The following is a 46788-nucleotide window of genomic DNA, read 5'->3' as shown; positions in this document are numbered from 1 at the left end:
CCAAATATGCTTTTTTCGGCATCGCTTTTTATTTTTATGTGATTATAAGTAGTCTATCATAACCGGATTTGGTATAACTAGAATAACCGAGACAGAATCTTTGGGGAAATTATTGACTTTGAAGTTGTTTTGTAGAGTCGCAACTACTTGTTCTGCCTTTTCCTTAGACTCGAAGAAATAGGCTTCTTCAAAATCAGTAATCCATTCAGGACTTTCATAGTCAGCCAAGAACAAGATAGTACCAGATTCGGTAGCAGCACCGATCGAATAATAGGCGTAACAGATAACAAATATGTGCTGAATTAAAGAAAAAGCATCAGCATTAGCGTTGCAAACGGGGGAGTTTGACATAAAAAAACCAGTAGCGAACTGGCAAAACGCTGCTGTCAGGTAAAAATTTAGGAAACAAGAGGCTTGAAGGTGTGGATTCTTGTCCAATCGAAACTGTTTCCGATGTAACTGTCGAATAAATGACTGTCACCGCGAAACAAAACCTTGTTGGCAGAAAACCAATGACTTTCGCCAGTACAATCCCGAACTAAGGTAAAGGAACGGGAATAGCAGGGGACGATCGGTAATTCAATTGCACCAACCGCCCAACCCGGACACCAAACATTTCCATAGTGAAAGAAACAGTCGTTTGGTTCTGGAAACCAAGTAATGTGTTCTTGAGTAATTTTTAAAGTTTCCATAGAATCACCAGACAATTGGTTTAAAAGTGTTGATTTTGGCCCAATCGAAAGCATTTGCTGAGTAAGTTTCAAAAAGATGAGTTTGACGATGGTTCTCGCCTCGAATGGCAACTTTATTAGCAGAAACCCAATGACAGCCACCTTCAGCATCACGAACCAAAGTCAAGCAACGGGAATAGCTAGTAGGAATCGGGAGCTCAATTTGACCGAGCGCCCAACCCGGACACCAATTAAAGGGATTGTACAAGAAGAAACAATCTTTGGGTTTCAGAAACAAATCAATGTGTTTCTGAGATGTTTTCTGTTTTTCCATCGTTTCTAGTGTTTCTACCGTTTCCATCGTTTTTGTTTCTCTTCAATTCAACTTCTGCAACAGCTTGATTGAAAGCTTCAGCGGTGGGTTCTTCAATGATACCGATCGAACAGAACCATCGGAGTTGGATAGTCCGTCCGCCTCGGCAGATAGTTTTTTCTGCGCTATGGCATAAGTGCTGGGAGCCACCATTGAGGAGTTGTTCGTAATAATATGCGAGTCTATCGGGGGAGAGTTCGATCGGTTTTTTCCCACCAAACGGGCATGAATAACAGCAGTTTGCTGGTACATTGTAAGCACTTAAATTTCTTGCCATTTGTTTTAGAGTAGTATGAGTTCTGACCTCCCAGTAGCATGAGAGGTCAGTGGGCAGTAGCTAAACAGATTCTGCAATTTTATATGCTGCTAAATAGATTGCGTCGGTACTTTGCGGGTGCTTGCCTTCTATCTGGTCGCTTATAGCTAGAGCTATTTTTATTCTTTGAGCTTCGGTTGGCGAAGGAAGCACTTGGTTCTGAAAATAGTACCCCGCAGTTGAATCAAAGAATCTGTTGAGGTCAGTTTCATATTTCAGAAACTTTACTAATTCCTCTAGATTCATCAGTTTTCACAGTGAGTTTTCAGATTGTGCCTAATTTGCAAAAGTCTGGAACAAGGCGAACATCCAGACATGGGCAGAACTCTTTCTTGGATTGATAAATAATGATGAGGGTAGATTCTCATAGTTCGGGAACAAAACATCATCACCCAAAAGCGAAGCACAACTGGATTGCTAAGTAACCCGCAACAAGAATCCCGGTCATGATGATTTTCCTTTTCCCTGGATTGTCAGCCCGTAAGAAGTGCAAAAGCTGACGTAGTATTTCTTCATAAACTGCTGTGATTATGAATAGCTAAGAATCGATCGAATAGATAGGCAACATGAATGCGACCGTTTCCGAAACAGGGCAAAATAAAGCTTCATGAACCTAGAATAGCAAAAAAATCTGTGACAAAATCTCCAGAGTTTGCTGATTTTATTTATGGATTATCTGAGGTTTTCAAGAATTTTGGTATAATTGTGACAGTATCCGTTCCATATTTGGAGAGATTACTACTGGAAGCGTGATGTTTGGTAGAATTCCATTGAGCTAAACTTTACCGCAGCGATCGTCCAACTAATCTTTTGAATCCGTGCCACAACTCGAACTTTTTCCTGAATTTCAACCCAAACCCAGCTATGCTAAATCTCCTCAGCTAACCATGAGTTCCCAGGCGCTAGAGTCTTGGAAACAACGCATTTTTGAACATCAACAATCTGAAGCCACCTCGCAATCGCAGCAGGGAACACTATTTGATTTAGCGCCAAATCCTTGTGACTCCAACAACATAGACCCCTTTGCCCTGGAACTGCACAACCTTTCATTCTGCGAGAAACCGGATTTGGGCGATCGTATTTGCCTCTATTTTGTGATTGATAATGAGCTTCCGTTGGTTTTGTATGTGGGAGAAACAGAGCGCACTCCCAAACAAAGATGGATGAGCCACGATTGTCACAGCTACATTGGCAACTACATCGAACTGCATCGGCGTTATTCCCTGGAGGTGAGCGTGGCTATAGCCTTCTGGTACGGAGCGCCAGCTAAGCGAAAACAGCGGCTCCAGTTAGAATCGGAGCTTATCTACAAGTGGCGATCGCCTTTCAACAAAGAATGCTGGCAGTGGTGGGGACAGCCATTCGGGAAATAAAACTGCTGCAATTTGGTATTTTAAAGTTAGAAACTATGTAGGAACCATCAGCCATCCCCCAATCAAATATGGACCGATTTGAATTTCAGCTAGCAATGCTGCAAAAAGGAGCAGAGGAAGTAGAGAAAAAAATAGCTAACTTTACAACAATCTTGATGCAATTAAAAACTGCCGCGATTACCATTTGGATAGCGTTGATTGGTTGGGTATTTGCCAACAAAATAAATGCGTTGGTTCCGCTAGGATACGTTATAATTTTTGGTTTTTGGTTTTTAGAAGCTACCTATTGGAGGGTGCAATTTTATTATATGCAAAGAGCCGCTGCCGTTACCGAATTTTTGAATGACGAAAGCGCCTTAGATAAAAGTTTTAATGCCCGTTCGATACCGGAAGGTCTAGTTCATCCGCTCGGTTCTTTGAAAATATTTAAAATGCCTTCTTTATGGAGAGCCATGTGCGCTCCATCAATCTATATTTTTTATACCTTTTTGTTGGCTGTTAATTCGGTCGTTTGGTTGATAACTACTTTATCAAACTTATCTAAAATTACCTAAAACTGTAAGAGATAAAGAGTGCTTATTTCCTACGCTGTTGGGTAGACGACTAATATCGTGTCCAGTTGATTGACTGTGATATGATCTGCAGTTAATTAACACCTCTAGCCAGACAAATCAGAGCGTAAGTTTTCATGCGCGAACTCTGGTGTTAATGGGCGAGTGATCGAGCCGATAGTCGCGGGTAAAAACAACGTTTCTCTCATTGATGTTGTCGCTCGGTTCATGTGGGAGCAACTGCACGCAATCTCGCTCGGCAATTAATGCGCGCCGGGGACTTCTTTCACGTCGTGGGGAAAAAGTAGATAGCCCACAGTTGACACGCTCAATTGCGAGTTCGGGAACGAGTTGTGAGCGAGCTTGCTGGCAGCGCATCTCGCCTTACATGGATAAAGCTTTTGGTTCCGGCTACCCATAGAAATTAGTCAAACCGCGTTCTCAGGTGTTTGAGATTTAATAGTTTTTGACACCGTTGGTATAAAACTGCTTCTAATCAGTCTAAACTACTAAAATAGCGATTGGCTATCGGTTCATTCGTCTGAAATATTGCCGCTCTCTTTGACTGCTGACTTTTTCACCATTGAGTTCGCTTATCCGCCATCAGGAGATTGTGGAAACTGGCGGCGCGACCGTAAGTTTCGATCGCACGATCGCAAAATTTACCCGTCGCGACCATTAGTGTTCACTCTTCTCATAAAGTTTTAATAGTCTGGAGATGAACAATGCCTTACGAACAGATTGATGACTTACCCTCGTCCGTTAAGGATCACTTACCTAAGCACGCTCAAGAAATTTTTCGAGCAGCTTTTAACAATGCTTTAGAAGAATATGGTGAAGAAGAGAGTGCATTCCGAGTCGCTTGGAGTGCAGTAAAACGTGATTACGAGAAGGGGGACGACGGAAATTGGCACCGCAAGCCCCAATAAGAGCATACTTTAAGGCGTTGCATAATTGCGGGATGATTTTGATTGTTTTGTGGGATGGGTGTTCTGCCCAAAGACGTGTATTTTCATAGCAAGCGGAACACCCCACAAGCATCATCCTCAAATTGTGCAACGCTATATTTTTTATACCTTTTTGTTTGCTGTTAATTCGATCGTTTGGTTGATAACTTTTAAAACAGCCCTCTAACTGGTCGAGAGCGCAACGTGCGATCGACCGAACAATATCTCTCATCCCAATTACTAGAAGTAGACGTATCTCCACCGACCTATGAAAAAGTACCTCAACCTCGCCACCGCCATTTTCGCCTCGTTCAGACCCAAATCCGAAATCCCCATAATCGACACCTACGGTCAATCCACGCTTAACCAAGACGAGCAGCAAGCTCTCATGGAATGGCTCTTTGCTAGTTTGATGGGCGCTGGGTACTTTGGCAAAGCTCACCTCATCTGGGACGATGGTCAAGATAGGGAACGAGAGATATTCACGGCATTGATGAGAAACGAGCCGATATTCCTGTATCGCCAAGAAGGAGCGCGACCTTCACCAACGGTTGAGGGATATTGCTGGCGGCTGATTGGCGAACATCCGAGTTTGCGGATGTATCAGTTAGAGATGGAAGTTGAGGGAGATTGAAGCATAACTCTGAAAGTCTGCTAGATAATTGAGAGCGCTTAGCCGTTACCGAGGACGCGAGCCCAGCCCTTTCAATTGCTTATTCCTTCTTTGAAAAGCTGCAAAACCTCCTAAAGCCATAAAGCTGCCAAAAACAGGAAATGCTATAAAAACCGGATTTAGGTAAATGCGAATGGAAGGTATCAGTAAAACAGTTCGGGATTGTTCCAATTCACAGAGATTGTTGAATAACTAAACAGTCCTTGAAAAAAGGGCGATTTCTGGCTGTTTGCGTAAGCCTTGTAGAGTATTTCGACAAAATCCATGAAAAACATTGTTTTTCGATATTCACTCTTGTGTAGTCTAGGAGTTTTAACCTTCGTGCCACTAACGGGAATACTCTCCCCAGATAGCAGTAGTAGTCAGCTTTCCCCATCAGTTGGTCAAAAGCAAGTTTCACGTAAACCTGCTCCCAGTACAAAGCAATACAAGAATTCGACGTATGGTGTTACCTTTAGTTACCCCAGCAATTGGCAACCTACAAAGGGCTATGAAGAACGCTTCAGCGGGGCGGATGGATTCTTCCAGATAACGGGGCTGTTGTCACCGCCACCGTCAACGATTCAGAATGTTTGTAAGGATGCACTGAATCATAGACTAAATCCCTATGGTACTCGTCCCCAGATGCAGAGGTTACAAATCCAGGGCCGCCCAGCGTGTTTAATTTTGCCTTCCTCTGACCAAGATCGGACAATGGAAAGAATGGCAACGCTGATTATCCGCTATCCCACACCTATTCGCCTGAATGGGACAAACTACAATCACCTTATGTTGTCTGCGGATAAGGAACACATTCGCCAGATTGCTAACAAGCTAAAATTTACAATGCCAAGGCGATAGTATAGCAAACGCCAAGGCTGTTAGAGCAACGATATCCTTGCTGGGGGCGATGGCAGCGATATCCTCAATGCTGGCAAAGGTTTTGACACTCTCAACAGCGGTTGGGGAAACGATCTATTTGTTTTAGGTGCCGGGTTGGGAGTTGATACGATCGCTGATTTCGCCAAGTCTCAAGATACCGTGCAATTAATCAATGGCTTGACCTTCCGACAGCTATCAATTTCGCCGGGAACTGACGGCACATTAATTACAGTAGCCGGCAGCGGTGAAGCTTTAGCTTCTTTGATAGGTGTTGCTCCCAATCTCATCGGTTCTGAAGATTTCATCTCAGTCTACAGATATAGCGATCGTCTTTCATTCGTAAATCCAACCAAGCCAGAATGGTCGTAGTGCCGGCACCATATTCGAGTGCAGTTTACAAATTATTTGCGATCGCTATAGTAAAGTGGTCATTTGTGAAATTACTTTTACTTAGCGAACCTGATTAAAATTGGCAAATAATCCTTGGCATTAATAGGTACAGTTATTGCATTTTTGCTGCTTGGTTCACAAGAAAGCAACAGCGAACTGAGCAAAATTCAGTTTTTCTGAGAAGCATCCAAAAAGTTGTTGCCGATCGAGAAACAGTTTCTGCGATTTCCAACAAAGCTGCCAATCCTTCTTGCCAGAATAAACCATATTTCAGATTCAAGACTATTGTTTGTAGTTGAATATGCCACCAACTTGTATTTCGCTGTTAAAATTTTTGAGGGTTATAATCCTAGCAGCTAAGTATTAATTCTTGCTACTTCCAAAAAAATAGAAACAAGTTTTTTTCTCAAAATAGTTTTGGCTATGCTAAGAGATGAAATTAGACTGAAGGGTGATACCGCTATAATGGTGACATATAATTGTTTCGCTTTAATTTTAATTACGAGGTCTTTTTATGCAAATTGAATTTTCAAGTATAATCTTTCCCGAGAAGGGTGATTTGGTCAGCGTGTCTGGGGACGAAGAAATACTTAATAACGACTTCACTGATACTCTTGCGAGCAAGGAATTAACCCTTAGTAATAGTATTAGCAGCACTCCCACAAGGATTAGCGGTTTCTACAACAGCGGGACATTAAATACTGGTGATAGTAACGACTTAATCGTTGCTGCGGCAGACTACGGCGACTCAATTCCTGATACTTACGACTACACGGTCAGCGGTATCCACAACACGGGTACGCTCAATACGGGTGAGGGTAACGACTTAATCCTCGGCATCCGTTACAAACAAGGAAAATACAGGTCGAGCGATCGTGATAGTAATGGCATTTTCAACGAAGGAGGCACCATTGATACGGGTGGTGGTGATGACATAATCACTGGCATTGCCCAGGGTTTTTTGAGCGTAGGAATCGAGCATAATTCAAACAACCCCAACTTGCAAAGCCAGATCATCATGAAGACTGGCAACGGTAACGACACGATCGGGGGTACTGGCGAATACATGGGCTTACGTTTTGGTTCCATCAATGGTTCCATCATTGATACTGGGGAAGGGGATGACGCAATCACTGGCACTGGTGGGTATTCTGGCACGGTTTTCTATTCGTCTTTTCTCAACACCGGCGAGGGTAACGACACAATCACTGGCATTTCAACTCAGGGCGACGCCATTGCTAATTCCTCCACCATCAATACCGGGGATGGCAACGATATAATCACTGGTACTAGCACTTACAGCATCGCCATCTCCAATACCGGCACCATAAATACTGGGGATGGCGATGATATAATTCTTGGCATTAGGACTGATAATCGCTTTGGCCCGACCATCGCCAACAGCGGTACTATTAATACTGGTAAGGGCGCGGACTCCATTACTACTGATAGCGGCTTTTCTAGCTTTGGCAGCATATTTTTAGGAAAAGGTACAGACTATATCAGGGGTTCTGGTTATGCTACTTTGTATGCAGGGAACGACCAAGATGCGCTGGAATTAACGTCAGGTCGCTATACCGTTGAAATATTGGGAACCGTGGTGAGTTTTACCAGTAGTAGTGGCACTATAAAAACTTCCGAGTTTGAAAAACTCATAGCTGGTAGCACAACCTATGACTTCAGCAGTTTAACCAATGGTCAAACAATTGTGGTCGCTTAGCAGTCTATTTGGGAGGTATGGGACAGCGACCCAACAGAAAAGTTTTTCTGTCCTAAAAGACCCTTGATTTTTTACTGATAACGCTTTTCTGCAATCTCCTGCAAGAATGAGAGTTTTGGTTGTGGGGATGGGTTGTGGTTGTTGGTTTATACTTGAGAGCCAACATACCTCCCTTCCCCTTTAGCCTTTATTAAAATCCACGTCTCACTTGAAAAATTAGTCAGTTCATCCATTCTAAACCCGACCTGATGTGTAAGCGGTCAATGCTTTCAGAAAGCCCCAGCAAACTACTGAGACACGAGCGACAATTACTTCAGTTTCAAAGCCCTTGATTGCACTTTAATCAGCAACTTTTCAGCAGTTTGTTGGAGGGCATCATCAGGGGGCATATCCTGAATGGCGAACGACCTCATTGCTGTATCTTTAAATTCTTGCAATAATAGCAGTTCATCAGGAGTCAACGAGCAGAATCGGGAATCGTAACGAGGCTTAATCAATAATTATCTCAGCCTCAGAGATCTATTTTGCCGATAAAAATGACTATTCTGAAGTCAAAGTTATGAATTTTATGAGTTGACTTTAAGAGTTATTTATTTAATAATGACTAAAATCCTCGCATCGGATATCGTATATGGCTAACTGGAATCTAAGTATACGCCGAATATTGCAAGTCTTAAAGCGGTTTTGGAACAAGCTGTGGGCATTGAGGGAACGGTTAGCCCGGACTTGTACCACGCTACAAAAACAATTGGACGATCGAGATCGGGGCAAAGCTTGGACGACGTATGCCAAAGCTTTGTCTCTGGCTAGCCAATGCGATGCACTCTCGGTAATTCAGATTGTGGTCAGGTTCGATCCGCTTTTTGATAACCAAGTTTTCAGATCAACCATTCCAGTTGGACGAGCACTTTCTATCCTGATAGACACAACACCTCAGACAACTCAGGGTCTTAATGCAGCATGGCGACTTTCCAAACGGTTAAATGAACAGGCATCTATTCGACAAGTACAGCAACAGATTTGCACAAAACTGGCTTCCTTGGGCGACACTAATGCGCTATTGGTCAGACTGCTAGAGCTACGAAATGAAGGGCTACTCACCTCAGCAGAACTTACCTCCATTCTTAAAATCTTTCTAGAAAAGCATTCTTTTGGGCTTCTTGATTCCTGGAGAGACTTTTTCACGCAATTTCAACCTGCTGACCTGCCTCAAATTCACCAGGTATATGCTGTTCTGCGTTATTACGAACGGGCCTCAGAATTGGCAGAAGCGGCTTTGGACTACCGCAGTGCAATCTGCTATCTCCAGTGTGTAACAGGTAAAAATGCTGCGCTCAGAATGCTGGCATTATCGCAGCAGTGGGGAGATACTGAGGCGATCGCCCTAGCGCACCAAAAAGTGGCTGAAAGTTTCTGGGAGGAAGGTAATCATGCAGAAGCTCTATTACACTTTCAGAAAGCAGACAACCCAGAAGGCACTAGCAATTGTTACCAACAACTGGGACAGTTTGACCTTGCGATCCAACACTCTCCTGTTGTTAGTTCTGACTGGATAAGATCGATTCGAGAGGCAATAGATAATGCAGTCCGGTTTCACTTAGAACGTCTTGAATTTTTGTCCGCTGTTCGCTTGCTAAAAGCGGTAGGAGATGCTTGGCGCAGCAAATCCCAAGATTCAACCATACAGGCTGAGGCTAACCGCACCCAACACTTGTTATCGGAAGTAGTCAGAACAGCCCGTTCCGCTTTTGAAGCTGAATTAAGGGCTTCTGAAGGTTTATCTGCAACATCAATTTTTAAACAAAGGAGCCTATTGGAAGAAGCAGCAGGAAATTATTTGGAAGCTGGATTGCAAGCCCAAAAAGCCCAAGATTACTTTGCAGCCTCTTTATTGTTCGAGAAAGCGAGTGCGTTTGGTCAGGCTCTTTCAGCTTTGGAAGCTGCGGAGCCCGATGCTCCAAATCCTCTCAAAAAAGCACAGCTTCTGGAACAGGGAGGAGACTTTTTCATGGCAGGGCTGCTCTACGAGGGTTTAGGAGAAACGGAGCAGGCAATCGCTATGTACGAGCAGGCAACAGAGTTTTGGCGGGCAGCCCAATTGCGTCGGCAACAGCTTGGTGATGAGCAAGTGATTTTTGATGACCGCTTTCAAGAATTACTAACAAAAGCAGGGCGAGTCGAGCAACTGGCAGAACTTTGTGCAGCAAAAGCCAGCGATCCTCAACGAGCAACCGATGAAAAAGCGCGGTTATGGCGTCGGATACGAGATTTAGGAGAGCGCAATCTGGTTGAGCAGAAGTGGCTAGATATTGTGGCAATCGAGCTTCCTGGGATTGAGGTACTGGATCGGCGTAGATTTGAAGACCAGGCATTTGCCTGGGTACAAGCTGCCAGCCGAGAAGTTTTGGCAGACTATATTGATGCAATTGGGCTGGATTTGGGTACAAGCAATAGCGTAGTCTGTGTCTACAACAAGCGGAGCTGTGAGCCAGAGGTCGTAGAATGGCAGGGGCGGCGGCAAATTCCATCGGTCTTTGCGATCGACCAGCAAGGACGGGAATTAATTGGTTTATCAATCTTAGAATTACTAGGCAAGTCTCCTCGTGCCATTATTACTAAAGCTAAGCGGGAGATGGGAACCGAGCGAAAATTTAGAGCAGGAGGTCAGGATTATCGTCCAGAAGAAATAGCTGCCCGCATCATTAACCATACCCGTGAGTTAGCCAGAGAGCATCTGTATAAAAAAATTGGCGAAAAAGTTTCTGCGCGAGCGATTCGTGTGATGGGTCAAGCTCCACCCTCAGATTGGGTGAAAGAGTTTCTGAGAAAGCATCCTCCGAGCATTCCATTAGCTAATGTGGCGATTACCGTCCCAGCTTACTTTAATGACGCGCAGAAACAAGCCACCCGAACGGCTGGAATCTTAGCAAATGTCAACATTATCCGGCTCATTCACGAGCCAACAGCAGCGTGTTTGGCTCAAGGAATTCGCCAACAAAGGGAAAATGAAACAATTCTAGTTGCTGATTTAGGAGCAGGTACGTTTGACTTATCGATTATAGAAGTAGATCAAAATGTTTTTGAAGTGCTGGCTATTGAGGGAGATAATACCCTTGGTAGTGCCGATTTAGATGAGCTATTATATGCTCATTTTATAGGCGTAATTGCAGCAGAAACTGGGCAAGAAGTTTACAGCAATAGTCAAGCCGCCACTCGTTTGCGTCAAGCTTGTGAAGAACTAAAAATAGAACTTTCTGCTTGCAATAGTTGGACAATCGACTTACCGCAACTTGTGGGCGATCGCAATGTTGAGTTGACCTTAACACGAGCAGAGCTGGAACATCTTGCATCATCTTGGTTAGAACGGATTCAAGCAGCCTGCCAAAAAATCACTCACAAACCAGATCGCATTCTATTAATCGGCGGAGGAGCAATTATGCCTGCTGTCCATCGCTGTATTCAAAGTGTATTTAAACTCACACCTGGTTCAGATGTCGATCCTCTAACTGCGGTGGCGCGGGGAGCCGTCCTACAAGCTGCTATTTTGATGGATGCTTTACCCGGATGGTTATTGTTGGATGCTGTACCATTTAGTCTTGGCATCAAATGCCAAACTGAACCAGGACAATTCAAGTTTGATTCAGTCATTACTAAACACACCACTATTCCTACAGATAAAACGCAACGCTATACAACAATAGAAGATAATCAAACTCAAGTCCGAATTGAAGTTTTTCAGGGAGAATCGCCGATTCCTGAAGAAAATTTCAAGATTGGACAATTTATCCTGCAAGGCATTCCCTTGGCAGCAGCAGGTGTTCCCCAAATTGATGTCACGTTTAAAATTGATGCTAATTGCCTGCTAACTGTAACTGCCCGCGATGCTGCCACTGGAAATCAACAGAGCATTACAATCGCCGATTCTCATCTATTGACACCTGCTCAAACGGCTTCTCTTCAGGGTAGATTTCGAGATTCGCAGCTTTATCAAACAATGCTTGGACGATTAGAAAAACTTGTGGCAGAATTGACAGTTATACTTCGTGAGGCAGAGCAGACCGATATTCTTGGATTGTCGGTTCGTTTACAGGAACGACTTCGCTCTTATGAGCGGTACAGAGAGCAATATTTGCCAACGGATAGAGATAATGAGGTCTTTTTTGAGGTTTATCGCGGTCGCAGTGAAGCAGAGATGAAAGTAAGGCTTGCCCTAGATCAATGGGGTACTTTGAGCCGGAGTATACAAACTTGGCTACAGAGCTATAGTTCATTCAATTGGCGTTCTACAGAACTTGAAAATCAAGTGCAACAGTTGGTGGATGAGGGCGATCGACTATTCCTGCGAGCCCGCGATGCTATGCTGAATATCACAGAGATTTCTGCAACTTACCACAAATGGCTGAGTACAATTGAGAACCTCTCTATTAATCCTGAAGGAGATGCCGAAGCGCTCGCTCAATACTTTATTAGCCTGAATCGTTACTCAGAAGCACTCGCCCAATTTCAGCGAATCAATGCTCCCTTATCTTTACCTCAGCTTGAATTGAAGCTAGAAATTTTAGCACGTTCCCGACAACATCAAGCTTATACATCCCTACTTCTAGACCGCGCTGAAGAATTGAAAGTTCACAGTCCCGATTTTGAAAACCTCAATCGCTCAGTTTCTATCTATGCCTCTTCAGTTGTTTGGATTCAAGTCAATTTAGGAGGACTTGTTGCAAGTGGTAGTGGTTTTGCTATTGGTTATAGTCAGGTGGCAACAAACCGTCACGTTCTCATAGATCGAGTAACAGGAAAATGTGTGGCGCCAGAAGCTATTTGCGTCGTCACAAAAGAAGGTAGTTGCCAAGTTGCAGCCATTCATTTACCTACTTGGGGAGCAGATGACGTAGCAATTCTAGATTTAGTAGTATCAGAACAGTCACCTATCGTGCCTTTGCGATTAGGTTTTTCGGAATTAGTTGAGGTAGGAGAACGAATTATGACGGTTGGTTTTCCATCTCCTGAAAGTGGTGGATTTGAAGAAAATCTTTATTGCAATACTGGACTGGTTAACCGAATCCGACAGAATCAATTCTGTACTGAGCGAGTGCTAGAGGTCAGCATTCAACTTCAAGGAGGAATCAGCGGTGCTCCCCTTTTAAATCGGTTAGGAGAGGTTATAGGACTTTTAACATTTTGGACAGACCGAAGACCGGAGCCCAAGAGTGGGCAATTTTACAGTGAGCAGTCTTTCTACGCTATTCCGGTTGAGATTTTACGCCGTCTTTCTACGAGCATTCGACAACGCTTGAATAACTAAGTGTATGAGTTGCAGGTGGAAGTTGAAGGAGATTGAGGGCGATCGAAATCGCAATCGACGAAGACAGTTGCCAAGGTTGCTGTAACCAAAGCCACGATGACCCGCGCTCGCCCGAACTGCACCCATCCCGCGATTGAGCGAACCGATAAGACGCACTAACCGCAATCCACGGGTAGCCCGTAAGAGTTGAACCAGCCAAGATTTTTACGTCGTGTCCTATGCAAGCGCCTATCTCGGCTATACCCCATGTTGTCGCCCCACAAACCTGAGCGCACAATCGCTTTTATAAGGATGCTATTTCTGTAAGTCAGCCATTCTCAGCCTTCAATTCAGGCAGCAGCAAATTTTGATGGAAGTGTCCCAAAGTTTTGCTACCTGCAAAAAGGAGTATTTATGGCTCGGAACCCCAGTCAAGATTGTTTGGCTCTTATCAAAGAATCAGAAGGTTTGTACCGCAAGCTTCCAGATGGAAACATTGAAGCATATGCTGATCCAGTTGGAGTCTGGACGATCGGGTACGGTTCAATTTTTCACATTGATGTGGGCAGACCTGTTAAAAGAGGAGATGTAATTACTAAAACTGATGCTGCACGGTGGTTGCAGGTGGAAGTAGACGAGAAAGCAGATGCAGTAAACACACTGTGCAAGGTTGATTTGACTCAAGGAATGTTTGATGGTCTAGTTTCATTTGCATATAACGTGGGAACTGAGACTAAAGGCTTAAAGGGTTCAACACTTCTGAAGAAACTCAATAGCAAGGACTATGAAGGTGCCGCACGCGAGTTTGCTCGCTGGATTCATGGAGATGGCAAAGTTCTTCCAGGATTGGTCATTCGTCGCAATAAAGAAGAAGCGCTATTTCGACGAGATGGGTTTCCTGGCACTATTACTCCCACACCAGATACTACATTTCCAGACACCCCTTGGCAGGAACCAAAACTTCCACTAGAGATCAATCGCACTTTGGTCATTGGAAATTCTGGCGAAGATTGCTTCATTTTGAATTGTGCATTAGGAAAGCTTGGATACCTTGCCGATGGCATTCAGCCTGGTAAGTATACTTCCGTCACTGAAGAGGCGATCAAATGGTTCCAAGGCGAAAACGATCTCGAAGTAGATGGAAAGTTTGGACCCAAAACAAAGGCAGCCTTGGCAACGGCATTGACGAACGCTGTGCGACGTGTGCCTCCTCCGATGTTGGAGCGAGTTTACTGTCGTTTGACCCGTACTGGTACAACGGCATATGCGGGTCTTGAGAAGTTGCTGCTAGAGTTTGTTGATCCAAAGGGAAGAGTTCTCGCGGAGCTTGATGTGATTTCAGGCGCACCTGGAGCACAGGAGTTTAGATCTCCTGAAGATCCACTGAGCTTCCCTATGAATCTTGAGCCTATTCCTCAAGCGCGCTATACCATTGGAGACATTGATTTTGCTGGTGGCAAGGATAACTACAAAGATGTACATTTCCATGAGGCAAACGGGATTGGTCCAGTTTGGGTTCCTCTTATCAAGACGCGACCTGACGATCGTGACAATTTTGGCTTCCACATGGATTGGAACCGGAGTAGTTCTCCAGGGAGCGCAGGCTGCGTCTGTGTGGGAACAGAACCAGAATTGAAAAATTTAGTTGCTCTTCTACGTCGATATGATCCTCGCGATCTATTTGTAGACTGGGGAATCCGCTAGATACTTGAAAGCTAGCCTTTTGAGGGTGGAGCCGTTCTGCCCTCAAACTATGGACTCCTTAACATTGCCTGTACGATAGCCCTGATTAAATGGAGTCTTTAGGATTATCGAGGGGATAGTTTTCTTGTAGCAGCCGATCTGTTGCTTCTACTTCTGAAAGCTGTTCAACAAAATACTCATAAACGATATCATTGAACAACTCATGAACAACACTCTTAGCGTTATCCAAACGAGTTTGATAATCTTCATGAATAGAATCTCTGCGTAGATTCTGGCGAACATTTATGTCAGAATATCGTTTCTGCTGGCTTTCATTACGAATCTCCTTCATCCAGGTTGTATGTAGCGTTAGTGCCAAGTTGAGTGATTGGCAATCAGACGGAGCACTTAAACGATAGATAGGCTTCTGAAAGCAGTCAGCATGAAATATCCAAAATTCGTCACAAGACTCTTTTTTGTTGTTTAGGTTATCAGATAGGACAGTACAAACAATGAAACCGTGCTTAGATGGATCGTTCCCAGCTAGCGGTGCAGCGCTAGGAATGAATTGAGGTGAAGAGGCAAAATATCCTGATGGAAACTGAAAAGAGTCTACGATCGTCATCGTTTGAGTATCGAGTCGCAACAAGGTCAGAGGCTTATCCTGTTCGGGGAGGTTCTCGATTGGGATTGCCCTGTATCCTCTGGATTTGTAAACATCATAAAGCTGCTGCGGAACTAACTCCCAACTAAACCCCCAAGTGATCCAGTAAATGTTTTTAACTTGTGCTTCCTGGTTGTCTATGTCATCACGACAAAGTTCACTATGAGTGTAGATTGACGGAGACCAAGTTGCCTCAGCATCTCGAAGAACTTGAATTTTCTCAATCTCACCGCTACTGCCATCAATTACATACTTTGCTAACGCTCCAAGATCTGTTGTTCCAACCTGCATTCCCTCTAAATCAGACCGAAGGCATGGTTTTCCTGGAACAGAGCGATCGTATCTTGTGATCCACTCCGTTACATCCCAACCGTTGGGATGACCAACATGAAGTGTAATTTTTCCTTCAGTATTGCTGTAATCAGCAGCAAAGTGAGAAATTTCATAGGGTATAATAATCTGTTTTGCAGGCAGAGGTTTGGGTGGCTCACTTGCTGTGCAGAAATCATATTCTTTCATGTCTTCTCTATCAACAACATACAAAATTCCTTTAGGCAGAGGCAGAATATTTCGTAGAAATTTTGCACGAACCAATGCACCTAATGACCAATATTTTCTAAAAAAGCTTAACTTAAGAAACCCTACAAAAAACGGTGAAAAGATTTGCGAGAATTCCATCTTAAATGCAATATCAGCAAAGATGATAAAACGTTCTGTGATTGCAATTTGATGAAGCGATTGTTCAACGATAATAGGTTGGTCTTTCTGCGGGCCGTCTGCGAAAACTAGCCGCCAACGCTTCAAGCGAGGTTCTTTAGGCTTATCGGTTTCATTATCGTAAGATTCTCCTTTGTAGTCAGACTCTGAACCGTTACCCCAAAAGCGATAGTAGATCAAGTCAGTGAACCGACCGAACTGTTCCTTAGCGTTCGCTTCTCCCTTGAGCAGTTTATTGATTTGGTCAAATATCCAGTTCACTGGTCTTCGGTACAGCCCGTTATATCCTGTTGAGTAATTGGTGGTAAAAAACCCTGGTTCTGATGCTGTAATGCCATCAATTTTTGTAAGGTCAGTAGCAGGATGAGCAGAGTTAATATAAACGTCAAATGGATAGCTTCCAGCCACCCAAGAAACAAAGCGAGAAACAATCGGCAGAATGCCCAGCCACTGGTCGGTTGATCCGATTGGCGCAATCAGTTCTAAGGAATCAGGATCAACCTCATAGGGACGACCTGCATCGATTGTGACAATTAAGCGATCGCCAACACGAAGGAATGCAGTGTTAAGTTGATTCCTCCCTCCTAGAAGCAAGCTGAAACGACTGGGACCTCCATTGCGAAAAGCTGCAAAGTATGACCACAGCCAATGTCGTTTAGAAAATGTGGTTTCAGGCTTCCATACCGTGTTATCACTCGCTCCGGTAATTGCAATATCAGCGTAGTAGCAGGGCGTTTTTGTAATTCTGGTTTTGAGAATTGCTTTATTATGCTCAAATCCTAAGCGGTAGATCATCCCATCGCCCGTGTATAGTGGTGTGCCGTCTTCTTGAGGTCGATCGTCAGCTTGAAACAAAGCACCCACAACGAAAACATAACCATGCAATCCTGGAGGCAATTCAACAGCATCTCCCTCCTCCGCTAGTTCCCAATATCCTTGAGCGTTTTTAACGTACTTGCGAACTGCCAGCGGCAAGTCTGTAATTTCTTCTCGGCTTGTCTTGATGACCGACCTTGGCACAAAGTTTTTTCTACAAGGCTCACCAACAAATTGCGCCTGTCGTCGCTTCATATTGCTCCAAGTTCTCTTAGTGTTGTTTCCTGTGCCAAGGTCAAGCCCCTGACTCCGGTGATTTGCATTCCTTCATAGGGACGTTTAGGCTTCAGCGTTGCTAAACAATCTCCTGTCTCCACATCCCAAACCCGAATCGATTCATCTTCACTGGTACTAATCAACTTTCGGTCATCAGGACTAACTGCAATAGCCCAAACCCAATTGGTATGTCCCCTCAACGTATTTAAGCACTGTCCTGTTTGACTATTCCAAACCTTAATCGATTGATCAGAACTAGCGCTGGCAACAGTTTGATTATCAGAGAAAAATACGGCTCCCATGACCCAGCCTTGATGCCCTTGCAGCGTTTGCAGACATTCTCCCGTCTCGACATCCCAGACTTTCAGCGTTTGATCCAGGCTAGCGCTGACGAGTCGATCGCCTTTGCGGTTGAACGAAATCGTGCCCACTCGCGCTTTGTGTCCAGTCAGGGTGGCGTAGCATTCTCCTGTGGAAACATTCCACAGTTTGATCGTACAGTCATCGCTACCGCTAGCAAGAATGCTACGGCTAGGATGAAAGGCGACTGTGGGGACGCGATCATTGTGCCCAGTCAAAGTAGCAGAGCACGTCTTAGTATGCAATCGCCACAGTTTGATTGTTCGATCAAAGCTGCTACTAGCAAGAGTTTTTCCATCGGGGCTGAACGCAAGTCCCCATACTTCATCACTATGCCCTTCAAAGACAGCGACACATTTTTTATGTCGCCAGTCCCAGACCTTGACTATGCTATCCATTCCGCCACTGGCTAGCAGTTTGTTATCAGGATGGAAAGCTAACGACAAAATGCCGGTTTCATGCGCTTTTAACTCCTGGCACTGATTGTCAACGCTACTCCAAATTCGCAAGGTTTTGTCCTTGTGCCCGGTGGCAAAAAACTGACCGTCTAGACTTAACACCAGAGAACGCACCCAGTTAGAGTGTCCAGTTATAGTTGTTAAACAACGACCTGTCTCAACATTCCAAAGCGAGATCGTCTGATCTTCGCTACCCGTTGCAATACTCTGTCCATCAGGACTAAACACTGCTCTCCAAATCTGGGTTGTGTGTCCCCCTAACGAGCGTAAGCAATCCCCTGTTGTAGCATCCCAGATTTTTGCGGTGCAGTCTGCACTACAGCTCGTGAGTAACTGACCATCCGAATTCCAGGAAATTCCCCAAACCCATCCAGTGTGACCTTCCAAAATCCTTACGCATTGCCAGTCACCCACTCGCCAAATACGGATAGTACGATCGCAGCTTGGACTTGCCAACCATTGCCCATCGGGGCTGAAGTTGAGTCCTGTCACCCAGTTGGTATGCTCAGTTAGTATCTGAAGGCAAACTCCCGTTTGGGCATCCCAGATTCGGATCGTGTTGTCAAAACTACCGCTTGCTAAAAGATTGCCGCAGGGACTGAAGCTGGCAGCCAGAACTCCAGCAGAATGACCTTCGAGCAGGGCTAAACAAGTTCCGTCACTAGCATTCCATAAGCGGATAGCACGATCATAGCTAGCACTAGCAATGACTTGACCGTCAGGACTAAACGTAACGCTGTATACACTATCCCCATGCCCGCTGAGAACATTTTTGCACGTTCCTTCAAATAAGTCCCATACTCTTAAGGTTCCATCATCGCTTGCGCTAGCCAGTAGTGCGCCCGTTGGGTCAAACGAAATTCTTCGTACCCAGTTTGTATGTCCTTGAAGGGTTAGGAGGCGTTGTCTATCTGTTACGCTCCACACTTGAATTTCGCAATTTGTGCTGCTTGTGGCTAGCGTCAGCCCATCTGGGCTGAACTGGATGGAGAGAATCCCACCAAAAATTTGAGTGAATGACGAATCAATGAACTCGGAGTGCGAAAAATTCACATCGTGCAACTCGATGTCCTGTAGAAAGGCTTGACGAACCACTAACTCGGAAAAGTCATATCCTGAAAAGCTCAAATTTAGAAAACGGTACAGATTGAGAAAGTTACCCGTTGCATAGCCTAGTTTCAGTTCATCCTCATGCCGCACTGCCTCTAACGAGGTATCTAATCGCTGACGAAGGGCTGTTTCTGTTCTGAAATACTTTTGTAATTCCTTGATCAGGGGTACAAGAATCAATCGAACTTGCGATTCTCTTACAAAATCCCTGGTCTGAGCTTTGATTAAAGCGACAGTATTGAGTAGCGCAATTTGACCCGTTTTAATTTCCTGAAAAATTTGCTCAAGCAGATGATTTGTGATGTATTCCATCACAACGGGCTGCTGTGTAAAATAGTCTAAGCGTTTTTCAATCAGAGAACGACGTTGTAGTGAATTGAGTGCTTCCAGTAGCTCTCTTGCTGTCACTGTTGGAAAAAGGTTCTCGCGCAGATCATTCAGCGATGTCCAATCTCGCTCAATTGCTAGCCAATACATGATCTGTTTTTCTACAGCAGTCAGTCGATTGAACTGCTCACTCAATAGCTTCCAGATATCTCCAAAGAAAAGGATTTCTTGTCTTAGTAGTTCAGCAACATTGCCGTCGAAAAATTCTTGAAGAGTCGTGGAAATAACTTTTAGGGCCAATGGATTACCACCATACCGCCCAATCAGAGGTTCTAATTCAGCTTCTGAGCCAGAATATCCTTGAACCTCAAAAACTTTGTATCCTTCTACTTCACTCAAACCATTCAGTCGCAAAGATCGCACAGGGGCGTTAGATCCTTCTAGCTGAACTAATTCAGCAGGCTTTTCTCGGCTAGTCAGAACGACACAACTCTGATGATGTGTTTCGCCAATGCACTTTAGTAGTGAGCCATAGTTTTCATACCCAACTCTATATGCTCCTGCCTGAACTCCTTCTTGAAGGATTGTCTCGCAGTTGTCTAAAACCAATAAGCATCGCTGCTGAAGGCATTCTAAAAAATTTGCAATCTGCCCATCTAGTGTTTCGGGTAATTTAGCAACTGGCGTGGGAGTCAGAAACTGAATCAAATCTACCAAGAGAGCGTCTAACGGGGGAGCGTTTCGCAGCGATCGCCAGATCACGTAATCAAAGCTCTCTTCAACTTGATGCGCTAGCTTAACAGACAAGGTTGTTTTACCAATTCCTCCAACCCCAAATACCGTAATTAGCTTGCACTGTTCCTGAAGAACCCACTGCTCCAACGTCGCTAGCTCCGCTTCTCTACCGAAAAAAAAGGAAACGTCTGGAGCACCTCTTAGGTCTCTAGATCTTCTTACAGCGTTAATGCTTAAATTCTGGCTGCCAGTTGCTGAAAGATCGAAATCCATTTCAGCAATCTCTTGACTGTCCACAGACAGCCTAAGACATATTTCTTCAAAAACTGCCCGATCAACAGGTTTACCCGTCAGGAAATTAACGACTGTAGAACGAGCTAAGCCCAGCTCCTCGGCTAGCGCTTGCTGGCTTGGAAAGCCGTTTCGTCTCACCGATAATTTGACCCTTCCGATACAGTCTTGGCGAACCCTGAGCGATCGTGGCATATTCTTGTTTTTGATGTGATCAAATTTTAGATGATAATCGCTCAAAAGTCAGCCTAACTCAGTCATTCTCAGGCGCGAACTCAGTTAACAGTCATGTTTCATTAAATTATTGCCACCGATACCAATCAACGGCGATTTGCAGAAAGCTGAAACTAGATTTCTAACTTCCTGCAAAAATCTAAAAACTTTCTACTCAGGAGAACTAATGGTATGAAACGGTTTCTTGCACTCGCATCTGCTGCTCTCGTTCTCAGTGCTTCTGCCACGCTTGTTGCCGGATCGATCGTAATCAACGGTCAGCCGGCACAAGCAGAGCATGAGGTTGTCAACTAGATGAAGTATGCCTTTTGTCTATGAATGTAAGCTTCGCTCGTTATTCATAAACAAAAGGCATTACAGCTTGAAAATTTGCACAAATATTATATTAATAATGAGGTACTTTTTCTTCTGTGTATGATTCTTATGCAGATCGTATTGAGTTTTTAACAACGGAACTACATTTGCAACTTAGCTTTTTTAAACTTACTGGCTCACTAACAATTTACGATACTGCAAACCTTGGCGTTACAACCTATGACATTGCCAGGACAATGTATGAGTTTACACAGATTAACTTTGTCAAGCATTTTCAATCCTTGGGATGGCAAGTCACTAACTTTGATGAATAAGCAAATCAGTTTTGCCTACTGCTGTACGATTTTTTGCGGTAATTTGAAAATAGCAGAGCAACTCAGTCATTCTCAGTCTTTAAGTCAGTGATGCTTCAAGTTTGATAAGAACATACCAATATTTCATACAGGAGAAAAATCATGGTACAAGCTTTTGATAAGATCAGTCGGCTTTTACGTTTAGCTATTGCTGTGATTGATAATCCTAGACCGGAAAATACGGAAACTTGCCAAAGTAGCAAAGACTCAAATTACAACACAGAAATTCTCGCCCATCGTCAAACAGTTGAACGCATCCGCAAAGTTCATGCCGATTACCAACTTCGAGGTTGGATACGTTAAGATGTTCACTATTTTGAGTTAGAACAGCACAACTCACGAAACAGCACTGTGCAATCAGTAGCAAAGTTTTCAGGGTCACAAGGCAGAAGCTTGTTCAGATGACGGATGCTTTAAACTGCATCCGTTATCTTTGAAGATTCAACCTTATAAAAACAGAAACGGTGGTTTTTACCAGATAAACTGGAGATTTTGAAACCATGCTGAACTTTGCATAATTCCAAATAGTCAACGTAAAAATTTTAATAAAATGACTTCGACTGCACCTTTCCCTAAATTTCGCACTAAAAACTGTTCAATGAAAAGTTTAAATTCCTTGCCATCCATCGACCCTGCAAGCGTCATTAATCCTACTACTTTTTCTAAGCTGATTGCTCCGAAAACTGTGTTCGATGTATGTGGTGGTGTCACACACATAGCAGGTTCGTGGCTCTGTTTAGGCTGGCAATTTGTTCAAATCCTGTTAAACCAAAGCGTAATCAATCATGACTTTAGATTCAAAACGCTTGTTTATAGCTGAATATGTGATTTTATCTTCTAATGTTGAAACCGTTCACTGTCCGAATAATTGCCGTCAATTATTAATTTTTTTTAGCCTAGAAAACCTGTATCAGCAAGCTGTCTCATCAAAATAGCTTTGACTGTGTTAAGAAATAAAACACTAGAGAATAGAAGATTGTGGCTTGGGATACAAATATAAGCAGTAACATCTAACCTTCTTTCATTTGTTTCTGAATTCGGAGGTTTTCCTATGGCGATCGAACTTTCAAGTCTAACGTTTACCAACCAAGCTGATGTTGTCCCAGCGTCAGGGGTGGATGCAATAGTCAATACTGGCCTCGCCAATACTCTTGGTGGCAACGACATAATCACGGGTACTATCACAGGCTCTGATCTCTACGGCATCTTCAACTCTGGCATCATCAATACTGGTGCTGGTCACGACATAATCATTTCTAAGGGTGACATCTACAACTCTGGCACCATCAATACTGATGATGGTAACGACATAATCATTGGTACTAGCCAAGCAAGCAACGGCATCTTTATCTCACTCGGCACCATCAATACTGGTGATGGTAACGACGAAATCACTGGTACTGCTCTCCATTCTGGCATAAATGTAAACTATCAGAGTATCATTGATACTGGAAATGGCAGCGACACAATCACTGGTACTGGCGGTTATGGTCTCGAAAACTATTTCATCATCAATACTGGCGATGGTAATGATAAAATCACTGGCAATGGCACTTTCTCAGGTGGCTACGGCATCGTTAACGTCGGTACGATGGATACTGGTGCTGGTAAGGACGAAATCACTGGCACGATCGCTGACGGCTGGGCTATCTACAACTATTCCGGCAGCACTATCGATACTGGCGATGGTAACGACAAAATAACTGGCACTGGCACTATTGGCATCTACAATAACGGCATCATCAAAACTGGAAATGGTGAAGACTCCATCATTGTTGAGGGAGGTTTTAATGGCACTGGTAGTGTATTTCTAGGAAATGGTAAAGACTATCTCAAGGGTTTTGGTAGCGGTAATTTCGATGGTGGAAACGGTAAAGACGCATTGGAATTAACGTCAGGAAGTTATACCGTTGGAATATCGGGAGCAGCGGTAAACTTCACCAAGGATAGCATTATCATGAATACTTTTGGGTTTGAAGAACTCATAGCTGGTAACACAAACTATGACTTTAGTCGTTTAACCAATGGTCAAACAATTGTTGTCGCTTAGCAGTGTATTTGAGAGGTAGAGGGCAGCGAGCTAACAAAAAAGTTTGGCTGTCCTAAAATACCCTTTTCTCCAGCTTTCTCAAAGAATAGAAGATTTGTCTGAGGCAGCACTTGCATCACTCACTCTTGATGAATTGGCTATAAGTGATTAAAAACTAACTAAACTTAAACTTATGAAGAAAAACTTGTTAATATCTGTTATTATTTCATCTCTTTTTATCGTGACCCTTCCTGCTAAAGCAGTTGAAACTAGGTGCGGGTGGTTGTACAATCCCACGCCTCGAAATTGGTATTTAATAGACAAAGATGGTAGCTGGATTATCTCGCGACAAGGGGGGTATGAAGCTAAAGGAATGGACGATAATCTTCCTACTAATGAGAAAGAGTACGTCAAAACGAATGGTTATTATGGGTATGGTTGTGCTTGTATGGATGTGGTGACAGATAAAGATCGATCGAGAATTAGCGAAATTCGAGGCGGCGAATCATTACCGCTCTCAACCTGTCGCGAAGATCCGAACTTGCCAAAAATTCCTTAGTTTCAGTCAGCACCAACTGTACAATTACAGTAAAACTGACGAACCACCGCCACCATGACCGACTCGATCGCCACCCAACTCAAACAAGCTTCCGAGGGCTTACTCTTCCTCAGCGAAACCGATTCTCCCTTTGAAGTCGTTACCTGGCCCGCACAAGGAGAACTCACCCCGACGAAGTTGCTGCAACTGACGAATCATCCACCCAATGCTTCTGTAGAAATAGTAAGTGTGGACGAGTTCTTCAATACCCCCACTGCTGAAGAAGATTGGCACGACCAGGAGGAACGGGAAACGGCGGAGCGCTTTCAGAACTTGGTGAGCATCCTAAAGCAAAACCTTTCCCAGTTGCAGATTTACCGAGTTGGCAGCATTGAGATTGATGTCTACATCATTGGAGTGACGGACGGTGGCGGATTGGCGGGGCTGTCTACGAAACTGGTGGAGACTTGATTGCAACAGACAGGGTGAACTATGATTGTTTGTTAATCATTGAGTTACATAATAACCATAATTAGAGTTAAAAAGAGAAGTTGTAGTATGAACACTCCCGGCAAAGCATTTAGTTGGCTTGTTTCTATTTACTGTTTTGGTATGCTAGTAGCATCTTTATTCCTATCATACACAGAGAAAAAGCCCTACCAAATAGCTGCTATAGCTTCCTTTCTTATGTTCCTAATTGTTTTTCCTCCCCTCTGGTCTTTCCTTGATCGAGAATATAATGTCAGAGTTAACTGGTTAATCAAGTCATTTTTATGGATTTGTTGTTACGGATTCCTAATGGCGAATGTTAATGCAGTTGGTTAAAAGTCTCAAGCAAAAAAGTAAGTTTTTTATTTTTTTTACTGACCATCCACTTTTCTTTCAAGAACTTGCTGAACCTGGGGCGACAGATTAGATAAAAAGTTAAGCCCTGTTTCCTTCTCAACTCTTGCCACGGAAACTCGAAAGCTTTTCCATCCCTTGCCCTTGACGTTGGCATCATTAGGCATCATCACAGCGATCGTCCTGGTATTTGCGCCAATTCCCTGCATCCCCAATCCCTGTTTATCGAGAACTACGATGATTTTCCAATTCTTAGCCGGCACTGCAATCTTTTCCTTTTTGCCAATGCTGCCTTTCCTCCCCACGGGCCCAGCTACGATGTAAAGTTCCTTGCCTTGCTGCACTAATTCTCGACAATACTCTTCCAAATCTCCCCAAACACCTCGGTTGAGTTCTGGGACTTGGGGCATCATATTGGTCATCAGGAAAGTAGCGGTGTTATCGGCTTCGTTGCGGGTGCGATCGGAACTGGGTGCAATGTGTCCTCGGTCGTAGCCACTTCCCATGTAATCGTTAGGACGGACTTTGTACCAAGCCTCCGGGATGGCATCGTCGGGTCTGAAATCATTTTTGCGATCGGCGCTTCCAATCCAAGAGCGGTTCAGTTGCCACGATACCCAATTGGCGGTCTTAGTTTTGCTGTTATAGGAAAGCACGTACTGGGGCTTCACCATTAAATAGTTGTCGATACTGGCAACACTGGGAGCTGCATTGCTGGGATTGCCCAGGAGTAAGTTGCGGTTGTTGGTTGCCGAAGCGATCGGTGGCTGCGCTGTGGGTTTCTGCGCTCTTGGTTTCTCACGACCAATTTGAGGAAGCCGAGACGGTGGCGATGGCGCATTTAGATCGCAGCCGCTAAGAATCCCTATCAAAATCAGAGCGATCGTCCCGCGTTGCCACAATTTCCTCACTGTCAGCCACTCCTATTTTCATCGTTTATGCCAAGCTTATCACTGCATAATCCAATGAATGCAGCTCTTAGTGTTGCCAGCACCAACGCCCACAGCATCACTAACACCACAAACTGCATTGCCCACCGCAACATCGCAGCCGGAAGTATCTGCACCAGAACCCGTTTTCATTAAATCAAAGGAGCCCAGCCTGATGAGCAAACTGCAAGCACCCGATAAAGAAGCGACGGTCAGGTTTACTGTAGATATGTCCGAAACTCTGCACCGCAAGCTGTCGGTGCTGGTAGCTAGGACGGGGCGCAAGAAAGTGGATATTGGACGATCGCTGTACTCGGAAGGTGGCGATCGCTCGGAGGAACTGACTGGGTTAAGAAACAGAAGTTTTCCCAACGAGGGGGGAGCTTGCAATGAAAACCTGGTATCTCTTGAACTTTGATGATCGCCCGTTTCCATTTAATTAGTTTTCCCAACGAGTGGGGAGTATTTAGCGTTAACTTCCGTGGCTGCGAGCTGTTGTTTCCATTCAACCAGTTTTAAAAGATTTAGGTTTGCAGAATTCTGAGATTGTCAAAACAGCGGACGATTGGGTTTTGGTGACTCCCAAATAAGCGATCGTGTCTGCTCCAATTCTCGTAGGGGCGAGTTTCATCAACCCTCTATGTCAGAAACCAACAATATAATAAACCTGCCCCAATCATGGGGCTTTTTTTTGTGCTTGTTAATTCTTCGCAATTCGGATTAATTGCAGAAATTTGAGTTGTAAAAGTTTGTCTTTAGAGTGTTCCAGAGGTTGAAAATTTAGAGCTTTTGGCACTACAGAAGGCTCTGCTTTTTTAATTTTTGTTTGCGGTGTCGTGTGAAGTCGAAGCCTCCTTCGATTCCGCATTAATAGAAGACTTCGACACACTTTGTCTTAGCTATGTATTTCTAGCAAGTGACAAGTTAACTTGCTAGACAGTGCCGTAACCCTTCGGCTGGGGGATAGGACGATGCCTTAAAGACGTTATTCTATGCGGTAGAGGCGTCCCCTAAAGGCATCCCCCCAAAACTAGGCTATTAGAAATCTAGTCTTTTGTCAACAGCTATTTATGGTTGCCCTTAAACTGTCGCATTAATAGAAGACTTCCACTAATTTTGTTTTAGCGTTTCCATTCAATTAGTTTCCCCACCGAGTGGGGAGGCAAAAAGTTGAAGATGTAGGACTTTCTCTACTTTCGTTTGCATTCAATTAGTTTTCCCAACAAGTAGGGAGTGTATCAGAGACAAAGAGAATTATATCCAAAACTACCGTTTGCATTCAATTAGTTTCCCCAACAAGTAGGGAGAATTAATTGTGCAAGGGAAGAAAGAAAGGTTTTAGAATTCTAGTTTCCATTCAATTAGTTTCCCCAACAAGTAGGGAGTTCTGATAAATGTTTAATGCCTGAGAGGAAGTAAGTAGTTTCCATTCAATTAGTTTCCCCAACAAGTAGGGAGTCTAATATTGAACCTCTAAAGTCATTAGTAAAATTAGTAGAGTTTCCATTCAATTAGTTTCCCCAACAAGTAGGGAGTTTGGAACGAGAGCGACACGCCACACCCGGAAATTGGTTTCCATTCAATTAGTTTCCCCAACAAGTAGGGAGGCCAAACAGAACAAACCTTTTGGTCTGACGGTAGAGGAGCTAGCCTAGTTTCCATTCAATTAGTTTCCCCAACAAGTAGGGAGCTGATTACGTAAAAGCACAAGCCCAAGCTAAATTATGGTTTCCATTCAATTAGTTTCCCCAACAAGTAGGGAGAGTCTAGTCAAAAGGATCGTGACAGCGGTTGACAGTTTCCATTCAATTAGTTTCCCCAACAAGTAGGGAGTTCATCCAATAACGCCGCTGTAAATTCAATTGCTCTTGATTCAAGCAAGTTTCCATTCAATTAGTTTCCCCAACAAGTAGGGAGTTACAACAATCAAGTTGACGAACTTCGCACGGAAATAGAGTTTCCATTCAATTAGTTTCCCCAACAAGTAGGGAGAAGCGAAGGATTTTTATGTATCGTATTCCTCAGTTGTTTCCATTCAATTAGTTTCCCCAACAAGTAGGGAGAGTATTTCTTCCCTAGGCTTACCAACGGCACGATGAGTTTCCATTCAATTAGTTTCCCCAACAAGTAGGGAGGCGAGCAAGCCGGCAATACCACACCCTGAATCTAGTTTCCATTCAATTAGTTTCCCCAACAAGTAGGGAGGTAAATTTGTGACTGATGACTTCGTTGCTCTGTTGGTAGAAGACGGTCATAAGTTTCCATTCAATTAGTTTCCCCAACAAGTAGGGAGTCTTAATGTTGTGAGCTGTTGATAGTTATAAGAACAGTTTAAGTTTCCATTCAATTAGTTTCCCCAACAAGTAGGGAGCCGACAGAGATCATGTAAGTTTTCTACTTGATAGGTTTCCATTCAATTAGTTTCCCCAACAAGTAGGGAGTTCGCGTAGAAATTAGTGAAAATGAAACCAGTCTTAGTAAGTTTCCATTCAATTAGTTTCCCCAACAAGTAGGGAGGCTCACGTATTCGGTCAATGGCTCCTGACTGAGAATTTTTTCGAGTTTCCATTCAATTAGTTTCCCCAACAAGTAGGGAGCATTAAAAAGCTTTACGAGAAACTATTTACTGCACGTCCGTTTCCATTCAATTAGTTTCCCCAACAAGTAGGGAGGTTGGAGATCTTTGCGGTAATAAATGAAACAATCTCGTCCAGCGTTTCCATTCAATTAGTTTCCCCAACAAGTAGGGAGTAAAATATTTGCGCCCAGGATATCCAGATGGCTCAAGCGTTTCCATTCAATTAGTTTCCCCAACAAGTAGGGAGAATCCAGAATCAAAAACTGAGAGAGCAAGTGTTAGACGCATCAGCTAAGTTTCCATTCAATTAGTTTCCCCAACAAGTAGGGAGGACTAAGAATAAAAAATCGAAAGTTCAGGAATTGGAAGCTTTGGTTTCCATTCAATTAGTTTCCCCAACAAGTAGGGAGTTGATTCTCATGTAACTGAACGTCTTATTGTATCACAAGTTTCCATTCAATTAGTTTCCCCAACAAGTAGGGAGCGTGAGTGTTTCTTCTAAGTTCTTCTATCGCCAGCGTTTCCATTCAATTAGTTTCCCCAACAAGTAGGGAGACGATGTACTTACAAAATTCGTAAGTCACTGTAAAGTTTCCATTCAATTAGTTTCCCCAACAAGTAGGGAGACAAGACGAAGATTTCAAGTTACCAGTACATTTTGTGTTTCCATTCAATTAGTTTCCCCAACAAGTAGGGAGCCCTGTCAAGGTAGATGAAAATGGCTGTACTTATTTAGCGTTTCCATTCAATTAGTTTCCCCAACAAGTAGGGAGCCGCAATTGTCAAGCGTTACTTAGACCTTGTACTGTTTCCATTCAATTAGTTTCCCCAACAAGTAGGGAGCGAACGAGGGTTTTTTACGTAAGCTTCTATCTTTTTTAGTTTCCATTCAATTAGTTTCCCCAACAAGTAGGGAGGCGATATCAATTTTCTTCCAAATCTGCTCTCGCAAGAAGAACTTTCGTTTCCATTCAATTAGTTTCCCCAACAAGTAGGGAGCTTTTCGGGAATACTGGAACACGAAAGTAGAAATCAACGGAGAAGTTTCCATTCAATTAGTTTCCCCAACAAGTAGGGAGAGCGTAAATTTGCGATTTTTCTGTTATGCTACCGAAAACCAAGTTTCCATTCAATTAGTTTCCCCAACAAGTAGGGAGTCCTCTATGATACACCCAAGACAGCGCAAGGTGTCTAGAGGCTATTTGCGAGGGTCAGGTATTTTTTGTGAAACTTAAACCTGTGTTCGCTCAAAATAATCCCTGAAACCCTTACCCAGTAATGCTGCGAGGCTCAGGACGGAAAAAGGTCGTTTGAGTGAATTTACTGCCAGCCTCGCAGCATTAGCTAAATAATCACTGACCCCGGTGCTTTTGTCACTGGCGCTCCCACTCCCAAAACCTCCACCTGTCCCAAAGTATGACTTGAATTGCATAAATCGGAGTTACGCACAGGTGGTCAGAAATCGGGTTTTTGTGAGAATACTCGTTCTAGTCGTAGAAACCCTGACCCCCGGTTCTTTGGTTGTGATGCGTCAATCCCGGTAAGGTGATTTAAGTTTAGAGATTGTTAGGGGAGGTTGTTAGGGGCGATCACTTTTTCTAACTCCTTATGTACTTGGAACATCAAACTGGCTTCTTTTAATGGGCATTCTATCGATAAGTCAAAACTTTGACCAGATATAAAATTTAAACAGCTTAGTACCCTTTTTTCCCAGTCTTTTGGATTTTTAGTGTTCCAAGCTGCAAAAAGCTCTAATTCTTCTAAGCCTAGTAATTGATGAAAAGTAGAATTTCTTTCTTCTTTTGTTATTTTAGCAACTGTTTTTATGTCAGAATTGTTATGCCACTTTCCTGGCGAATGAGATGCTTTAAGTAATTCAAAAAGTGGTTCGCCGAACAATCCAACATTAGAGTATGTTTTATTGGAAAAGCGCTCAAACCAGTAATTTAACTCTGGTGACATATTTATATTCTCCTTATGAAAATATAGTGTTCTTGGTTGGTTTGGATTAGAATTTCTAATCTGCGCTTTATATTTCCATACCGCCCATTCTCGAATTAAACCTTCTACTGCACGAAAACTGTGAAACATAGCTTCAACAGTGTTCTTTTGCTGAAGTCGAACTACTGCTAAATAACCCTCTTCATAAGCAGTCCACCACCAGTTTTTTTGTAGAGTGCGATCGTTAATTTTTTTAACAAGATTGCCATCGGGATGCTGCAAAAGCGTTTTAACAAACTCATCAAATTTGGCAAAATTCCATTGAATCGCCACGTCGAGCAAAATCTTAGTTTCAGAATTTAAGTAATCATTGATTAATAATTTTACTCCTGCATAGTCATGGTTTTTGAGTAGGGCTTTAGCCTGTTCAAACTTAATTCCTTTGAGATATTGAGAACTCTCAATCGGAGGGAGAGGCTTCTTTTCATACTCATTACTGACCAAAAATTTAACTCGTTCTCCGAATCTGGCGAGACTCATAAACTGAACAGCCGAAGAAATTGCAGGAGTACCTGCCTGATGGCTGACATAGACCGTATCAGGTTCAAGTTTAATCTCTTCACTAAATGCAGTGCGGACAATTTCTAGCACATGATCCCAGTCATCTAAACCTGGTTTGTTTATCTCAGGAGATAGATAGATAGGAATCAGTTCAACATTATGAAACTCCTCCTGCTCCTCAAAATAGCGTTTAAAAATTGGCTGTAACTCACAGGTATCTTGCCAATAAGGACACCTACGATCTTCTCGCTCTTCATTAAATTTCTCAGTTTGATCCGTTACCAAAAGATAAATTTTAGTAATTCTCTTACTCTGTAATTGAGTGGTGAACTGACGCAGTAATGGAAACTCCAAATATTGCCAAACTTCCTCTCCCTGGGATTCATAAACTTTGCCTAAGACTCTAGGTGCAACCCGGTAAGGTTCGTCGCTATCTTCAAGAATCTGTGTTGGCTTGAATGGTAAGTTCTCACAATTTCTTTTAACAGACGATCGATCGTACCAATCATGCCAAGACTCATCACTTTGTAATTGTACATCGCTACTGCCGGTTGTAACTATCCAAATATTCATGGTTGCCCCTCTTACCAAAGTTGGATAAAGTCGCTAGACTCTTTAAGAAACTTGAGAAAATCTTCAGTTTTTTTGACTTCTTCTTCGTTGCCAGAGCGGTTAGGGAATATTGTCAGCAGTTCAACGTACTCTCCCGTTTTAATAAATTCCTCACCTCGTTTTCGATAACGGGGATACATCCGATGCCAAATCCGTCCGATTTGCGTTTGTGGCTGGCGCTCCTTATTGCTTGACCAACCCGTGAGTTCAGACGCTTTTATCGATTGTTCACCTTGATAAGCTCGATGAAACCAGGCGAGCGCATGGCAATCATTTGCACGTTTAGCAATACGCCCCCAAACTTCTACATTTCCTTTTCGCCATGCTTCTCGAATATTATCAGTAGGTGGATTAATGGGGTAACTACTTTTTTTCAAGAAGTCTAAAGCTTTCTTCTCTACAAGTTTTTGCGTTTTATCATACAGACCGTCCAGAAACTTTGTCACATCTTCCAAACTTTCTACAGGAACATACCAAGATTTAGATAAGTCGGTAAATTTCCAATGACAGCCAATCATCGGGTTAATATTTTTTCTTTGGAAAGCGGTTAAATATCGTGGAAATTCCGAAGAATGAGAAAATAATCGGTGATCAACTCTACGCCAAGACTTACCAAATCCACCTAACAACATCGTAAACTTGACGAGTTGCATTATCCAAAGACGTAAATTTTTGCGACTCGGCTCTAAAACCTCTTGCATAATTAAGAGATTAAGCGATGAATCTCCTGTTTCATAAATAGGCATTTCTATGTCCTTAACATTATCTGTATAGACATAAATATCCTCAAATAAATCTTCCGAATTGAACGCAATACCGAGCAATCCAATAATTGCATTTTTGCCTTCAAAGCCACCCCAAAACTGTTTTGTCAATCGCTCCGCTGTCTCCTCATCAGTTATACCAGTAAACAATCGGCGCGTATGACCGCGCAAAGCAGCTTTAAAGACATTAGGACGAAATTCTCCTACATTGTTAATTCGTTTAGAAGTTAACCCCTCTCCTTGCAAACCAATATCTAACAATTTGTTTGTTTTGTGTATCTTAATTTGACCATATCCAGCACTGACTCTAGAGCCAATTCCCCGTTCTATTGCAATTTGCCAAATTTCCCAAATACGGTTCCACTCTGGATCGTTCTCGGTAATTTTTGTACAGGAAATTCCAAAAACAAATGTTGGCTTGTAAAGCGAAATTTGAACTAAGGCACTATGACTTGATTGATCCTTAACCTGCCAATCTTCTTGGGGATGAACTACATCTACCAGGGAACTATTCAACCATTCAGCATTTTTAGGATAGCCACCATGAAATCGGAGAATCCCCGGATGCAGTTCAACATCCTGATGTGGACTGCCACAGTACCTCAACTTTTCTCCTGGGGATGTGCAAGCCCTGCGAAAAGATCCTTTCATACTGGAACCAGGGAAATAAGCCCATCCTCTTTCTCCAATAACTGGACGAATTATTCCCCCATCCTGTCCGCTGTTTGTTACCATTCGCCAAGTGAAAGTGTATTCTCTTGTCTGAGTATATTTGCCAAAAGTCGGTACATCATTAGCATCACAAGCTTTCTCCCATTGATCTACCCAATCATAGGCTTGTTGTTGTGGTTGCCTCGTTTTTTTGAGATTTTCTAGTTTCTGAATTTGCGATCGCCCAGCTACTTGAGCTTGAAACATCAGTGGAATGTAATCACTATCTGGCATCTGTTGAACCTCCTATTTCGTTCCTAGGCTTCTTGTAACGCTGCGTCCACCAAACTAAACTGTCGCAAAGTTCTGTAAGCACTGACAGTGCTATTTTCCGTTGCTTATTACATTGCTCAATATCTTGGTCTGGATTAACCTCCTCATTGGGAAGATCGAAAGCCCAGAGTTTGTCTGTCATTGCTTTAATAGCAGCAGTATTATTTGGATCAACTCGATCGTTAGGAAGGGTGATGCCTGCGTCCTTCATGATTTTGCAGAGGGTTGTCCAGGTTTCTCTCCAGAAATCTGCTTTATCCCGGCTTTCTCGCTGTAGGCGCAGATGTTCTCCCCAAAAGCGTTCCAGCCCATAGGCAGTAGCCATCCGCATTTTGTGGCTTTCACCTAATACATCTTTTTTATCCCGGAACTTCAGAACTAAATCGTGGGCTAGGCGATCGATTTCATACGGTTTCAAACTCATGCTTTCATCTCCTGCTGCTCAGTTTTATTGGGTGTAATACCCTTAAGTGTAATTTCACAATTGCCAAAGCCGATCGACTCCAAGCCGCCCAGATATATTCCACTGCTCTCGGTACCATTATCAAATGGTTGCCAAGATTTCGTTACGATATTGCGGATAGCAACGGGAAACACCATAATTGTGCCTTCAGGTAAGGCTTCGGTATTAAAAAAGCCCCCTTTATCAACACGTTTCTCATCATCTTTCAACCGTACTCGACTCTGACGATAAAGTGCCATATCGTGAATCATGCCAATCTCATCATCTGCAACTACCACGGCTGGTAATTCTTCACCCCGCGGGAACCAGGCAGACAGGTCGGTTTGACCTTTTGTTAATTCCAGAAAGCCAAAATTGAAGAATAGCTTCTTCTTCCCCTCAATGTTCAGAGTCTTTACGATTGAGGAACCAATATACTTATCCGGTACTTTGGCATTATTCAAAATTTTTTCACCGTTTTTATCCTTCAATTCGACTTTATCGCTCACCTTGACGAAATCTCCAGCAATGCGTTGATAGCGTTTCAGGAGCTTAGGACTGCTAACCCAGACAATCGGCTGTCCTGGACAAAAGACAGGTATCCATAACACAGAAGCATACTCAAATTTGACGATCGCTTCAGTTGTCGAATCTGAAAGTTCCGAATCGGCTGAAGTCCCATACCAAAAATTTTCGTCAATTTCTTTGGGAGGTTCAACATTTAACTCTTTAGCTTTTTTTTCCAACCAATTGAGTCTAGATAAACGGTTCTCTTTATCCCCATCTAGAACCTCAATAATTTCTCGTAATGATGAGTCAGGAATCTTTATCTTATTTTCGGCTAAGGATTTATTTAGTTCTTTATATAGTGCTTTTTCCAGCCACACTTGACGCTTTAAACGCATCTCTGAGCGAAAGCGACCTCGTATTGAGCTACCAGGAATGATACCTGTCCTAGTAAATTGATCGCGAAAAATCAGATTCAAATTACCGCTTTCTTCTCCGGCTGTAGCACCTACGTGCAATGGAGCCAAAGTGTCAATAATGCCATAGCCTTTTTGATACATTACACTACTCCTTGAATTTCAACTGGTAAACATAAACCACAACCAACTTTCTTGAGCAAAGATTCTTCAGGTGGCAATCCTTCTTTTTTCAGTAATCCTGCTTCAAACCAAGCACCTGGAAATTCCCACCAGGTTTTCTTAAGCGGTTGTTTGAACACATACACGCTACCTACTGGAACTGCATATCGCCCTCTCCCTAACTGTCCGCCTTTTCCTTGCCGTCCCCGTTCCGTTTTTCTGTTTCCCATACGATAGCGATAGGGTACTGCTTTATCTGTCAGCATTTTCAGTCCACACCTCGGAAACTCATTATGTTTAGGATAGCGGTAGGACAATTTATTAGAACCCCAAACCCCAGGAGTAATCAGCGCACAAGCACGTTTAATTTGGTTGTCTGGGTGAAGCAACTGATTGATCGTGCTATCTGGTGTGAGAGGATGACTAGCAATCTCCACCATGTGTCCTTCTCCACCAAAGCGATACCAACCATCAGGTAGTGCATGGGTAGATAAATAGACTAAACAATAGTCTTCGTCCATTTGAACAGCATTCTCTAGGAACAAACCGTCTCGCTCCATTACATGACGCTCATCATCTTTCATTTTGGGATGAAGAAATGAAACATATTCCCAAGGAACTTTTTTGGCTTCTTTGTTTGTACGGATCAGACGAGTTTTTCGCTTCCAGGAATCAATACTTTGCCAAAAACAGTCTGGCTCAATATCTTTCTTCTTTGGCTCTGAATTCCGTTGCCAGCATTGCTTGTCGTCCAGAAACCATTCGTCGTCCTCTTGTTTTTCAATTGAAATGACTCGATGTCTGGGTATCGGGACATAAAAGGTTTCAGGCGTATTACTCTCAGCCCAGAATGGACCTGCAACATATAACTTTTGAGCCAATTCAGTATGATGCGTGATACTTTGTTTTGTTGTATGATTTGTGCTGAAAAACAATCCTGATAAAGTTGCAGCATCAGGAGGAAATTTCGACCCGGAGCGCCCGACTAAGTTCTCCGGTGATAAAAACGCTCCGGCACTGCCATACATAAATCCCAAAGGTGAAACAGTAATTAGGTGTTGGAACATAGCTGCCATCCCACTTGAATTAGGTCATCAATCCATTGCACCACTGCAAGAGGTTTGTTATTTCCTGCAATGTACTCCCAACGCTTATCCTGTGAATTTTTCCGAATTTTGCTACCTGCGTTGTCAAAGTAGTAATCGAGAAATTCAATGGCGAGATAGTCATTAACTTTCAGTTTTTCGGTTTCAATGAGCCGAATTGCATGACGCGATTTCAGTTCTGCCCAATCGTTGTAGATGTGATTCCAGTTGGCTTGATTTCCTCTATTACCATCGCGATCGCAATACTTCGTCAGAATATCCAAATAATCCCAACGACAAGTCCACTCCACAAATTGACCGCTATTAAAAACTACTCGCATCGTAAGCCGATCGCGCCCTAAACTTTTTGCCCGTTTTTCCGCCTCCCGACAGTGCTGTAAAATATCTCGCTGTGGAACCTGATGCCCCGCCCAAACAAAACCTACACTATAGGTGAAACCCTGAGCCAGATTAAATTCCTGATTTATTTTGATTTGATGCTCTTTCCAGTGGTCTTCTAGCGTTAACAACCAATTTAAGACCTCTATCGGTTTCACTTTCTCAGGCTTTTCTTGTGTATCAGTTTTCTCACTGTAAAGCACTCCGAGAAAGTCATCGCCACCAGCATAAATGACACGCCCCTTACCTTCAGAAAATAGAAATTTGTTATCCTGAAAATCTTTCCCCCACTTCCTCATTAACTCAGTGAAGTGGTTGAGGTCATGTTCTTGCTTATTTTCATCACTTTCAGGGCGCGTGGCAAGTTCTTTAAGTTTATCTCCAACCTTGTCGCCATCGCCCATAAACCAGCCTGTCCAATACCCGGCTTCACGGTGAATATCTTTGAACTCTGGGTCATCTGGTTGTTTTTTGAGTTTCTCCATCCCGATAACATCAGCGATTTTGTCGTAGGTGACTAAACGCTTGACCAATTCGGGAATACTCAGACGTTCGTTGACAGCAATATATTTCCCAATACCATCAGGCTTAGATTTTTCATAGTCTCTCAACTTTTCCAGCGATAGATTTGGTTTCCCAACCCTGTAATCTGGGTCGTCCAGCAGCCAAGACAATCGGCGATAAAAAAGTTCTTGTGACTCCTGTTCCTGTTTTGTAAGCAATCGTCCTGGTTCGTCTGACTCTTTACCTAGTTGATGCCATGCGATCGCATCCGTCCCCGTCAAACTTGAACTATCACCAATCCAGTTGATAGCTGTCCAATCTCGTTTTAGCTTGCGAGTCTCCAAGTCATCCATTGCCTTTTTGATGGCTTCTTTTTCAGATTCACCGTATCCCCAAAAAATTTCCCAGGTATAGCTTCCCCATCGTTCCCACTCTCCTTTTTGTCTGCCTTTTTTATCTTCGGTTTGTGACCAGTAATATTGGTCTTTTGGGATGTCAAGATTATCTTCTATCCACTCGCGGCAAACCTTTAAGATTTCTTGCCATTCTTTTAAGAGAGTGTTTTGGACATCGTTGCGCTCAAATTTCCCTTTAACTAGAATTCGGTTTGGCATTCCTTCTGGTACATTAGGCAATCCAGGAGAAATCACCTTAAGTCCTAAAGGATCTGCTTTCTGTACGAGCTTAGAACTCAAAAAAGATAAAATCAGTGAGGCTCCATACAAATCTCGGAGTTTACGGGATTTCTCGATAAAGCCTTGAACCGGGGCAAACGTGATCGCAGTGTATGCAGACATAAATTCAATTTTAAGGCGGGCAATGCCCATCTGAATGCTGCTGGTAGTGTCCCCAGTCGCTAATTGCTTAAGTTCTACTCAACTCAATATATCAGCCGAGCCAGCTTCGAGTCTCGCAATTTACAATATTTATCAAATCTCTTGGAAAATCTACAGTTATTTAAATAAACGCTTTAAGGTTTTTCTATACTTTTGTGTCAATATTGTCTTTTACTTGACTTCTACACGCCTTACCCCCATCATGGCAAAAAAACCAACTCCTCACCCTTATGCCGACAAACTAACGTTCGATCGCATCATGCTCCTCATCGCCACATTGGTAAAGCATCCGGGCATCGGACACTCCGACACAGAAGCCTCCGACACTAAATATCACGACGCTTTGCTAGAAGTTCAATCTCAATTACAGAAAGTTGCCGAGTCCAGCAGCATCGAGTTTCCAGAAAACTATCCTGCAACTCCTACCATTCGCAAAGATTTAGAAACTTTGCGCCACTACGGAATCCTTGACAAACGAATGTATCGCTTCGGCTATTATCTCGGCACCGGTGCAATGAATCTAGACGAACTACTATTCGCATTTCAAGCGATAGCATCTCAAGCCAAATATCAAGGAAATCCTCAAGCCCGCCAAATTTGTGAAAAACTCACTAAACGGTTGCGCGGATTAGATATCGAGCTCAAAGGTCAATTGTTCTATCCCGTTCGCGAACAACTAAACCGTGCGATTATTTACACCGACCCTGTAGAAATGCTCGATCGCCAAGAATATCGGAATACCCTATTCCACAAACTAGACATCGTAGAAACAGCCATCGTGCGGGGTCAGGCGATCGAACTTTACCGCCAAAGCAATTATTACGGTAAAAGCCATCTCGGTTTCCGGCGAATCTGGCCTCTGCAACTGATTTATCACGACATCGCCTGGTACCTGATTTGCGAAAATTACGAAAACGGACACTTGACTGTAGAACGGGTGAATCGCTTTACCGACCACTGCAAGATTCTCGATGTAGAAGCGCGTGGTTTAGCCTCACAGCAACAAAGTCTGAAAAGAGCTCACAAATTGTTAAAAAATGGTTGGGGGCTGTTCTTGGGCAAGCCAGAACAACAGCAGGCTGAATTACAGGGTACGCTGAAGTTGGAAAAAGTGAAGGTGCGGTTTTTTGAGAAGGTAGTTGGATTTATTTTAGAGGGCGATCGGCGGCATCCGCGACAAAAAAAGATTAAGGAAGGGCCGAGGGATAGTTTTGGCAAAGTGCTTTATGTGGATTATCAGATCGATTTGCCCGATCGCTCTTTAAACGAATTCAGCCTTTGGGTGAACAAACATATGGAAAACGTACAAGTGCTTTCCCCGCCGAGTTTGGTAGAAAAACACCGACAAGCGGCGAGAGATTTAGCCGATCGGTACAGCTAACGTGACTTAAACAACAATCATTGCTAAGAATTGTATAATCCCTTGTAGGTAACACTCTCACGTCAACAAACAGGGGAAGTTGGCAGACAATACACCGATGAAATCAGCAAAACTGATAGCGCACCAGTCTTAGTAACGACACATTTATATTCCAGCAATTAGTTACGGTTGGCTGAAAAAGTTAGGCTAGCCGATATCAGTTTCTTGTTGCGACTAGACGATCGCACCAGTCAATTAGACCTAGAGCCGACATAGGATGTCATTTCAGGATGCCTTCATATACCAGCTCAAGTCTTAAACCGAAAAACACTATTGACTTTAGGAGACTAATCTAGCCAATATCGACGCACCTCGCTTGGTTCCTGTAACCCTTACAGTTTGGTTGAGGTGCGTCGATGCTTTGCAGGGATTGAGTTTGAGGCTGAGAGTTCGATGCTTTTTCTCGTTTAGCTGTGCTATATTTTAGCGGTGCGTCGATTTGATGGCTGAATCCCGCTCTGGGTATAGCCTCTGTGGCGAACTCTCCCCACTCGCTGGGGAAACAAATTGAATGGAAACAAAAACGTGAGTTTAAGGGATGTTTGCACGAATTGAACTCCCCACTCGCTGGGGAAACAAATTGAATGGAAACTCGCCCTGTTCCAGTCAAAGACTATGTAGAGTGAAAAAACTCCCCACTCGCTGGGGAAACAAATTGAATGGAAACATATTAATGCTGGGGGTAGAGATAATTGGATAAATAAAATCTCCCCACTCGCTGGGGAAACAAATTGAATGGAAACGTTTTCGGTTCGGTAACTTTCGACTCTTAGAGACTGCATAATTACTCCCCACTCGCTGGGGAAACAAATTGAATGGAAACGTGTTGTACAAGGTTCTCCATCCCCATGATAAAATCTCCCCACTCGCTGGGGAAACAAATTGAATGGAAACTACAACTCCATCTACAACGTCAGAACTCATTCTATTTACACTCCCCACTCGCTGGGGAAACAAATTGAATGGAAACTTTCTAATACAGCTGTAATACACTCACTAAGAGTTTGTAGACTCCCCACTCGCTGGGGAAACAAATTGAATGGAAACATTCTGGGGTTCATAAGAAAGTGATATACTACCTCCTCCCCACTCGCTGGGGAAACAAATTGAATGGAAACCAAAGTGTTTATCTGCGGTAGATACTCCAGTGTACAAAAACTCCCCACTCGCTGGGGAAACTAATTGAATGGAAACTCCAGGATTTTAAAGCCTGAATAAAAATTTTCTTTCACCTCCCCACTCGCTGGGGAAACTAATTGAATGGAAACATTATAAATGTCATACCTAAGACGAGAAATAGCGCTCCCCACTCGCTGGGGAAACTAATTGAATGGAAACTCTTTTTGACGCAAGACGGAACTGGAAGTCATTAAAAAAGCTCCCCACTCGCTGGGGAAACTAATTGAATGGAAACTGACTTATCCATGATCAAACTCCGGGATATTTACTCTCCCCACTCGCTGGGGAAACTAATTGAATGGAAACTACATCATCGCCAAAAATGACAGAATCATATGTTACCTCCCCACTCGCTGGGGAAACTAATTGAATGGAAACTTTAAGGATGAGTTTTTTCACAGCAACATCTCTTCTCCCCACTCGCTGGGGAAACTAATTGAATGGAAACGAAGTATAAGCAGGTTTGCCAAATAACAATTCTTGGACTCCCCACTCGCTGGGGAAACTAATTGAATGGAAACTAAATATTCCACTTGCCACTGGCATACCTAATATCAAGCTCCTCCCCACTCGCTGGGGAAACTAATTGAATGGAAACTGTATAAGGTGGCTGTCCATTTGCTACAAATATCGTAGCAACTCCCCACTCGCTGGGGAAACTAATTGAATGGAAACGTTCCAACTGGCTCTGTTCCTGGGGCAGCAGGCTGCAACAGACGCTCCCCACTCGCTGGGGAAACAAATTGAATGGAAACCCCTCAAAAATCCCGGATACTTTATCCCAAAGATGGGAAACTCCCCACTCGCTGGGGAAACAAATTGAATGGAAACAAAACGGTGTCGATATATGTTTTTGCGGTTTCTTTACTCCCCACTCGCTGGGGAAACAAATTGAATGGAAACAATAACTACGCAGTCCGTCCATTTCTTCCTTTGTACTCCCCACTCGCTGGGGAAACAAATTGAATGGAAACAGAAAGCCGCTCAGTAACAATCTCAACTTTTTTTTGTCTCCCCACTCGCTGGGGAAACAAATTGAATGGAAACGAGGTACCGTAAAGCCTTTGAAACGTAATATAAACTCCCCACTCGCTGGGGAAACAAATTGAATGGAAACGTTTTGAACTATTTCCAGAGACTCTTGTAGACTCCCCACTCGCTGGGGAAACAAATTGAATGGAAACATTTAAAAGAATACGTGGTCAAAAAGAGACACACGTAGCGCTCCCCACTCGCTGGGGAAACAAATTGAATGGAAACTGGTAGTCGCGACGGGTGCGGGTGGTGGCGGTTGCTTTGAGGCCCTCCCCACTCACTGGGGAAACTAATTGAATGGAAACATATCAACCTGATCGGCGTGATTGACGCGAGTTTGAGATTGCCTCCCACTCGCTGGGGAAACTAATTGAATGGAAAAACCCGCATAGCCTATGGTGGCAGTCCGGGTTTTTCTGTCTTCACTCGTTGACGGCAATTAAACAATGAGGCTAGAGAGTTTGTGATAGGTGCAACTCGACCAGGAAAATCTGAAAGGTTGGCGTTGACAACTCCCCAGGAGTGCGACAGATCGTAGAAGTAGATGAGGTGGCGGAGTCGGGGTCAGCTTGGACGTACACCTTTTTAGACTGCGCTACGGTGGATCGGTGCGATCGCAATTATCGGCGACGAGAAAAGGGCTATTTCCGCAGCGTTACTACAACACCCTAAAAGTCGGGGATTTAGAAGTGGGGAGGCGATCGCTAGTTTCAGCCTTATTTTGCTGCATCGTTGCATCGGATGGAGTCACAATTGTGGCAGACGATGAATCCGGTCGCGTATATTTCCTATGGCTAGAAGGGATACAGCCACTAACATAAATTTCTTACGCAGTTGTCGGCGAGGTGCAATTTGCAGAATTTAAGCGGGTTGTCGAGTGTTGCCTCGTCTTCTGTCTCTGACCTAGCTTTGCCAGTCTAATATTGAGCCGATCGAGCAGCAATTTCAATCCTTACTAGCGTCCCTGCCTAACTCATCCAAACTACCTCGTGCCAGACTTAAGAAAAGTAAGAGGAACTGGGAGCAAATCGTATGGATTTTAAAAAATGTGTGGCGATAGGTTTGTTACTGTTAGCAACAGGTTGCCTACCACAAAGGAACGAGCGACCCGTTTCAGAAAAAGAATTTGGTAAGGATTGGCCACTTACCGTACCCAGTGGCACCTTGGCTTGTGTTCTCCCTTATTGGCAAGATGTGCATTTCATTATCTTTATTTCTCCTGATGGCAAAGAATATACCCTTGAAGGCAAGAGCGAAACAAAGGGAAAATATCTCCCGATTTATTCAATTTTGAAACCTGCCTCCCAAAACCCACATTATAAATTTGTTGACCACAGGGTATTATCTGAGGAAGGTTTTAAATTGTGTTTTCAATAATTGCATCAAAAAATAAGCATTCGAGTCTTACAGCTTGGCGTTTAAAGCAGACTGTATAGAGCAAAAGGTGAAGAATAAAAACTTTGTTAGTTTATCGCAGACTTAAGAAAAGTAAGAGGATCTGGGAGACAAATCAAATGAACTGGAAAAAATATGCGGTAGTGTGTGGACTATTGCTGCTAACGACAGGTTGCACGACGGAAAAGAGGGAGCGGTTTATTTCAGAAAAAGAATTAGGTAAGGACTGGCCTTTTATTGTACCTAGTGGCACCCTGGTTTGTATTGTGACACCCGTGGAAAATCGGTCTATTTTCTTTATTTCTCCTGATGGCAAAAAATACGATCTTATGAGTGCAGAAGAATACCCTTCATTTTATTCAATTTTGCGACCTGCCCCCCAAAATCCCTCTTATTTTGTAAACCCTGGCTGGTTACTCAAAAAAGCAATGAAAGTGTGCCCGGAACCATTTTATCTAGCACCCCTATAACAGTTGCGGGGTACTAACCAAAATTGTTGAATTTAATTCCCAGAAATAATTGCGACCCAAGTTATCCCGACGTGTGCATCACGCCTGCACCACCGGATTTGAATTGTGGCGACATTTCTCATCGTCGCTTTCGCGTACTACAGCCAGATCCACATGGGTTTGATAGAGATAAGGACGGCATAGGTTGCGAGAGATAAAGGAAGCCACCATTTCTATAAACGGATAGGCGGGAAACTCAATTTTCCCAGTCTAGGGCTTGAACCTGGTACGACTCGCTCAGGATACTGCCGTCTCCTAATTTTTGCTGGCTTTTCCCATCAAACAAAAATTATTGTCACAATAAAAAGAATTCTACCGAGAGACAAAAGATATGACGCAATGCAAGGAAACAATGCGACGAATTGACATGGTAGCCCAGAATAATTTGACGGAACTGAATTTGTCGGGATACCACCAGGCAGACAAGTTTGGAACAAGGACATATCGGATAACTAAGTTTCCTGATGCTGTTCTTAAATTAACCAACTTAAAAGTTCTTAAGCTCAGTGACCATGAGATAACTGAAATCCCAGAAGAGATCGGGCAACTGTCCAATTTGACCAAGCTTCACCTTGGTAACAATAAGATAACCAAAATTCCAGAAGCAATAGGGCAACTGTCCAATTTGACCAAGCTTCACCTTGGTAACAATAAGATAACCAAAATTCCAGAGACAATCGGCGAACTATCCAATCTGACAAAGCTTTACCTCAATAACAATCAGATTACCTTCATCCCAGAAACCATCGGGCAACTGTCACATCTGACACTGCTTGACCTCAATATTAATCAGATTACCGAAATCCCAGAGGCACTCAGGCACTTGGTCAATCTGAGAGGGCTTGACCTTAGTTGGAATCAGATAATAAAAATCTCAGAGGCTGTTGGGCAACTATCCAATCTAACAAAGCTTTACCTCAGTAGCAATAAGATTACCTCCATCCCAGAGACTATAGGGCAACTGTCCAATCTGACACGGCTTTGCCTCGGTCACAACCAGATTACCTCCATCCCAGAGGCGATCGGGCAACTGACGAATCTGACAGGGCTTTACCTCTATAAAAATCAGATTACCTCCATCTCCCAGAAGATAGGGCAATTGTCCAATCTGACACTCCTTTACCTCGACAGCAATCAAATTACCTCTATCCCAGAGACTATAGGGCAACTGTCCAATCTGACAGTGCTTGACCTCCGTGACAATCAGATTACCTCCATCCCAGAGGAGCTCGGACACCTATCCAATCTGACAGTGCTTGACCTCCGCAACAATCAGATTACCTCTATCCCAGAAACCATCGGGCAACTGTTGAATCTGACAAATCTTTACTTCCGTAACAATCAGATTACGTCCATTCCAGCGGAACTCAGGCAACTGTCCAAGGTGAGATCGCTTGACCTCAGTAAGAATGAGATTGGCTCCATCCCAGAGGAGCTCGGACAACTATCGAATCTGACACAGCTTTACCTCAATGAGAATCAGATAACTAAAATCCCAGAGGCAATAGGGCAATTGTCGAATCTGAGATGGCTTGACCTGAGTGAAAATCAGATAACCAAAATCCCAGAGGCAATAGGGCAACTGTCCAATCTGAGAAAGCTTTACCTCAATAACAATCAGATAACTGAAATTCCAAAGGCACTCAGCCAACTGTCCAATCTGATCGAGGCTGACTTCGATAACAATCTAATTACTCACATCCTAGAGCCGATTAAGCTTGTATCATTGAGTACACAAGATTTATTTAGCCAGACAATTATTCCCCCAGAGTCACTTAAGGCTCAGTTTAATTGGCGAAAGGGTGAGTACCTTCATGCTTACTTGATGGAAAGTCTAGAAGGGTTCAACGAAGCGTGGGAAAAAGAGTAGGCACGATTTGCCCTAATTTAGATAACTAAGTTGGGAAATCTCCCAAAATATATTGGTATGAAGGTAGGTTAAGTGCAGACTCTCTAAGGTGTCTCAAGGGTGAGAGAATCTGCGATCATTGCAAATAGCTCAGGAAAATCAATTTCTTCATCTAGAATTTGAAACCCTTATAGCCATCAGGACATAAGCGTTTTCCCGCCTAACCTCCCCCTGCAAACTCAAGTACCTCACCCTGCACCCTGGGGCGATCGCCTTTTTTGACTTAGAATCGGATTTTGACTATTGCTTTTAACTGCTAGCAGCAGGCAAAGTGCCACAAACCATATTTACCCTTTCTCTTGTGTGCACTGCTGCAAAATAATGCTCTAGACTCACCGGGCGATCGGCACCGCAATACAGGGAAACCTTGAACTGGAAAAATAACTCAGGAGTTCTTTCACTATGAGAGAAAACAATATCGTAATGGTTGAATTCATCGGCAGACCATACTTGCATGATACCTGAGACTCTTGTCTGCCTCGTGCAAAAAGATGTTGAGGACTACTTCCTTAATATCCCCGAATCCTTCTTTTGTTTGAGTGGATTCGGAAAGTGCAAGCTTCCTTAAAGCCCATTCGCTGGTAAATATTTACCCCATCCGGCGCTGCCTGAAGGGTGGCAAAAGGCGCTCCTAGTTTCTTGGCATAACTGAGCGTATAATGTGTGATTGCCGAGCCGTAACCCTGATTTCTAAATTCTTGCAGCGTACTGATATCAAAGAGGCTTGCTGTCTGACCAAGCAAAAAGATTGAACTCGTACAAACAGGCTTATTATCGACATACCCCAGAAACAATCTCAAAGGACGATTCTCCAAATTATCCAACTCGCCCACCCGCCGATAAAATGGCATAACGAAGTCATCTGGTGGCTCGAAAAGTGAAGCGATAATCTTTCCAAACTCATTGATTTCTTTGAAAGAGGTTGCCATTCGGAACTTGAGATTAAGAGGATACTGAACGTCTTGTGGTAAATCATCAAGATTTGCAACCATACCCATATCCACTTCATCTTCGATAAATCCATACTCTTCTAAGGTGGAAAAGACATAAGCATCCCGAAATTCTTCACAAGTCCACCAAGCTGCTGGTAAACGAGCTGAATTAAACTCTTCGCACACCTTGGCAATAGTACGCTTTCCGTCTTCGCTATCGAATTTTTTACTGATAACGAGATTAAAAGTATCTGTCTTGTAGCCCGAATTAATGAGAACGTAACTTTCTGTTTGTTCAACTTTCATCTCTGGAACGAATTGGAGGGGAAAATAAATATTCTTGCCAATGGTTCCTGCCAAAACTAACTGGATTTGGTCGTGTATTCTAAATTCTTCCTCTATCATCTGCACCCTCTCCTTTCTGTCAATTTTATATACGGAACTGGGCCAGAGGTGTGAAAATGCCATTAGCCTTCACCCTACGAATGGAAGTGCGATCCGAGCCGTGACGACAGTTCCAGACGTGCGAGCCGTGGCTGCGGTGCAATTGTGCGAGCCGTTGCAGCCGTTCGATCGCCCAAAACGTAGAACCAATCTAGCAGAAGAATTGCTCGTTACTGACCAACCGAAAACCGCAGGCATTTCAGCCATTTGTTGCGCCGAGCCAGCTACCGACTTGAGGAAATTGGCGAAGCTCGATCGCCCTAACTGGTTGAGTCGAGGGGGGATATTATTCCCCGCCCCTCTCAGTTAGATCTGGGCGTGCGACTTTCACCGCACCCAG

General features: G+C 43.4%; 38 protein-coding genes, 1 pseudogene and 2 CRISPR repeat arrays. Of the genes and pseudogenes, 22 read left to right on the top strand and 17 right to left on the bottom strand.

The features are described 5' to 3' along the window. Window positions 1–42 precede the first annotated feature (42 nt). From QUB25_RS24970 to QUB25_RS24950, 5 genes are all read right to left on the bottom strand, one after another. Window positions 43–351: a hypothetical protein gene (locus QUB25_RS24970; protein ID WP_333187292.1), complete on the bottom strand. Its 309-nt coding sequence runs from the start codon at window positions 349–351 to the stop codon at window positions 43–45. Between the two features lie 47 nt (window positions 352–398). Further along, entirely contained in the window at window positions 399–692 is a 294-nt protein-coding gene (locus tag QUB25_RS24965) for a hypothetical protein (protein WP_333187289.1), read from the bottom strand. A 4-nt stretch (window positions 693–696) separates the two neighbouring features. Beyond that, entirely contained in the window at window positions 697–1032 is a 336-nt protein-coding gene (locus QUB25_RS24960) for a hypothetical protein (RefSeq protein ID WP_333187286.1), read from the bottom strand. 15 nt (window positions 1033–1047) lie between these two features. Continuing rightward, entirely contained in the window at window positions 1048–1296 is a 249-nt protein-coding gene (locus QUB25_RS24955) for a hypothetical protein (protein ID WP_333187284.1), read from the bottom strand. Window positions 1297–1381: 85 nt separating this feature from the next. Then, the gene (locus QUB25_RS24950) at window positions 1382–1606 is read right to left on the bottom strand and encodes a hypothetical protein (protein WP_333187283.1); all 225 of its coding nucleotides are present in this window, start codon (window positions 1604–1606) and stop codon (window positions 1382–1384) included. Window positions 1607–2178: 572 nt separating this feature from the next. Here QUB25_RS24950 and QUB25_RS24945 point away from each other — a divergent pair. The 7 genes and pseudogenes from QUB25_RS24945 to QUB25_RS24915 all read left to right on the top strand — a co-directional run bounded on the left by QUB25_RS24945 (window position 2179) and on the right by QUB25_RS24915 (window position 7875). Continuing rightward, a complete protein-coding gene (locus QUB25_RS24945; RefSeq protein WP_333187281.1) occupies window positions 2179–2733 on the top strand; it encodes a GIY-YIG nuclease family protein in 555 nt (184 codons plus the stop codon). Window positions 2734–2801: 68 nt separating this feature from the next. Next, window positions 2802–3287, top strand: coding sequence for a hypothetical protein (locus QUB25_RS24940; RefSeq protein WP_333187278.1), 486 nt, complete (start codon window positions 2802–2804; stop codon window positions 3285–3287). Between the two features lie 722 nt (window positions 3288–4009). Next, window positions 4010–4213, top strand: a complete 204-nt coding sequence (locus QUB25_RS24935; protein WP_333187275.1) for a ChaB family protein — start codon at window positions 4010–4012, stop codon at window positions 4211–4213. Window positions 4214–4499: 286 nt separating this feature from the next. Further along, window positions 4500–4865, top strand: a complete 366-nt coding sequence (locus tag QUB25_RS24930; RefSeq protein ID WP_333187272.1) for a hypothetical protein — start codon at window positions 4500–4502, stop codon at window positions 4863–4865. 912 nt (window positions 4866–5777) lie between these two features. Further along, window positions 5778–5867, top strand: a pseudogene (locus QUB25_RS24925) (hypothetical protein); the annotation flags it as partial. A 57-nt stretch (window positions 5868–5924) separates the two neighbouring features. Further along, window positions 5925–6134, top strand: coding sequence for a hypothetical protein (locus tag QUB25_RS24920; protein WP_333187269.1), 210 nt, complete (start codon window positions 5925–5927; stop codon window positions 6132–6134). 535 nt (window positions 6135–6669) lie between these two features. Next, the gene (locus tag QUB25_RS24915; RefSeq protein WP_333187266.1) at window positions 6670–7875 is read left to right on the top strand and encodes a hypothetical protein; all 1206 of its coding nucleotides are present in this window, start codon (window positions 6670–6672) and stop codon (window positions 7873–7875) included. Between the two features lie 308 nt (window positions 7876–8183). Here the strand turns inward: QUB25_RS24915 and QUB25_RS24910 are convergent, their stop codons facing one another. Then, the gene (locus QUB25_RS24910) at window positions 8184–8372 is read right to left on the bottom strand and encodes a hypothetical protein (protein WP_333187263.1); all 189 of its coding nucleotides are present in this window, start codon (window positions 8370–8372) and stop codon (window positions 8184–8186) included. Window positions 8373–8506: 134 nt separating this feature from the next. Between QUB25_RS24910 and QUB25_RS24905 the strand changes: the two genes are divergently transcribed. Next, window positions 8507–13177 carry an Hsp70 family protein gene (locus tag QUB25_RS24905; RefSeq protein WP_333187260.1) on the top strand — a complete coding sequence of 1557 codons (4671 nt, stop codon included), beginning with the start codon at window positions 8507–8509 and terminating at the stop codon, window positions 13175–13177. A 393-nt stretch (window positions 13178–13570) separates the two neighbouring features. Beyond that, window positions 13571–14860, top strand: coding sequence for a glycoside hydrolase family protein (locus tag QUB25_RS24900; RefSeq protein ID WP_333187257.1), 1290 nt, complete (start codon window positions 13571–13573; stop codon window positions 14858–14860). A gap of 85 nt (window positions 14861–14945) precedes the next feature. On the opposite strand, the gene QUB25_RS24895 is transcribed toward QUB25_RS24900, so the two are convergent. Continuing rightward, complete coding sequence (locus QUB25_RS24895) at window positions 14946–17291, bottom strand: carotenoid oxygenase family protein (RefSeq protein ID WP_333187254.1); 2346 nt, start codon at window positions 17289–17291, stop codon at window positions 14946–14948. Further along, on the bottom strand, window positions 17288–20788 hold the full coding sequence (locus tag QUB25_RS24890; protein ID WP_333187251.1) for a WD40 domain-containing protein: 3501 nt from the start codon (window positions 20786–20788) through the stop codon (window positions 17288–17290). The genes QUB25_RS24895 and QUB25_RS24890 overlap by 4 nt, the downstream gene beginning before the upstream one ends. Window positions 20789–20998: 210 nt before the next feature. Between QUB25_RS24890 and QUB25_RS24885 the strand changes: the two genes are divergently transcribed. From QUB25_RS24885 to QUB25_RS24865, 5 genes are all read left to right on the top strand, one after another. Further along, window positions 20999–21121, top strand: coding sequence for a hypothetical protein (locus QUB25_RS24885; RefSeq protein WP_333187248.1), 123 nt, complete (start codon window positions 20999–21001; stop codon window positions 21119–21121). Window positions 21122–21597: 476 nt separating this feature from the next. Beyond that, window positions 21598–21798: a hypothetical protein gene (locus QUB25_RS24880; RefSeq protein ID WP_333187246.1), complete on the top strand. Its 201-nt coding sequence runs from the start codon at window positions 21598–21600 to the stop codon at window positions 21796–21798. A 748-nt stretch (window positions 21799–22546) separates the two neighbouring features. Beyond that, window positions 22547–23545 carry a hypothetical protein gene (locus QUB25_RS24875; RefSeq protein WP_333187243.1) on the top strand — a complete coding sequence of 333 codons (999 nt, stop codon included), beginning with the start codon at window positions 22547–22549 and terminating at the stop codon, window positions 23543–23545. Window positions 23546–23717: 172 nt separating this feature from the next. Next, on the top strand, window positions 23718–24083 hold the full coding sequence (locus QUB25_RS24870; RefSeq protein WP_333187240.1) for a DUF4087 domain-containing protein: 366 nt from the start codon (window positions 23718–23720) through the stop codon (window positions 24081–24083). Between the two features lie 54 nt (window positions 24084–24137). Further along, on the top strand, window positions 24138–24533 hold the full coding sequence (locus QUB25_RS24865) for a nuclease A inhibitor family protein (RefSeq protein ID WP_333187238.1): 396 nt from the start codon (window positions 24138–24140) through the stop codon (window positions 24531–24533). Window positions 24534–24922: 389 nt separating this feature from the next. On the opposite strand, the gene QUB25_RS24860 is transcribed toward QUB25_RS24865, so the two are convergent. Continuing rightward, entirely contained in the window at window positions 24923–25816 is an 894-nt protein-coding gene (locus tag QUB25_RS24860; RefSeq protein ID WP_333187234.1) for a DNA/RNA non-specific endonuclease, read from the bottom strand. A gap of 58 nt (window positions 25817–25874) precedes the next feature. Between QUB25_RS24860 and QUB25_RS24855 the strand changes: the two genes are divergently transcribed. Next, entirely contained in the window at window positions 25875–26252 is a 378-nt protein-coding gene (locus QUB25_RS24855; protein ID WP_333187231.1) for a hypothetical protein, read from the top strand. Window positions 26253–26960: 708 nt separating this feature from the next. Beyond that, a CRISPR array of direct repeats spans window positions 26961–29569; the repeat unit is 36 nt; unit sequence GTTTCCATTCAATTAGTTTCCCCAACAAGTAGGGAG. A 409-nt stretch (window positions 29570–29978) separates the two neighbouring features. On the opposite strand, the gene QUB25_RS24850 is transcribed toward QUB25_RS24855, so the two are convergent. Genes QUB25_RS24850 through QUB25_RS24825 form a run of 6 tightly spaced genes read right to left on the bottom strand, consistent with a single transcriptional unit; the run spans window position 29979 to window position 37586 of the window. Next, a complete protein-coding gene (locus QUB25_RS24850; protein WP_333187228.1) occupies window positions 29979–31487 on the bottom strand; it encodes a hypothetical protein in 1509 nt (502 codons plus the stop codon). A gap of 11 nt (window positions 31488–31498) precedes the next feature. Further along, a complete protein-coding gene (locus tag QUB25_RS24845; protein ID WP_333187225.1) occupies window positions 31499–33208 on the bottom strand; it encodes a hypothetical protein in 1710 nt (569 codons plus the stop codon). Between the two features lie 16 nt (window positions 33209–33224). Then, window positions 33225–33698: a hypothetical protein gene (locus tag QUB25_RS24840; RefSeq protein ID WP_333187223.1), complete on the bottom strand. Its 474-nt coding sequence runs from the start codon at window positions 33696–33698 to the stop codon at window positions 33225–33227. Further along, window positions 33695–34783, bottom strand: coding sequence for an RAMP superfamily CRISPR-associated protein (locus QUB25_RS24835; protein ID WP_333187220.1), 1089 nt, complete (start codon window positions 34781–34783; stop codon window positions 33695–33697). The genes QUB25_RS24840 and QUB25_RS24835 overlap by 4 nt, the downstream gene beginning before the upstream one ends. Beyond that, window positions 34783–35877, bottom strand: a complete 1095-nt coding sequence (locus QUB25_RS24830; protein WP_333187217.1) for a type III-B CRISPR module-associated Cmr3 family protein — start codon at window positions 35875–35877, stop codon at window positions 34783–34785. Before QUB25_RS24830 ends, QUB25_RS24835 begins: the two co-directional genes overlap by 1 nt. After that, window positions 35853–37586, bottom strand: coding sequence for a Cas10/Cmr2 second palm domain-containing protein (locus QUB25_RS24825; RefSeq protein ID WP_333187215.1), 1734 nt, complete (start codon window positions 37584–37586; stop codon window positions 35853–35855). Before QUB25_RS24825 ends, QUB25_RS24830 begins: the two co-directional genes overlap by 25 nt. A 241-nt stretch (window positions 37587–37827) precedes the next feature. Between QUB25_RS24825 and QUB25_RS24820 the strand changes: the two genes are divergently transcribed. The 6 genes from QUB25_RS24820 (at window position 37828) to QUB25_RS24800 (ending at window position 45033) form a co-directional block, all read left to right on the top strand. Further along, window positions 37828–39006, top strand: coding sequence for a WYL domain-containing protein (locus QUB25_RS24820; protein ID WP_333187211.1), 1179 nt, complete (start codon window positions 37828–37830; stop codon window positions 39004–39006). Between the two features lie 522 nt (window positions 39007–39528). Then, window positions 39529–41641: direct repeats of the CRISPR family, unit length 36 nt; unit sequence CTCCCCACTCGCTGGGGAAACAAATTGAATGGAAAC. Between the two features lie 187 nt (window positions 41642–41828). Then, the gene (locus QUB25_RS24815) at window positions 41829–42080 is read left to right on the top strand and encodes a hypothetical protein (protein WP_333187209.1); all 252 of its coding nucleotides are present in this window, start codon (window positions 41829–41831) and stop codon (window positions 42078–42080) included. Between the two features lie 211 nt (window positions 42081–42291). Beyond that, window positions 42292–42636, top strand: a complete 345-nt coding sequence (locus QUB25_RS24810; RefSeq protein ID WP_333187207.1) for a hypothetical protein — start codon at window positions 42292–42294, stop codon at window positions 42634–42636. A 137-nt stretch (window positions 42637–42773) separates the two neighbouring features. Beyond that, complete coding sequence (locus QUB25_RS24805) at window positions 42774–43124, top strand: hypothetical protein (protein WP_333187205.1); 351 nt, start codon at window positions 42774–42776, stop codon at window positions 43122–43124. A 71-nt stretch (window positions 43125–43195) separates the two neighbouring features. Continuing rightward, complete coding sequence (locus QUB25_RS29900; RefSeq protein WP_445251984.1) at window positions 43196–43321, top strand: excalibur calcium-binding domain-containing protein; 126 nt, start codon at window positions 43196–43198, stop codon at window positions 43319–43321. Window positions 43322–43494: 173 nt separating this feature from the next. After that, a complete protein-coding gene (locus tag QUB25_RS24800; RefSeq protein ID WP_333187203.1) occupies window positions 43495–45033 on the top strand; it encodes a leucine-rich repeat domain-containing protein in 1539 nt (512 codons plus the stop codon). A gap of 288 nt (window positions 45034–45321) precedes the next feature. On the opposite strand, the gene QUB25_RS24795 is transcribed toward QUB25_RS24800, so the two are convergent. Both QUB25_RS24795 and QUB25_RS24790 read right to left on the bottom strand, forming a co-directional pair. Beyond that, window positions 45322–45528, bottom strand: a complete 207-nt coding sequence (locus QUB25_RS24795) for a hypothetical protein (RefSeq protein ID WP_333187200.1) — start codon at window positions 45526–45528, stop codon at window positions 45322–45324. A gap of 53 nt (window positions 45529–45581) precedes the next feature. Then, window positions 45582–46409, bottom strand: a complete 828-nt coding sequence (locus tag QUB25_RS24790; RefSeq protein ID WP_333187198.1) for a GNAT family N-acetyltransferase — start codon at window positions 46407–46409, stop codon at window positions 45582–45584. A 100-nt stretch (window positions 46410–46509) separates the two neighbouring features. Here QUB25_RS24790 and QUB25_RS24785 point away from each other — a divergent pair, with 100 nt between their 5' ends. Then, window positions 46510–46758, top strand: coding sequence for a hypothetical protein (locus tag QUB25_RS24785; RefSeq protein ID WP_333187195.1), 249 nt, complete (start codon window positions 46510–46512; stop codon window positions 46756–46758). Window positions 46759–46788 lie beyond the last annotated feature (30 nt).

The organism is Microcoleus sp. B3-D7 (genome assembly GCF_036705305.1).
In the GTDB taxonomy this organism is placed as follows: Bacteria; Cyanobacteriota; Cyanobacteriia; order Cyanobacteriales; family Microcoleaceae; genus Microcoleus.
The sequence above is the reverse complement of the archived record's forward strand: the minus strand, read 5'-3'. Positions and strand labels throughout refer to the sequence as shown.

What these genes read in the sequence shown, in the direction of transcription:
- QUB25_RS24970 (WP_333187292.1), bottom strand. Translation starts at nt 351, where the DNA reads ATGTCAAACTCCCCCGTTTGCAACGCTAATGCTGATGCTTTTTCTTTA.
- QUB25_RS24965 (WP_333187289.1), bottom strand. Translation starts at nt 692, where the DNA reads ATGGAAACTTTAAAAATTACTCAAGAACACATTACTTGGTTTCCAGAA.
- QUB25_RS24960 (WP_333187286.1), bottom strand. Translation starts at nt 1,032, where the DNA reads ATGGAAACGGTAGAAACACTAGAAACGATGGAAAAACAGAAAACATCT.
- QUB25_RS24955 (WP_333187284.1), bottom strand. Translation starts at nt 1,296, where the DNA reads ATGTACCAGCAAACTGCTGTTATTCATGCCCGTTTGGTGGGAAAAAAC.
- QUB25_RS24950 (WP_333187283.1), bottom strand. Translation starts at nt 1,606, where the DNA reads ATGAATCTAGAGGAATTAGTAAAGTTTCTGAAATATGAAACTGACCTC.
- QUB25_RS24940 (WP_333187278.1), top strand. Translation starts at nt 2,802, where the DNA reads ATGGACCGATTTGAATTTCAGCTAGCAATGCTGCAAAAAGGAGCAGAG.
- QUB25_RS24935 (WP_333187275.1), top strand. Translation starts at nt 4,010, where the DNA reads ATGCCTTACGAACAGATTGATGACTTACCCTCGTCCGTTAAGGATCAC.
- QUB25_RS24930 (WP_333187272.1), top strand. Translation starts at nt 4,500, where the DNA reads ATGAAAAAGTACCTCAACCTCGCCACCGCCATTTTCGCCTCGTTCAGA.
- QUB25_RS24915 (WP_333187266.1), top strand. Translation starts at nt 6,670, where the DNA reads ATGCAAATTGAATTTTCAAGTATAATCTTTCCCGAGAAGGGTGATTTG.
- QUB25_RS24905 (WP_333187260.1), top strand. Translation starts at nt 8,507, where the DNA reads ATGGCTAACTGGAATCTAAGTATACGCCGAATATTGCAAGTCTTAAAG.
- QUB25_RS24900 (WP_333187257.1), top strand. Translation starts at nt 13,571, where the DNA reads ATGGCTCGGAACCCCAGTCAAGATTGTTTGGCTCTTATCAAAGAATCA.
- QUB25_RS24895 (WP_333187254.1), bottom strand. Translation starts at nt 17,291, where the DNA reads ATGAAGCGACGACAGGCGCAATTTGTTGGTGAGCCTTGTAGAAAAAAC.
- QUB25_RS24890 (WP_333187251.1), bottom strand. Translation starts at nt 20,788, where the DNA reads ATGCCACGATCGCTCAGGGTTCGCCAAGACTGTATCGGAAGGGTCAAA.
- QUB25_RS24885 (WP_333187248.1), top strand. Translation starts at nt 20,999, where the DNA reads ATGAAACGGTTTCTTGCACTCGCATCTGCTGCTCTCGTTCTCAGTGCT.
- QUB25_RS24880 (WP_333187246.1), top strand. Translation starts at nt 21,598, where the DNA reads ATGGTACAAGCTTTTGATAAGATCAGTCGGCTTTTACGTTTAGCTATT.
- QUB25_RS24875 (WP_333187243.1), top strand. Translation starts at nt 22,547, where the DNA reads ATGGCGATCGAACTTTCAAGTCTAACGTTTACCAACCAAGCTGATGTT.
- QUB25_RS24870 (WP_333187240.1), top strand. Translation starts at nt 23,718, where the DNA reads ATGAAGAAAAACTTGTTAATATCTGTTATTATTTCATCTCTTTTTATC.
- QUB25_RS24865 (WP_333187238.1), top strand. Translation starts at nt 24,138, where the DNA reads ATGACCGACTCGATCGCCACCCAACTCAAACAAGCTTCCGAGGGCTTA.
- QUB25_RS24855 (WP_333187231.1), top strand. Translation starts at nt 25,875, where the DNA reads ATGCAGCTCTTAGTGTTGCCAGCACCAACGCCCACAGCATCACTAACA.
- QUB25_RS24850 (WP_333187228.1), bottom strand. Translation starts at nt 31,487, where the DNA reads ATGAATATTTGGATAGTTACAACCGGCAGTAGCGATGTACAATTACAA.
- QUB25_RS24845 (WP_333187225.1), bottom strand. Translation starts at nt 33,208, where the DNA reads ATGTTTCAAGCTCAAGTAGCTGGGCGATCGCAAATTCAGAAACTAGAA.
- QUB25_RS24840 (WP_333187223.1), bottom strand. Translation starts at nt 33,698, where the DNA reads ATGAGTTTGAAACCGTATGAAATCGATCGCCTAGCCCACGATTTAGTT.
- QUB25_RS24835 (WP_333187220.1), bottom strand. Translation starts at nt 34,783, where the DNA reads ATGTATCAAAAAGGCTATGGCATTATTGACACTTTGGCTCCATTGCAC.
- QUB25_RS24830 (WP_333187217.1), bottom strand. Translation starts at nt 35,877, where the DNA reads ATGGCAGCTATGTTCCAACACCTAATTACTGTTTCACCTTTGGGATTT.
- QUB25_RS24825 (WP_333187215.1), bottom strand. Translation starts at nt 37,586, where the DNA reads ATGTCTGCATACACTGCGATCACGTTTGCCCCGGTTCAAGGCTTTATC.
- QUB25_RS24820 (WP_333187211.1), top strand. Translation starts at nt 37,828, where the DNA reads ATGGCAAAAAAACCAACTCCTCACCCTTATGCCGACAAACTAACGTTC.
- QUB25_RS24810 (WP_333187207.1), top strand. Translation starts at nt 42,292, where the DNA reads ATGGATTTTAAAAAATGTGTGGCGATAGGTTTGTTACTGTTAGCAACA.
- QUB25_RS24805 (WP_333187205.1), top strand. Translation starts at nt 42,774, where the DNA reads ATGAACTGGAAAAAATATGCGGTAGTGTGTGGACTATTGCTGCTAACG.
- QUB25_RS24800 (WP_333187203.1), top strand. Translation starts at nt 43,495, where the DNA reads ATGACGCAATGCAAGGAAACAATGCGACGAATTGACATGGTAGCCCAG.
- QUB25_RS24795 (WP_333187200.1), bottom strand. Translation starts at nt 45,528, where the DNA reads ATGCAAGTATGGTCTGCCGATGAATTCAACCATTACGATATTGTTTTC.
- QUB25_RS24790 (WP_333187198.1), bottom strand. Translation starts at nt 46,409, where the DNA reads ATGATAGAGGAAGAATTTAGAATACACGACCAAATCCAGTTAGTTTTG.